General features: G+C 62.9%; 49 protein-coding genes (2 of these 49 only partly in view). 36 read left to right on the top strand and 13 right to left on the bottom strand.

Annotated elements, in window-relative coordinates; genetic code table 11:
* A protein-coding gene (gene uvrA / locus RRF64_RS18195; RefSeq protein WP_323847345.1) for an excinuclease ABC subunit UvrA crosses the window boundary here: on the bottom strand, window positions 1-1,802 show its 5' portion. The gene continues 1,033 nt to the left of window position 1, outside the view; the window shows 1,802 of its 2,835 coding nt (coding positions 1-1,802); its start codon is at window positions 1,800-1,802; the stop codon falls past the left edge of the window.
* Window positions 1,803-1,930: 128 nt separating this feature from the next.
* Between uvrA and RRF64_RS18200 the strand changes: the two genes are divergently transcribed.
* The 4 genes from RRF64_RS18200 (at window position 1,931) to RRF64_RS18215 (ending at window position 6,232) form a co-directional block, all read left to right on the top strand.
* Window positions 1,931-3,352 carry a mannose-1-phosphate guanylyltransferase/mannose-6-phosphate isomerase gene (locus RRF64_RS18200; RefSeq protein ID WP_323847346.1) on the top strand — a complete coding sequence of 474 codons (1,422 nt, stop codon included), beginning with the start codon at window positions 1,931-1,933 and terminating at the stop codon, window positions 3,350-3,352.
* A gap of 89 nt (window positions 3,353-3,441) precedes the next feature.
* Window positions 3,442-4,617, top strand: coding sequence for an MFS transporter (locus tag RRF64_RS18205; protein WP_323847347.1), 1,176 nt, complete (start codon window positions 3,442-3,444; stop codon window positions 4,615-4,617).
* Between the two features lie 149 nt (window positions 4,618-4,766).
* Window positions 4,767-5,360: a single-stranded DNA-binding protein gene (ssb, locus tag RRF64_RS18210; protein ID WP_323847348.1), complete on the top strand. Its 594-nt coding sequence runs from the start codon at window positions 4,767-4,769 to the stop codon at window positions 5,358-5,360.
* A gap of 20 nt (window positions 5,361-5,380) precedes the next feature.
* Window positions 5,381-6,232 (top strand): sugar nucleotide-binding protein, encoded by an 852-nt coding sequence (locus RRF64_RS18215; protein WP_323847349.1) that lies wholly within the window; start codon window positions 5,381-5,383, stop codon window positions 6,230-6,232.
* A 256-nt stretch (window positions 6,233-6,488) separates the two neighbouring features.
* Here RRF64_RS18215 and fabB read toward each other — a convergent pair whose 3' ends face one another.
* Together fabB and fabA are read right to left on the bottom strand one after the other, a co-directional pair.
* Complete coding sequence (gene fabB, locus RRF64_RS18220) at window positions 6,489-7,712, bottom strand: beta-ketoacyl-ACP synthase I (RefSeq protein ID WP_323847350.1); 1,224 nt, start codon at window positions 7,710-7,712, stop codon at window positions 6,489-6,491.
* 125 nt (window positions 7,713-7,837) lie between these two features.
* Window positions 7,838-8,362, bottom strand: coding sequence for a 3-hydroxyacyl-[acyl-carrier-protein] dehydratase FabA (gene fabA, locus RRF64_RS18225; protein ID WP_323847351.1), 525 nt, complete (start codon window positions 8,360-8,362; stop codon window positions 7,838-7,840).
* A 280-nt stretch (window positions 8,363-8,642) separates the two neighbouring features.
* On the opposite strand from fabA, the gene galU reads away from it, so the two are divergent.
* Entirely contained in the window at window positions 8,643-9,491 is an 849-nt protein-coding gene (gene galU, locus RRF64_RS18230) for a UTP--glucose-1-phosphate uridylyltransferase GalU (RefSeq protein ID WP_323847352.1), read from the top strand.
* On the top strand, window positions 9,492-10,856 hold the full coding sequence (locus RRF64_RS18235) for a phosphohexomutase domain-containing protein (RefSeq protein WP_323847353.1): 1,365 nt from the start codon (window positions 9,492-9,494) through the stop codon (window positions 10,854-10,856).
* A gap of 502 nt (window positions 10,857-11,358) precedes the next feature.
* Here RRF64_RS18235 and RRF64_RS18240 read toward each other — a convergent pair.
* Window positions 11,359-12,321, bottom strand: coding sequence for a polyprenyl synthetase family protein (locus RRF64_RS18240; RefSeq protein WP_323847354.1), 963 nt, complete (start codon window positions 12,319-12,321; stop codon window positions 11,359-11,361).
* A gap of 266 nt (window positions 12,322-12,587) precedes the next feature.
* Between RRF64_RS18240 and rplU the strand changes: the two genes are divergently transcribed.
* The 7 genes from rplU (at window position 12,588) to RRF64_RS18275 (ending at window position 18,001) form a co-directional block, all read left to right on the top strand.
* Window positions 12,588-12,899 carry a 50S ribosomal protein L21 gene (gene rplU / locus RRF64_RS18245; RefSeq protein ID WP_323847355.1) on the top strand — a complete coding sequence of 104 codons (312 nt, stop codon included), beginning with the start codon at window positions 12,588-12,590 and terminating at the stop codon, window positions 12,897-12,899.
* 18 nt (window positions 12,900-12,917) lie between these two features.
* Window positions 12,918-13,175: a 50S ribosomal protein L27 gene (gene rpmA, locus RRF64_RS18250; RefSeq protein WP_323847356.1), complete on the top strand. Its 258-nt coding sequence runs from the start codon at window positions 12,918-12,920 to the stop codon at window positions 13,173-13,175.
* 329 nt (window positions 13,176-13,504) lie between these two features.
* Window positions 13,505-14,704, top strand: coding sequence for an Obg family GTPase CgtA (gene cgtA, locus RRF64_RS18255; RefSeq protein WP_323847357.1), 1,200 nt, complete (start codon window positions 13,505-13,507; stop codon window positions 14,702-14,704).
* A 69-nt stretch (window positions 14,705-14,773) separates the two neighbouring features.
* The gene (gene proB, locus RRF64_RS18260) at window positions 14,774-15,916 is read left to right on the top strand and encodes a glutamate 5-kinase (protein ID WP_323847358.1); all 1,143 of its coding nucleotides are present in this window, start codon (window positions 14,774-14,776) and stop codon (window positions 15,914-15,916) included.
* Window positions 15,917-15,981: 65 nt separating this feature from the next.
* Complete coding sequence (locus tag RRF64_RS18265) at window positions 15,982-16,617, top strand: LysE family translocator (RefSeq protein ID WP_323847359.1); 636 nt, start codon at window positions 15,982-15,984, stop codon at window positions 16,615-16,617.
* 36 nt (window positions 16,618-16,653) lie between these two features.
* The gene (locus tag RRF64_RS18270) at window positions 16,654-17,280 is read left to right on the top strand and encodes a hypothetical protein (RefSeq protein WP_323847360.1); all 627 of its coding nucleotides are present in this window, start codon (window positions 16,654-16,656) and stop codon (window positions 17,278-17,280) included.
* A gap of 124 nt (window positions 17,281-17,404) precedes the next feature.
* Entirely contained in the window at window positions 17,405-18,001 is a 597-nt protein-coding gene (locus tag RRF64_RS18275) for a DUF899 family protein (RefSeq protein ID WP_323847361.1), read from the top strand.
* Window positions 18,002-18,100: 99 nt separating this feature from the next.
* Here RRF64_RS18275 and rpsT read toward each other — a convergent pair whose 3' ends face one another.
* The 5 genes from rpsT to RRF64_RS18300 all read right to left on the bottom strand — a co-directional run bounded on the left by rpsT (window position 18,101) and on the right by RRF64_RS18300 (window position 22,737).
* Entirely contained in the window at window positions 18,101-18,367 is a 267-nt protein-coding gene (gene rpsT / locus RRF64_RS18280) for a 30S ribosomal protein S20 (protein ID WP_323847362.1), read from the bottom strand.
* A 216-nt stretch (window positions 18,368-18,583) separates the two neighbouring features.
* A complete protein-coding gene (locus RRF64_RS18285) occupies window positions 18,584-20,677 on the bottom strand; it encodes an ATP-binding protein (RefSeq protein WP_323847363.1) in 2,094 nt (697 codons plus the stop codon).
* Between the two features lie 169 nt (window positions 20,678-20,846).
* Entirely contained in the window at window positions 20,847-21,536 is a 690-nt protein-coding gene (gene pdsR / locus RRF64_RS18290) for a proteobacterial dedicated sortase system response regulator (protein WP_323847364.1), read from the bottom strand.
* Between the two features lie 179 nt (window positions 21,537-21,715).
* Window positions 21,716-22,414 carry an OmpA family protein gene (locus RRF64_RS18295; RefSeq protein ID WP_323847365.1) on the bottom strand — a complete coding sequence of 233 codons (699 nt, stop codon included), beginning with the start codon at window positions 22,412-22,414 and terminating at the stop codon, window positions 21,716-21,718.
* A 182-nt stretch (window positions 22,415-22,596) separates the two neighbouring features.
* The gene (locus RRF64_RS18300) at window positions 22,597-22,737 is read right to left on the bottom strand and encodes a hypothetical protein (RefSeq protein WP_323847366.1); all 141 of its coding nucleotides are present in this window, start codon (window positions 22,735-22,737) and stop codon (window positions 22,597-22,599) included.
* Window positions 22,738-22,916: 179 nt separating this feature from the next.
* Between RRF64_RS18300 and murJ the strand changes: the two genes are divergently transcribed.
* The 11 genes from murJ (at window position 22,917) to RRF64_RS18355 (ending at window position 36,438) form a co-directional block, all read left to right on the top strand.
* Window positions 22,917-24,539, top strand: a complete 1,623-nt coding sequence (gene murJ, locus RRF64_RS18305) for a murein biosynthesis integral membrane protein MurJ (protein WP_422732646.1) — start codon at window positions 22,917-22,919, stop codon at window positions 24,537-24,539.
* Window positions 24,540-24,648: 109 nt separating this feature from the next.
* On the top strand, window positions 24,649-25,638 hold the full coding sequence (ribF, locus tag RRF64_RS18310) for a bifunctional riboflavin kinase/FAD synthetase (protein ID WP_323847367.1): 990 nt from the start codon (window positions 24,649-24,651) through the stop codon (window positions 25,636-25,638).
* A gap of 61 nt (window positions 25,639-25,699) precedes the next feature.
* Window positions 25,700-28,504, top strand: a complete 2,805-nt coding sequence (ileS, locus tag RRF64_RS18315) for an isoleucine--tRNA ligase (protein ID WP_323847368.1) — start codon at window positions 25,700-25,702, stop codon at window positions 28,502-28,504.
* Window positions 28,497-29,027 (top strand): signal peptidase II, encoded by a 531-nt coding sequence (lspA, locus tag RRF64_RS18320; RefSeq protein ID WP_323847369.1) that lies wholly within the window; start codon window positions 28,497-28,499, stop codon window positions 29,025-29,027. The genes ileS and lspA overlap by 8 nt, the downstream gene beginning before the upstream one ends.
* Complete coding sequence (gene fkpB, locus RRF64_RS18325; protein WP_323847370.1) at window positions 29,027-29,467, top strand: FKBP-type peptidyl-prolyl cis-trans isomerase; 441 nt, start codon at window positions 29,027-29,029, stop codon at window positions 29,465-29,467. Before lspA ends, fkpB begins: the two co-directional genes overlap by 1 nt.
* Before the next feature lie 169 nt (window positions 29,468-29,636).
* Window positions 29,637-30,569, top strand: coding sequence for a 4-hydroxy-3-methylbut-2-enyl diphosphate reductase (gene ispH / locus RRF64_RS18330; protein ID WP_323847371.1), 933 nt, complete (start codon window positions 29,637-29,639; stop codon window positions 30,567-30,569).
* Window positions 30,570-30,922: 353 nt separating this feature from the next.
* Entirely contained in the window at window positions 30,923-31,423 is a 501-nt protein-coding gene (locus tag RRF64_RS18335) for a GspH/FimT family pseudopilin (protein WP_323847372.1), read from the top strand.
* 15 nt (window positions 31,424-31,438) lie between these two features.
* Window positions 31,439-31,909: a type IV pilus modification protein PilV gene (pilV, locus tag RRF64_RS18340; protein ID WP_323847373.1), complete on the top strand. Its 471-nt coding sequence runs from the start codon at window positions 31,439-31,441 to the stop codon at window positions 31,907-31,909.
* A 3-nt stretch (window positions 31,910-31,912) separates the two neighbouring features.
* The gene (locus RRF64_RS18345; RefSeq protein ID WP_323847374.1) at window positions 31,913-32,881 is read left to right on the top strand and encodes a PilW family protein; all 969 of its coding nucleotides are present in this window, start codon (window positions 31,913-31,915) and stop codon (window positions 32,879-32,881) included.
* Window positions 32,881-33,420 carry a pilus assembly PilX family protein gene (locus RRF64_RS18350; RefSeq protein WP_323847375.1) on the top strand — a complete coding sequence of 180 codons (540 nt, stop codon included), beginning with the start codon at window positions 32,881-32,883 and terminating at the stop codon, window positions 33,418-33,420. The genes RRF64_RS18345 and RRF64_RS18350 overlap by 1 nt, the downstream gene beginning before the upstream one ends.
* A 9-nt stretch (window positions 33,421-33,429) precedes the next feature.
* A complete protein-coding gene (locus RRF64_RS18355) occupies window positions 33,430-36,438 on the top strand; it encodes a PilC/PilY family type IV pilus protein (RefSeq protein ID WP_323847376.1) in 3,009 nt (1,002 codons plus the stop codon).
* Between the two features lie 84 nt (window positions 36,439-36,522).
* Here the strand turns inward: RRF64_RS18355 and RRF64_RS18360 are convergent, their stop codons facing one another.
* On the bottom strand, window positions 36,523-37,077 hold the full coding sequence (locus RRF64_RS18360; RefSeq protein WP_323847401.1) for a GspH/FimT family pseudopilin: 555 nt from the start codon (window positions 37,075-37,077) through the stop codon (window positions 36,523-36,525).
* Window positions 37,078-37,464: 387 nt separating this feature from the next.
* Here RRF64_RS18360 and RRF64_RS18365 point away from each other — a divergent pair, with 387 nt between their 5' ends.
* The 6 genes from RRF64_RS18365 (at window position 37,465) to RRF64_RS18390 (ending at window position 44,075) form a co-directional block, all read left to right on the top strand.
* Window positions 37,465-37,989: a GspH/FimT family pseudopilin gene (locus tag RRF64_RS18365; protein WP_323847377.1), complete on the top strand. Its 525-nt coding sequence runs from the start codon at window positions 37,465-37,467 to the stop codon at window positions 37,987-37,989.
* 4 nt (window positions 37,990-37,993) lie between these two features.
* Window positions 37,994-38,575: a type IV pilus modification protein PilV gene (gene pilV / locus RRF64_RS18370; protein ID WP_323847378.1), complete on the top strand. Its 582-nt coding sequence runs from the start codon at window positions 37,994-37,996 to the stop codon at window positions 38,573-38,575.
* A 2-nt stretch (window positions 38,576-38,577) separates the two neighbouring features.
* Complete coding sequence (locus tag RRF64_RS18375; RefSeq protein ID WP_323847379.1) at window positions 38,578-39,603, top strand: PilW family protein; 1,026 nt, start codon at window positions 38,578-38,580, stop codon at window positions 39,601-39,603.
* On the top strand, window positions 39,603-40,136 hold the full coding sequence (locus RRF64_RS18380; protein WP_323847380.1) for a pilus assembly PilX family protein: 534 nt from the start codon (window positions 39,603-39,605) through the stop codon (window positions 40,134-40,136). The genes RRF64_RS18375 and RRF64_RS18380 overlap by 1 nt, the downstream gene beginning before the upstream one ends.
* Window positions 40,137-43,565: a PilC/PilY family type IV pilus protein gene (locus tag RRF64_RS18385; protein ID WP_323847381.1), complete on the top strand. Its 3,429-nt coding sequence runs from the start codon at window positions 40,137-40,139 to the stop codon at window positions 43,563-43,565. It abuts the gene before it with no gap.
* Between the two features lie 69 nt (window positions 43,566-43,634).
* Window positions 43,635-44,075: a type IV pilin protein gene (locus RRF64_RS18390; RefSeq protein WP_323847382.1), complete on the top strand. Its 441-nt coding sequence runs from the start codon at window positions 43,635-43,637 to the stop codon at window positions 44,073-44,075.
* A gap of 120 nt (window positions 44,076-44,195) precedes the next feature.
* Here RRF64_RS18390 and RRF64_RS18395 read toward each other — a convergent pair whose 3' ends face one another.
* Together RRF64_RS18395 and RRF64_RS18400 are read right to left on the bottom strand one after the other, a co-directional pair.
* Entirely contained in the window at window positions 44,196-45,602 is a 1,407-nt protein-coding gene (locus RRF64_RS18395; RefSeq protein WP_323847383.1) for a sigma-54-dependent transcriptional regulator, read from the bottom strand.
* Window positions 45,603-45,721: 119 nt separating this feature from the next.
* Window positions 45,722-47,317: a two-component system sensor histidine kinase NtrB gene (locus tag RRF64_RS18400; RefSeq protein ID WP_323847384.1), complete on the bottom strand. Its 1,596-nt coding sequence runs from the start codon at window positions 47,315-47,317 to the stop codon at window positions 45,722-45,724.
* A gap of 93 nt (window positions 47,318-47,410) precedes the next feature.
* Between RRF64_RS18400 and RRF64_RS18405 the strand changes: the two genes are divergently transcribed.
* Complete coding sequence (locus RRF64_RS18405; RefSeq protein ID WP_323847385.1) at window positions 47,411-49,039, top strand: NAD+ synthase; 1,629 nt, start codon at window positions 47,411-47,413, stop codon at window positions 49,037-49,039.
* A 68-nt stretch (window positions 49,040-49,107) separates the two neighbouring features.
* Here RRF64_RS18405 and RRF64_RS18410 read toward each other — a convergent pair whose 3' ends face one another.
* The gene (locus tag RRF64_RS18410) at window positions 49,108-50,052 is read right to left on the bottom strand and encodes an outer membrane protein assembly factor BamD (protein ID WP_323847386.1); all 945 of its coding nucleotides are present in this window, start codon (window positions 50,050-50,052) and stop codon (window positions 49,108-49,110) included.
* Window positions 50,053-50,187: 135 nt separating this feature from the next.
* Between RRF64_RS18410 and rluD the strand changes: the two genes are divergently transcribed.
* From rluD to RRF64_RS18435, 5 genes are all read left to right on the top strand, one after another.
* Window positions 50,188-51,138, top strand: coding sequence for a 23S rRNA pseudouridine(1911/1915/1917) synthase RluD (rluD, locus tag RRF64_RS18415; RefSeq protein WP_323847387.1), 951 nt, complete (start codon window positions 50,188-50,190; stop codon window positions 51,136-51,138).
* Between the two features lie 72 nt (window positions 51,139-51,210).
* Window positions 51,211-51,975: a peptidoglycan editing factor PgeF gene (gene pgeF / locus RRF64_RS18420; protein ID WP_323847388.1), complete on the top strand. Its 765-nt coding sequence runs from the start codon at window positions 51,211-51,213 to the stop codon at window positions 51,973-51,975.
* A gap of 170 nt (window positions 51,976-52,145) precedes the next feature.
* Window positions 52,146-54,752 (top strand): ATP-dependent chaperone ClpB, encoded by a 2,607-nt coding sequence (gene clpB / locus RRF64_RS18425; protein WP_323847389.1) that lies wholly within the window; start codon window positions 52,146-52,148, stop codon window positions 54,750-54,752.
* A gap of 252 nt (window positions 54,753-55,004) precedes the next feature.
* Window positions 55,005-56,144 (top strand): efflux RND transporter periplasmic adaptor subunit, encoded by a 1,140-nt coding sequence (locus tag RRF64_RS18430; RefSeq protein ID WP_323847390.1) that lies wholly within the window; start codon window positions 55,005-55,007, stop codon window positions 56,142-56,144.
* A 42-nt stretch (window positions 56,145-56,186) separates the two neighbouring features.
* On the top strand, window positions 56,187-57,671 hold the beginning of the coding sequence (locus tag RRF64_RS18435; protein WP_323847391.1) for an efflux RND transporter permease subunit. Its footprint extends 1,569 nt past the window's final position; only the first 1,485 of its 3,054 coding nucleotides appear in the window; the start codon lies at window positions 56,187-56,189; its stop codon lies off the right edge, out of view.

Below are 57,671 nucleotides of genomic sequence, written 5' to 3' on the forward strand. Positions count from 1 at the left end.
GGCACGGCGATCTGCTTCTTGCCCGACAGGTACTGGCCGGTGAGGGAGCGGTCGCAGGCCGCCACCTGGTCGCGGCTGCCGGCCACCACCACCTCGCCGCCGTGCACGCCGGCGCCCGGGCCTATGTCGACAATAAAGTCGGCGGTGCGGATCGCGTCCTCATCGTGCTCGACCACGATCACCGTGTTGCCGATATCGCGCAGGTGCGTGAGCGTGGCGAGCAGGCGCTCGTTGTCGCGCTGGTGCAGGCCGATGGAGGGTTCGTCGAGAATGTACATGACGCCGACCAGGCCGGCGCCGATCTGGCTGGCGAGGCGAATGCGCTGCGCCTCACCGCCGGACAGGGTTTCGGCGCTGCGGTTCAGGGTCAGATAATTCAGGCCGACGTCCACCAGGAAGCGGAAGCGGTCGCGCAGTTCCTTCAGGATCTTGTCGGCAATCTCTTTCTGCGCGCCCTGGAATTTCAGCTGGTGGGCGAAATAGTCGAAGGCGTCGCCCACCGGCAGCGCGGTGATCTGTGCCAGGGTGCGGTCGTCGACGAACACGTTGCGCGCCTCGCGGCGCAGGCGGGTGCCCTCGCAGTCGGGGCACTTCTGCGTACTCAGGTATTTGGCCAGTTCGTCGCGCACCGACTGCGATTCGGTGTCGCGGTAGCGGCGCTGGAAGTTGGGGATGATGCCCTCGAAGGTGTGGCGCCGGATGGTCACGTCGCCGCGGTCGTTGACGTAGCTGAAATCGATCGGCGTGTCGCCGCTGCCGTGCAGGATGGCTTCGCGATATTTCTTTGCGAGTTTGTTCCACGGCTTGTCCAGATCGAAGCCGTAGTGCTCGGCCAGTGAAGCGAGCATGTGGTAGTAGTAGATATTGCGCCTGTCCCAGCCGCGGATGGCACCCTCGGAAATACTGCTGTCCGGGTCGAGGATGACTTTATCTTCGTCGAAAAACTGCTTGACGCCGAGACCGTCGCAACTGGGGCAGGCGCCGGCCGGGTTGTTAAAGGAGAACAGGCGCGGCTCCAGTTCGTCCAGCGAGTAGTCACAGACAGGGCAGGCGTGGCGCGCAGAGAAAAGGCGGTCGTCCTCCTTGCCGTCCATAAAACTGATGGACGCTATGCCATCGGTCAGGCTCAGTGCCGTCTCGAAGGATTCCGCCAGGCGCAGCTGCAGATCGTCGCGCACTTTGAAACGATCCACCACCACCTCGACGGTGTGTTTCTTGCGCTTGTCCAGTTTGGGCGTGTCGTCGAGATCGCAGACCAGGCCGTCGATGCGCGCGCGCACGAAGCCGTCGCGGCGCAGCTGCTCGAACACGTGCAGGTGTTCGCCCTTGCGGTCGCGCACTATCGGCGCCAGCAGCATGATCCTGGTGCCCTCCGGCAGGGCCAGCACCTGGTCCACCATCTGGCTGACGGTCTGTGCCTGTAGCGGTTCCCGGTGGTCCGGGCAGCGCGGTTCGCCGACGCGGGCGAACAGCAGGCGCAGGTAATCGTAGATCTCGGTAATGGTGCCGACGGTGGAGCGGGGGTTGTGGGAAGTGGATTTCTGCTCGATGGAGATGGCCGGCGACAGGCCCTCCACGGTGTCCACGTCCGGCTTCTCCATCATCGACAGGAACTGGCGCGCGTAGGTGGACAGCGACTCCACATAGCGGCGCTGGCCCTCGGCGTAGAGGGTGTCGAAGGCGAGGGAGGACTTGCCGGAGCCGGACAGGCCGGTGATCACGATCAGCTTGTCGCGGGGAATATCCAGATCGATATTCTTCAGGTTGTGGGTGCGCGCACCCCTTACGAAAATCGTGTCCACGCTCTTGCTACCTTGGCCGGGAAAACAGGCAAGTATAATCCCGCGCTGTACTGTGCCAAAATTCTGCGGGCTAAAAATTTACCAACTAACCTTCGATCCATGATCCCCAGCAAAATAACCGGCAATTCATGATCCCAGTCATTCTCTGTGGTGGCACCGGCTCGCGCCTGTGGCCGCTGTCCCGTGAAGCCTATCCGAAACAGTTCCTGCCGCTGGCGGGCAGCGACACCATGTTGCAGGCTACCGCGTTGCGTCTGGACGGACTGCCGCAGCTGCAGGCGCCGATTCTCGTCTGCAACGAGGAGCACCGCTTCGCCGCCGCCGAGCAGCTGCAGGAAATCGGCCGCGCGGCGCAGTCGATACTGCTCGAACCCTGCGCTCGCAACACGGCGCCGGCCATAGCGCTGGCAGCCCTGGCGGCCCTGGAGAGCGGGGGAGGTGGGGGCGACGACGATCCGCTGCTGCTGGTGTTGCCGGCGGACCACGCGGTCGCGGATGTGGCCGCTTTCCAGGCGGCGGTGACGCAGGCCACCGAACTGGCGCAGCAGGGCCACCTGGTGACCTTTGGCATAGTGCCGACCCGCGCCGAAACCGGTTACGGTTATATCCGCCGCGGTGAGGGCGCGGGTGATGGCGTCTGGAAAGTGGCGGAATTCGTCGAGAAGCCGGATGCGACCACCGCGGAATCCTATCTGGCCAGCGGCGAATACTCCTGGAACAGCGGCATGTTCCTGTTCCGCGCCTCGCGCTATATCGAGGAGCTGGGCCAGCACCGCGCCGATATTCTCGAAGCCTGCCAGTCCGCTTTCGCCGGCGCCGCGCGGGACCTGGATTTCACCCGTGTCGATGCGGCCGCCTTCGCCGCCTGCGCCGAGGAGTCGGTGGACTACGCGGTGATGGAGAAGACGGAATCCGCGGCGGTGGTGCCGATGGCTGCCGGCTGGAGCGACGTGGGCTCCTGGTCCGCACTCTGGGAACTGGCGGACAAGGACACCAACGACAATCTGCTGCACGGCGATGTGCTGGTGGAGGACAGCGCGGGCTGTCTGGTGCGCGCCGACAACCGGCTGGTGGGCCTGCTCGGCGTGCGCGACCTGGTGGTGGTGGACACCGACGATGCGGTGCTGATCGCGGACAAGCAGCGGGTGCAGGAGGTCAAGAAACTGGTGCAGAGCCTGAAGCGCTCCGAGCGCAGTGAGGCCCAGCGCCACCGCAAGGTCTACCGCCCCTGGGGCTATTACGATTCCATCGATGCCGGGCCGCGCTTCCAGGTCAAGCGCATCGTGGTCAAGCCGGGCCGGCAGCTGTCCCTGCAGATGCACCACCATCGCGCCGAGCACTGGATAGTGGTGCGCGGCACGGCGAGAGTGACCCGCGGCGACGAGGAACTGCTGGTCACCGAAAACCAGTCCACCTATATCCCGCTGGGGGTGACCCACCGCCTGGAAAACCCGGGCACCATCCCGCTGGAGCTGATCGAGGTGCAGTCCGGCAGCTACCTGGGCGAGGACGATATAGTCCGCTTCGACGATGATTACGGGCGCCGCTGAGCCGCAGCGGACGTCCGAATCGCCCCTACAGTCTCACCACCCTCCGCTGTTACAATGCGCGCCCTGTTTGATGCTGTCCCGGGAATCGCATGAATTCCACAGAGCGCCGCGCCCTGACCGGCCTGGCTTCCCTATATGTCTTCCGCATGCTCGGCCTGTTTATGGTGTTGCCGGTCCTGTCGGTGTACGGCGCCGACTACCGCGGCAGCACCCCGGCGCTGCTGGGGCTGGCACTGGGCGCCTACGGGCTGAGCCAGGCGCTGCTGCAGATCCCGCTGGGCATGCTGTCGGACCGCTGGGGGCGCAAGCCGGTGATCTACATGGGGCTCGCGGTGTTCGCCTTCGGCAGCCTGGTGGCGGCGCAGACCGACTCGGTCTACGGGCTGATCGTCGGCCGCGTGCTGCAGGGCTGCGGCGCCATTGCCGCGGCCACCATGGCGCTGGTGGCGGACCTGACGCGCAGCGAGAAGCGCGGCATCGCCATGGCGATTATCGGCGGTGCCATCGGCGTGGCCTTTATGCTGGCGGTGATACTCGGGCCGGCCCTGGCCGGCATCGGCGGGCTGTCGGCCATTTTCTGGCTGACGATGGCGCTCGCCCTGCTGGGCATACTGCTGGTCTGGCGCCTGGTGCCGACACCGCCGGCGGCGCGCGGCCCGGCGGTGTATCGCGGCGGTTTCCGCAGCCTGCTGCGCAGCGGGGATACCTGGCAGCTGGTCAGCGGGGTCTTCTTTTCCCATCTGCTGCTGACCGCGCTGTTTGTCGCGCTGCCGCTGGTGGTGGTGGACAGGCTCGGCCTGCCCGCGGCCGAGCACTGGAAGCTGTACGGCCCGCTGATGCTGGGGGCCTTTGTGGTGATGCTGCCGCTGCTGCGGTTCGCCGAGCGCAGCGGACAGGTGCCGCTGGCGATGGGACTGGCGCTGCTCGGTCTCGCCGCCGGCAGTGCGGCCCTGCTGCCCGTCGGCGGCGGTGCGGCGCTGGTGGCGCTGCTGGCAGCTTTCTTTATCGCCTTCAATCTGCTGGAGGCACTGCTGCCGGCACAGCTGACCCGGGTGGCGCCGGCGGACGCCCGCGGCGCGGCGACCGGGCTCTACGCGACGCTGCAGTTCCTCGGCGCCTTCTTCGGTGGCAGCCTGGGCGGTTACCTGTTCGGCCTCGGTGGCACCGGGGCTGTGGCGGCACTGGGCTTCGCCGTACTGCTGCTGTGGGCGCTGATCTGGTGGCTGCTGCGGATGCGCGGCCTGGAGGCGGGTAGCGCTTACTAACCGGCGGCGTCTGTTGTATGCTGCTGGATAAAAATACACTGGTCGCCGCTAGTGGCGGCCGCGCAGAGACTGCGCAAGAGTGAACCCAGAAATTTAACATTTGAACGACTATTACTCCGGGCGCGGCCCGGGCGGAAGAGGAGAGGGCCATGGCCAGGGGTATCAACAAAGTTATTCTGATCGGCAACCTGGGGAACGACCCGGAAACCAAATATATGCCCAGCGGCGGCGCAGTCACCAATGTCAGCCTGGCCACCAGCGAGACCTGGAAGGACAAGCAGACCGGTCAGCAGCAGGAGCGCACCGAGTGGCACCGCGTAGTGTTTTTCAACCGCCTGGCGGAGATCGCCGGCGAGTACCTGCGCAAGGGCTCCAAAGTCTATATCGAGGGCTCGCTGCGCACCCGCAAGTGGCAGGACAAGACCAGTGGCCAGGACCGCTACACGACTGAGATCGTCGCCAGCGAAATGCAGATGCTCGACGGCCGTGGCGAGCAGGGTGGCTTTAATCAGGGCATGGGTGGCCAGGGCATGGGTGACCAGGGCGGTTACGAGCAGCAGGGTGGCGGCTTCCAGGGCGGTTATCAGCAGGGCGGCTACCAGCAGCAGGGCGGCGGTCAGGCGGGGTCCTACGGCCAGGGCCGCACCGCGCCTTCGCCGATGGCACCGTCCAATAAGCAGCCTTCGAGCCAGGGGCCTGCCGGCGGTTTCGACAACAGCTTCGACGACGACATTCCCTTCTGATCTGAGGCGCAGCACACCCCGTGGCAGAGTTGCATACCGGTTACAGGCCGGATTCGGTCGCGGTTATCGGCGCCGGCAATGAAATCGACGGCGCACTGCAGAAGCGCCTGCAGCGCGCCGGTTTCCGCGTGCAGCTGCTGGCGCCGGGCGAGCTGGCCAAGCTCCGCCCGCGCTCGATCGTGATCAATGCGTCGGCCTGCGCCGGGGCCCAGAACATGCCGGAGGCTCTGCGGGTGTGCGAAGCGCTGGCGCACAAGAACTGCAGCTATCTTCTCCATCTCTCTTCCTACCAGGTGTTTCCCGGCGGCACGCGCAAGCGCTATGACGAGGACGACACCCCGGCACCTGCGTCGGATGCCGGGCGCCAGTGGCTGGCCTGCGAACAGGCACTGGCCGGGCACCACAACCTGACCATTCTGCGCTTCGGCTGGATGATCGACCGCAATGACGACGCCCTGCTGGGGCGTATACTGCGCGGCCTGGTGGCGCGTCAGCCCATCGCGCTGGACGACGAGAGCCGCGGCAGCCCGGTCACGGTAATGGATATGGCCAGGGTTACGGTGGCCTTGGCCCAGCAACTGGCCAGCGGTGCGCCGTCATCCGGTATCTATCACTACGGTGCCGCCGACAGCTGTACTGCGATGGAGTTTGCGCGCGAAGTCGTGGAGCGGGCCCAGTCCTTCTACGATGAGGATTTTTCCCCGGAGCTGAATGCGCTGCCGGCGGGCGAGGGCCACAGTGTGGTGCTGGCCTGCGGCAAGCTGCGCGACGTGTTCGGCATCCAGCAGCGCAGCTGGCGCCAGGGGCTGACCCGGCAGGTGGAGCTGTGGCTGGAGCGGCTGGAGGCGGACAAGGGCGGCGATTCGGCCTAGCCGCCGGCCGTTTATTTGATTCCGTAGGGGCGGACCGCGTGTTCGCCCTTTTTCGTTGCGCAGGCTCTAGGCAGTTCGGTGGCGGCCCTGGCACCAGGGCCTTCGCATCGACACTCGCGCTATCGCGCGCTATGTGTAGGAGCGGCCCATGGCCGCGAGCGGTGCTTGGGCTGCCCCGGACGTCGACCGCAGCCAAACACCAATAAAAAGGGCGATCCGAGGATCGCCCTTTTTATTGGTGCTGTCTGTCGGTCGATCAGACCTTGTCGAAAATCAGGCAGGCGTTGGTGCCGCCGAAGCCGAAGCTGTTGGACATGGCGCGCCTGATTTCCTGCTCGCGCACCTTGGTCACCAGGTCCATGCCTTCCGCGGCGGGATCCCGGTTGTCCACATTGGCGGAGGCGGCGATAAAGTCGTTCTGCATCATCAGCAGGCAGTAGATCGCCTCCTGCACGCCGGCGGCGCCGAGGGAATGGCCGGTCAGGGATTTGGTGGAGGCGAAGGCCGGAACCTGGTCGCCAAACACGGTGCGCATGGCTTTCAGTTCCGCCACGTCGCCCACCGGGGTGGAGGTGCCGTGGGTGTTGATATAGTCCACCTTGCCCTCGAGACCCTTGCCGTCCATGCCGGCCAGCGCCTGCTGCATACAGCGCACCGCGCCCTCGCCGCTCGGGGCCACCATGTCGTAGCCATCGGAGGTGGCGCCGTAGCCGGTCAGCTCGGCGTAGATGGTGGCGCCGCGGGCCTTGGCGTGTTCCAGTTCCTCCAGCACCAGACAGCCGCCGCCGCCGGCAATGACGAAGCCGTCGCGGTCCGCGTCATAGGGGCGCGAGGCGCGGGTGGGCTCTTCGTTGTACTTGGTCGACAGGGCGCCCATGGCATCGAACAGGTGCGTCAGGCTCCAGGCCAGCTCCTCGCCGCCGCCGGCGAAGACGATATCCTGCTTGCCCATCTGGATCAGCTCGGCGCCGTGGCCGATACAGTGCGCGCTGGTGGCGCAGGCAGAGGAGATGCTGTAGTTCACGCCCTTGATCTTGAAGGGCGTGGCCAGACAGGCGGAGACGGTACTGCTCATGGTCTGCGGCACGCGGTAGGCACCGACGCGGCGTACCCCCTTCTCCTTCAGCACCTGCGCTGCCTCGATGACCTCGCGGGTGGAGGTGCCACCGGAGCCCATTACGAGGCCGGTGCGGTTATTGGAGATGTCGCTCTCCTCCAGGCCGGACTTGTTGATGGCTTCCTGCATGGCGATGTACGCATAGGCGGCGGAATCGCCCATAAAGCGCAGTACTTTGCGGTCGATATACTCTTTGAAATCGATGTCCACCGGGCAGGCAACCTGGCTGCGCAGGCCCAGCTCGCGGTACTCCTCCTGGTAGCGGATGCCGCTGCGGCCCGCCTTCAGGGAGGCTGTCACCTCCTCGGTGTTGGTGCCGATGCAGGATGTAATACCCATTCCGGTAATGGCAACCCGGCGCATAGTGATCTCCAATAAAGCTTTTCGACAGTGTACTTAGTTATTCTTGTCAGAGTTGGTTCGCAGCGGACCTGTCCGGGCGAAACCTGCCCGGCCGGGGCTGCCCGACCGGAGATACCCGACTGGACTTAAAAATTGTCGGTGCGGGTAAACAGGCCCACGCGCAGGTCTTTCGCGGTGTAGATCTCGCGGCCGTCCACGGAGACGGAGCCGTCGCCGATTCCCATCACCAACTTGCGCTCCACCAGGCGGCTCATCTGTATATGGTAGGTGACCTTCTTGGCGGTCGGCAGTATCTGGCCGGTGAACTTCACCTCGCCGCAACCCAGGGCGCGGCCGCGGCCGGGATTGCCCTTCCAGGCCAGGAAGTAACCCAGCAGCTGCCACATGGCGTCGAGACCCAGGCAGCCCGGCATCACGGGGTCGCCGGGAAAATGGCACTCGAAGAACCACAGGTCCGGGTGGATATCCAGTTCTGCAATCAACTCGCCCTTGCCGTAGACGCCGCCATCCTTGGAGACATGGGTGATGCGGTCGAGCATCAGCATATTGGGTGCGGGCAGCTGGGCATTGCCCGGGCCGAACATCTCACCGCGAGAACAGGCCAGGAGCTCTTCTTTGCTGTAGCTGCTTTTTTGAACGAAATTACTCATTGGGTCCCCGTTGTTGGGTGTTTGCGCAATAAAGAGTGGGCGCTTTTGCAAGAGCGGGCATTCTAAGGTCTGAGGATAGCTTGTCCAGTCGGTCATAGCCCTTTTTGTGACTGGTGCGCGGATTGCTGACACAGATTTGTAACAGTTTCTCGGGAGGCTGTGTCACTTGGCGACACCGGTCAGTGGCAGCACTCTACGAGTGAACGCTGTATGGGATTTGTGATAAGTTTCCCCGTCTAGCGCGGGGGAGCGCATTCGAAAAGAATTGTTGGGGTTAAGAATGCTTAAGAAATGTCTGTTTCCGGTGGCCGGCTACGGCACCCGGTTCCTGCCGGCCACCAAGGCCATGCCCAAGGAAATGCTGCCACTGGTGAACAAGCCGCTGGTGCAGTACGGCGTGGAGGAGGCCATCGAGGCCGGCCTGAACGAGATCGGCTTCGTGACCGGTCGCGGCAAACGCGCCATCGAGGACCATTTCGACACCAATTTCGAGCTGGAACACCAGATTTCGGGGACCGGCAAGGAAAAATATCTCGACAGTGTGCGCCGGGTGATCGACAGCGCCAGCTTCTCCTACACCCGCCAGGGGGAAATGCGCGGCCTCGGCGACGCCATACTGCAGGGCCAGCGCCTGGTGGGAGACGAGCCCTTCGCCGTGGTACTGGCGGACGACCTGTGCCTGAACGCGGACATCGGCGTGCTCGGGCAGATGGTGCAGCTGTACAAGCAGTTCCGCTGCAGCATTGTCGCGGTAGAGGAAGTGCCGAAGGAGCATATCCACAAGTTCGGCGTGATCGCCGGCAACGAGATCAAGCCGGGCCTCTACCAGGTCACCGATATGGTGGAGAAGCCGGCGGCGGAAGACGCGCCCAGCAATATGGCGATTATCGGTCGCTATATCCTCACGCCCGATATCTTCGACCTGATCCGCGAGACGCCGCCGGGCAAGAACGGCGAAGTGCAGATCACCGATGCGCTGCTGGCCCAGGCCCAGCGCGGCTGCGTGCTGGCCTATCGCTTCAAGGGGCGCCGCTTCGACTGCGGCTCCGTGGACGGCTTTATCGAGGCCACCAACTACGTTTACGAGAATGTTTACCTGCCGGAGCAGGCTGAGCTGGAGAAGAAGTAAATGACCGAGCTGACCTGTTTCAAGGCCTACGACCTGCGCGGTCGCGTGCCGGACGAGCTGAACACCGATATCGCCTACCGCGTGGGCCGCGCCTTCGCCCAGTTCCTGGGTGCGCGCCGGGTGGTCGCGGGGCACGATATCCGCCTGACCAGCGGCGAGCTGACCGACGCCCTGGCCAATGGCCTGCGCGACGCCGGTGCCGATGTATTCCATATCGGCGAGTGCGGTACCGAGGAGGTCTATTTCGCCACCTTCCACGGCCTGTTTGATGGGGAAAAAGCCGACGGCGGCATCTGCGTGACGGCCAGCCACAATCCGATGGACTACAACGGCATGAAATTCGTGCGCGCCGGCAGCCGCCCGATCAGTGGCGATACCGGCCTGCTGGATATCAAGCGCCTGGCGGAAGGAAACGATTTCGGCCCGGTGGACAAGCGCGGCGAGCTGAGCCGCTACGAGCACCGCGCCGACTTCGTGCAGCACCTGCTGGGGTACGTCGACACCGCCGCATTGAAACCCCTGAAGCTGGTGGTCAATGCCGGCAACGGCGGCGCCGGCACAGTTGTAGATGCATTGGCACCGCACCTGCCATTCGAGTTTGTGCGTGTGCATCACCAGCCGGACGGCAATTTCCCCAACGGTATCCCCAACCCGATCCTGCCGGAGAACCGCAGTGCCACTGCGGAAGCGGTGCGCGAAAGCGGTGCCGATTTCGGCATCGCCTGGGACGGCGACTTCGACCGCTGCTTCTTCTTCGACGAGAGCGGCGACTTTATCGAGGGCTACTATGTGGTCGGCCTGCTGGCGGAGGCCTTCCTCGTCAAACATCCGGGTGCGAAAGTGGTGCACGACCCCCGCCTGACCTGGAATACCGAGGACATAGTTCGCGCCGCCGGCGGCGAGCCGGTACAGAGCAAAACCGGCCACGCGTTCATCAAGGAGCGCATGCGCAAGGAAGACGCCATCTACGGCGGTGAGATGAGCGCGCACCACTACTTCCGCGATTTCGCCTATTGCGACAGCGGCATGATTCCGTGGCTGCTGGTCGCGGAGCTGGTCAGCCGCAGCGGCAAGTCGCTGTCACAGCTGGTGGGCGAGCGCATGGCCGCCTTCCCCTGTTCCGGTGAGATCAACTCCAAAGTCGAGGACCCGGCGGCGCTGCTCAAGGCGGCCGAAGCGCAGTACGGCCCGGGTGCAGAGAGCGTGGAGCATGTGGACGGTCTCAGCGTCGCCTTCGCCGACTGGCGCTTCAACCTGCGCATGTCCAACACCGAACCGGTGGTGCGACTGAATGTCGAGTCCCGCGGGGATGAGGCGCTGATGCGGAAGAAGACCGAAGAGCTGCTGAAGCTGATACGTGGCTGATTCCGGTTCCTGCCGGATGTAAGGGCGAACCTTGTGTTCGCCCTTTTTTGTATCTGGTTCCGTGGTGCTTTGTTCTCCTACGTGGCGGCAAAGCACTGGGTGCGCCATTTCAAAACCGCTGTGAATACATCCCTGTACGCTCCGTCGGCGACATCCCTGTCGCCGACGGTTTTGAAATGGCGCACCCAGCACTTTACCTTCTATTCAAACCACGTAGCGTTGTAAGCATGGTTCTGACAGGCGAGCTTTCCGGTCGGAATGATCGTAACGCGAAGGCCCTGCTGCCGGGGGCAACTTTGCGGGACTGTCGGCCGGAGGGGCCGAAGGGGCCGCGATGGAGCGGCCGGGTAGCCCGGCCGAAAAGCCTCCAGGGATGGATTCACGGCGTGTCTCGCAAAGTTGCCCCCGGTAGCCGGGCCGCCACCAAATTGTCTACGAAGCACTGAACGAAAAAGGGCGAACACAAGGTTCGCCCCTACGATCTTGGTCCCCCGGGTCGGTGCTAAACCGTCCGCTCCACCGCAAAACTCGCCAGTTGCTGCAATGCGGTCTTCTGCTCGCTGTCGCGCAGGAAGGCCAGCTGGTCCTTCGCCTCATCCACTGCCGCCCGCGCCCGCTCCATGGTGTAGTCGAGCGCGCCGCAGGCCTCGATAGCTGCCACTATCTCCACCAGATTCGCGGCACTGCGCTGCTCGATCGCCTCGCGCACCAGCGCCGCCTGCGCCTCGGTGCCGTTAGCCATGGTATAGATCAGTGGCAGGGTCGGCTTGCCCTCGGCCAGGTCGTCGCCGACGTTCTTGCCCAGTTCCTCCGGGTTGCCGCGGTAGTCCAGGGCATCGTCCACCAGCTGGAAAGCCAGGCCGAGGCTGCGGCCGTAGAGTTTCAGAGCCCGGCGCTCCTCGTTGGCGCAGCCCGCCATTACCGCCGCGGTCTCGCAGGCGGCCTCGAACAGGGCGCCGGTCTTCTTGTGGATCACGGTGAAGTAGTTGTCCTCGCTCACCGCCGGATCGCCGGCATTGACCAGCTGCTGCACCTCGCCCTCGGCGATGGTGTTGGTGGTGTCGGAGAGGATGGCCATGATGTCCATGTCCTGCAGGGCCACCATCATCTGGAAGGCGCGGGAGTAAAGGAAGTCGCCCACCAGTACCGCGGGGGCGTTACCCCACTTGGCGTTGGCGGTCAGGCGGCCGCGGCGCCTGTCCGAGGTGTCCACCACGTCGTCGTGCAGCAGCGTGGCGGTGTGGATGAACTCGATGATCGCCGCCAGATCGATATGATCGCGGCCTTTATAGTCACAGGCCCGCGCGCACAGCAGCACCAGCAGTGGCCGCAGGCGCTTGCCGCCGGCCTCGACCAGGTAGTGGCCGATATTTTCCACCAGGGGAACGTCCGAGTGCAGTTGGTCGAGAATGCGCTGGTTGACCGCGGCAAAATCGTCGGCGGCGACCCGGTGAAAAGGCAACATGCATGGATTCCTTATACTGCTTCTTAGGGCTATCCGGAGAGGGCCGGACGGCAGAGGGGCGCTATTGTATCAATCCGGCGAATTGATTAGAATCTGCGCCCCGCTCGAGCCGGTCCCCCCAAGTCCAGTTGGCAAGTTGGGCTGGGCCCGCCCGGCGGCTGATTTTAAACAACACGGCGCAAGCTCCCAAAACGCGGAGCAGTGACTCAACGGTTTTGATGGGTCTCTCCCGCTGCTTCGTGTCGTCCATTTTGGAGCATAGAAATATGTACGCTGTAATTGAAAGCGGTGGCAAGCAGCACCGCGTAGAAGAGGGCGAAGTACTTCGCCTGGAGAAACTGGAAGTAGCCACCGGCGAAACCATCGATTTCGACAAGGTGCTGATGGTTGTCGATGGCGACAAGATCAACATCGGTGCTCCCGTCGTAGGCGGCGCTAAGGTAACTGCTGAAGTGGTCAGCCACGGCCGCGGCGAGAAGGTGAGAATCATCAAGTTCCGCCGCCGCAAGCACTCCCTGAAGCGCCAGGGCCACCGTCAGTGGTACACCGAAGTTAAAATCACTGGCATCAAGGCATAAGCAGAGGAGTAACGACTCATGGCACACAAGAAAGCTGGCGGTAGTACGCGCAACGGTCGCGATTCCGAAAGTAAACGCCTGGGCGTGAAGCGCTTTGGCGGCCAGTCTGTATCCGCAGGCAGCATCATCGTGCGTCAGCGCGGCACCAAGTTCCACGCCGGCGTCAACGTAGGTATGGGCAAGGACCACACCCTGTTCGCCACCGCGGACGGCATGGTGAAGTTCGAAGTGAAAGGCCCCAACAACCGCAAGTTCGTTTCCATCGAAACAGCCTAAGCGGTTCCAGGCCTAAGCTTCAAAAAAGCCCCGCCCTTTGCGGGGCTTTTTGCATTCGGGCCATGCGTGGCCCTCATCGGTGGGCAGCCTTCGGCTGTGCAAAACGGCGTACCCGGCCGCTCCGGGCATTCGCGGCGCCTTCGGCCCTGCCGTTTTGTCATTCGGGCCATCCATGGCCCTCACCGGTGGGCAGCCTTTGGCTGTGCAAAACGGCGTCCCCGGCCGCTCCAGGCATTCGCGGCGCCTTCGGCCCTGCCGGTTTGTGTAGGAAAATCGTTGCAGATTACACTGCAAATTAGGAATACGACCGCGCAAGCGGTGGAGATAGCATGAAATTTGTCGATGAGGCGCCCATTCACGTGCAGGCCGGCAAGGGCGGCAACGGCTGCCTGAGTTTTCGCCGGGAAAAGTTCGTCGAGAAGGGCGGCCCCGATGGCGGCGACGGTGGTGACGGCGGTTCCGTCTACCTGGAAGCCGACGACGCCCTGAACACCCTGGTGGATTTCCGCTTCCAGACCCGCTATGCCGCCCAGAGCGGCGAGCCGGGTCGCGGGCGCAACTGCACCGGCGCCAAGGGTGACGACCTGGTCCTGAAGGTGCCGGTAGGCACCACCGTGATAGACGTGGATACCGGCGAGACCCTCGGCGATATGACCGCGGCCGGCGAGCGCCTGCTGGTGGCCCAGGGCGGCTGGCACGGCCTCGGCAACACCCGCTTCAAGTCCAGTACCAACCGCGCGCCGCGCCAGACCACCAACGGCTCCCTGGGTGAGGAGCGCAACCTCAAGCTCGAGCTGAAGGTGCTGGCGGACGTGGGCATGCTCGGCCTGCCCAATGCCGGCAAGTCCACCTTTATCCGCGCGGTGTCCGCGGCCAAGCCCAAGGTGGCCAACTACCCCTTTACCACCCTGGTGCCGAATCTGGGTGTGGTGAAGGTTCAGGCGCACCGCAGCTTCGTGATCGCCGATATTCCCGGCCTGATCGAGGGCGCGGCCGAGGGCGCCGGCCTGGGTATCCGCTTCCTCAAGCACCTCACCCGCTGCCGCGTGCTGCTGCATCTGGTGGATCTGGCGCCCTTCGATGGCTCCGATGCGGTGGAAAATGCCCGCGCCATCGAGCGCGAGCTGGCCAGTTTCAGTCCGACTCTGGCAGGGCGCGAGCGCTGGCTGGTGCTGAACAAGACCGACCTGGTACCGGCGGCGGAGCTGGAAGAGCGCTGCAAGGCGATCGTCGAGGCGCTGGACTGGCAGGGCCCGGTGTTCCGCGTGGCTGCGATCCGCGGCGAGGGCACCGACGTGCTTTCCGGTCGCCTGATGGACTACCTGGAGCAGCGCAAGGCCGAGGAGGAGGCCGATCCGGAGCTGGCCGAGGCGGAGCTGGAATCCCAGCGGCAGATGCAGCGCGAGGCGCGGGAGCGTATCGACGAACTGCGCGAGATCCAGCGCACCAAGCGCCGCGCGGCCAAGGGGCAGGATGACGACGATTGGGACGACGATGATCACGATGTCGAGATAGAATACCGGCATTAACAGTCCGGCCGGACAGAGGTGTTGCCCGGCCTTTTGCCCCGCGTGGGGTATTCTCGGGGAGGGAATTCCGTGCAAGCTCGGCAACATCTCGCCGCCAGTCGGCGCTGGGTCATCAAGATCGGTAGCGCCCTGCTGACTGGCAGTCTTGAGCGAAATGAATGGGGCCGCGGCGTAAACCGCGCGGCGATTTTCAACTGGGTGGAACAGATAGCCGCGCTGCGCAAGCGCGGCGTCGAGGTGATCCTGGTCTCCTCCGGCGCCGTGGCCGCGGGCATGGATCGGCTCGGCTGGCGCCGCCGGCCGGAATCCATCCACCAGCTGCAGGCCGCCGCGGCCATCGGCCAGAGCCACCTGGTGCAGGTCTACGAGCACGCCTTCGGCCAGTTCGACAGCCGCACCGCGCAAATTCTGCTGGACCACGACGACCTCTCCAACCGCACCCGCTACCTCAACGCCCGCAGCACCCTACGCACCCTGTTGTCCCTCGGCGCCGTGCCCATCGTCAACGAGAATGACACAGTGGTCACCGATGAGATCCGCTTCGGCGACAACGACACCCTGGCGGCACTGGTGGCCAACCTGGTGGAGGCGGACGCGCTGCTGATACTGACCGATGCCGACGGCCTGTTCACCGAGGACCCCCGCGACAATCCCGCCGCCGAACTGATCGGCCAGGGCTCGGCGGCGGACCCGCAGCTGATGGCCATGGCCGGCGGTTCCCGCAGCGGTCTCGGCCGCGGCGGCATGACCACCAAGGTGCGCGCCGCGCAGCTGGCCGCCCGCTCGGGCGCCAGCACGGTGATTGTCGGCGGGGCTACCGAAAACGTCATCGAGCGGGTGTGCGCCGGCGAGCCGCTGGGCACCCTGCTGTTGCCGGAGGCGGACCCGCTGACCGCCCGCAAGCGCTGGCTGGCCGGGCAGCTGCAGGTCCGCGGCGCGGTAATCCTGGATGCCGGTGCCGAGGCGGCGCTGCGCACCGGTGGCAGGAGCCTGCTCGCAGTGGGGGTCACCGCGGTCGAGGGGCGCTTTCACCGCGGCGACCTGATTTCCTGCCGCAACAGTGCCGGCGCGGAGATTGCCCGCGGTCTGGTCAACTACGACAGCGGCGAAACCGCAAAAATAGTCGGGCAGCCGTCGGAGCGGTTTGCCGAGCTGCTCGGCTACCGCGACGACGACGAGCTGATCCACCGCGACAACCTGATTCTGCTCTAGCGCGAATCCGCAGCGGCCCCTTTGTCTGCTGTGTGCGGCGGGGCCGCAGTAACCATGGAGGGGTGATGATATCGCTGACCGAATGGCTGGTGTTTGCCGGCGCGGCCCTGCTGGTGGTGCTCACGCCGGGGCCGAATATGATCTATCTCGTCTCGCGCTCTGTCTGTCAGGGGCGCAGGGACGGGTTCATTTCCCTGCTGGGGGTGATCGCCGGCTTCCTGGTACATATCCTCGCCGCCGCCGCGGGCCTGACCGCGCTGCTGCTCGCGGTGCCGCTCGCCTATGAGCTGCTGAAATGGGCCGGGGCCGCCTATCTGCTGTGGCTGGCGTGGCAGGCGCTGCGCCCCGGTGCCAGTTCCCCGTTCGATCCCGTGCCGCTGCCGCCGGACACGCCGTTGCGGCTGTTCGCCATGGGCTTTCTGACCAATCTGTTGAATCCGAAGGCCGCGCTCTTCTACCTGTCCATCTTTCCGCAGTTTATCGAGCCCGCGCGGGGCGCGGTGTTTTTCCAGGGGCTGCTGCTCGGCCTGACGCAGATGTCGGTCAGCTTTACCGTGAACCTGCTGATCGTGCTGTCCGCCGCAGGCGTTTCGCGCTGGTTCGGCCGCAGGCCGCTGTGGCTGGCGGTACAGCGTTATGTCATGGGCCTTGTGCTCGCCGGCCTGGCGCTGCGCCTGGCGGCTGAGCAGCGCCGGGCCTGATTGGGAACGGGCCTGATTGGGAATAAGGGAGGATCCATGAAAATCAATCTGTTTCGCCAGGGGGATTGGCGCCGGCTGCTGGTGGATATCCTGGTCGTGCTGATCGGCGTGCTGGCGGCGCTGGTGCTGAACAATGTCCGCGAGGATGCGGTGGCGGATCGAGCCGCGCGGGTGGCCAAGGCGCGGCTGATGCAGGAGGTGGAGCAGAACGCCGAGGAATTGCGCGATGCCCGCGAGGTCGTCGAGCGGCGCCTGTCCCTGCTGGGTGAGCTGCGCGGGCAGTTGCCGGCCGGCAAGAGCATGAAAGACCTGGTGGAGCAGTTCCGCGGCTTCTGGGTGGTCGAGCTGAATGCGTCGTCGTGGGAGTACCTGTCACGCAGCGCCCTGGCGGATTCGGTCGACCCGGACCTGCTGCAGGAGACCTTTGCGCTGTACAAGTTCAACAGGCAATTCGATCAGCTGAACGGCCAGATTGCGGATTTCGTTTACTCGGAAACCTTCGTCTTGCCGGATAGGGCTGCGACTGCACTGGATATATCCGAAGCGATTATGTGGCAGCAGTTGCGCTGGCTGGACTTGCTGCTGCCGCAATACCAGCAGTTTCTGTCCCGCTACGCGGAAGGGGGGCGCGAGGGCGACCGGAGGGTTGCCCTGAGTCAGTAGCGGGCGCCGGCGGGAGAGTTGGCACCGAAAAATTGGCACTGAAAGCCTCTCTCCGCCGGGGCGCGCCGCGCGACCCGGGTTAGTCTGGAGCATCGACAATTAACATTGAGCGAGGGGGTGTGCGATGGATGAAATCCGGCAGACGGAGCAGCAGATCTTCGAGTTGATGCAGAAGCTCAACGAGTTGCGCAAACAGCACCGCGGCGATGCGGTGCCCAACTACACATTTTCCACCCTCGACGGCGACGTCTCCCTGCTGGACCTGTTTGCCGGCCGGGAGCGGCTGTTGCTGATTCACAACATGGGGCAGGGGTGCCGCTACTGCACCCTGTGGGCGGACGGCTTCAACGGCTTTGTGCCGCACCTGGAATCGGCCATGTCGGTCGTGCTCGTTTCCAGGGACGCACCGGAGGTGCAGCGCCAGTTCGCCAACAGCCGCGGCTGGCGCTTCCGCCTGGCATCCCACGGCGGCGGCGACTATATCCGCGAGCAGTCGGTGCTGCCGGGCGAGGCCAATATGCCCGGCGCGGTGGTCTATGAGCGGGACGGCGACACCATCTACCGCAAGAACAGCTCCGTATTCGGCCCGGGTGATATCTACTGTGCCATGTGGAGCCTGCTCGGGCTCGCCGGGCTGGGCGAGGCGGACTGGACGCCGCAGTTCAATTACTGGCAGCGCCCGCAACAGCTCGATGACGGCGGGGCCAATCTGCTCGAGTAAATTAGCCGCTGTCCCGTCCACAAACGAAAAAGCCCCGCAATTGCGGGGCTTTTTATGGATCGCCTATCGGTCGCGATCGGGAGTCGCGCTGAGCCGGGATCAGGCGGCCAGATCTTTGATCTGCGCGTTCAGGCGGCTCTTGTGACGGGCGGCTTTATTCTTGTGAATAATGCCCTTGTCCGCCATGCGGTCGATAACCGGTACCGCTTCCGCGTAGGCTGTCTTGGCTTTTTCCGCATCACCTGCATTGATGGCCGCAACTACCTTCTTGATGTAGGTGCGCACCATGGAGCGCAGGCTGGCGTTGTGATTGCGGCGCTTGTCGTTCTGGCGCGCGCGCTTCTTCGCTTGAGGTGAGTTGGCCACCGGTTGCTCCTGTCTGGAATCTCAATAAATCTGTAACTAACAGGCCCTGGGGCCCGATTGGGACGCGACATTATCCCCACGGTTGGTTGTTTGTCAACCATGATCGGGGCCCGGGACTCGGAATGTGGGAGCCTGCCCTGCAGGCGATTGGCCGGCAGGCCCGTTTCGCCAGCAGGGCTGGCTCCCACAGGGAGGCTCCGCCGGGCTCGGTGCCTTTCAGCGCGGCAACTCCAGGGTAAAAACCACGCCGCCATCGTCTTCCCGGTTGGCCGCGCTCAGGCTGCCGCCATGAAAGTCGGCGATCAACCTGGCGATATGCAGCCCGAGGCCCAGATGGCCGGCCCGGCCGCCGTCGTCGCGCACCGAGACCAGCGAGTCGAACAGCTTGTTGGCGTATCCCTGTGGCAGCAGCGGGCCGTCATTGTCCACCGCCAGCCGGTAGCCGCCCTTTTCCCGGCTCGCCGACAGGCGAATCGCGCTTCCCTGCGGCGCGAAGCTGCAGGCGTTGTCCACCAGCTTGTCGAGCAACTGCGCCAGCAGCTCCGGCGCGCCGCGGCACGGCAGGGTGCCGTCCGGCTTTTCCAGTATGAAGCGGTGTTGCGGCTGGGCGTCGCCATAGCTCTGCACCAGCACTGCGAGCAGATCCGCCAGGTCGAAGGCTTCGGTCTCGGCCTGGCGGATGCTCGCCTCCAGATTGCTGGCGGCGGACAGGCTGTTCAGGATGCCGGACAGGCGCGCGCTGCCGTCCATCGCCCGCTCGGCGTAGCGGCGACTGTCGCCGTCGAGCTCGCCGGCGGACAGGTTGTCGAGGGATGAGCGCACCACCGCCAGCGGCGTGCGCAGCTCGTGGGACAGCTTGCTCGCCAGCGTGCGCAGGTACTGATGGTACTGGTCCAGCTCGGCCAGCAGGCTGGCGAAGGCGCCATTCAGCGCGCCCAGTTCGTCGCCCATGCGCGAGCGCGGGAAGTCGCCGCGCAGTTTGCCGCTGGCGTCCACGGCATTGCGCGCGGCCCGGTGCAGGCGGCGGATGCGCCACGACAGCCAGCTGGCGTAGCCGAGCAGCAGCAACAGCGCGGTGCCGGCGGCGGCGCAGCTGATCAGCCACAGCCGGTGCGCGGCGGATTCGGTCAGCGACTGCAGCGCCTCGCCGGACTGCAGCGCCACCACGCGGCCCAGCAGCGGGCGCTCGACGATGTCGTCGGCGCGGGTGATGACCGGCACGCTGACGGCGCCGATACGCCGCTCCAGCGGGCCGCGAAACCACTGCTGTAATTCGGCGCGGTGCATTGAGACAGCCGCAGGCGCTGAACCGGCCGCAGGCGCTGAGTCGGCCGTGGGCGCTGTCATGGACTCCGGCAGGGCCGCGCTCGAGATATTGTCCGGCAGGGGCGGCAGCGTCTCGCGCGCCAGCAGGCGGCGGTAAATCCAGCTGCGCAGCCAGGACTGCGCTTGATCGTCCGCATGATTCCGCTGGACCTGCCCGCTGCTGGCGAGCAGGAAGCCCTCGCTGTCGACCACTGCCAGGCGCAGCTGCGGCCGCGCGAAGTGGTCCAGTTCCGCCTGCAATTGCGCCAGTGGCTGTACCAGTTTGCCCGGCAGGCCGTCCGCGGGCAGGCTGCTGGCGCTGCGCCGCGGCGGACCGCCGTCGCTCTGCGCGCGGTCGGCGATCGCAATCGCCAGTTCGCCGCCGGTCAGCCCGTAGGGCAGGGCCAATTCCAGCTGGTAGCCGCGCGCGGACGAGGTCCAGCGGCCGCGCATGCGCAGTTCCCGCTCGTCGGTGCCGCGGCGCAGGTCGCGCCACATGGCCTGCACCGGCCCCTGACTGGCGACCGGCAGTGTGTAGTGGCGGTCCGCGGTATACAGTTCTACGGCATCGCCGCTGGCGAGCAGACCGGTGCGCGGATCCTGGTAGGTCGGGGTGTCGTCGGCGACGGTGAGCAGCAGATAGACCTGGCTGTCGCGGCGGCCCAGTGTCACCTGCGCCAGGGCCTCGCCGCGCCCGTCGGGCAGCGCCCGCGCCGGTAGCTCCAGCTGGCGCCAGTCATCGCCGTATCCGTCCAGTATTGGCGCCTGGGGCAGGGGGTTGAGATAGAGCTGGGCGCCGGGCGGGCGCGCGTGGCGCTCCGGGTCCGGCGCGATCAGGTGCGGCGCGCTGGCCAGGCGGGCCGCCACCGCGCTGGCGGTGGCCTCGAGGGCCTGCATCTGCCCCTGGGCGAGGGCTTCGTCCACCTGGCGCAGGTACTGGCAGCCGGCCCAGGGCAGGGCCAGGGCGACCAGACTGACGAGCAGGAGTTGGCGGCGCAGTTTCATGCCGGGAGCGCCGAGCCCCGGCTCGGCATTGCCGCGCCGCGGAGAATCGCCTGCAGGGCAGGCTCCCACAAAAGGCCAATTACAGCCCCGGATCTGTGGGAGCCAGCCCTGCTGGCGATTTGGGGCCGTCCATGATCGCCTGCGAAGCAGGCCCCTGCAGAATGGTCAATCACACCTGCCACCGGTAACCCATACCGTAGGCGGTGCCGATCGCGTCGAAATTGCCGTCCAGCGCCTGGAACTTGCGCCGGATGCGCTTCACGTGGGAGGTGATGGTGTTGTCGTCCAGCACCACGCGCGCCGCCTCCATCAGCTGGCTGCGGGACTTCACGTGGCCCGGCCGTTTCGCCAGGGCGTGCACTATCCAGAATTCGGTCACGGTCAGGTCAACCCGCTCGCCGCCCCAGTGGCAGTGCAGGCGCGAAATGTCCAGCTCCAGCTTGCCCTGGGTCAGCATTTCCGCGGCGTCGCTCTGGTCGCGCAGCACGCTGACGCGGCGCAGCAGCGCGTTGATGCGCGCCTGCATATGGGGCAGGGAGATGTCCTTGGTCAGGTAGTCGTCGGCGCCGAGGCGCAGTCCGGAAATGATGTCCAGTTCCGAGTCGCGGGCGGTCAGGAACAGGATGGGCAGGCTCGGTGCCATGGCGCGCAGCTCCCGGCACAGCTCGAAACCGCCCTCGACTTCCGGGCCCAGGCCCACATCGATCACGGCCAGGTCCGGCAGCCGCTGGCGAAAGGCGCCCAGGGCCTCCGGGCGCGAACTGTACAGGTCGACCCTGTAGCCGCTGCGGCGCAGGGCATCGCGGTAGTTTTCGGCGATGGCGCGCTCGTCTTCGACAATAGCGATGGTGGCACTCATGGCTGCTTCCGGGTGTTTTTTATACTGGCGGGGAATCATGCCTGAAGTTGTGCAGTAATGGAAAAAAGCGGGCGCGGGGCGCCCGCAAGTACAACAGGGTTACTTACTGGGAGGGTTTGGGGAGCGCATGCCTGGCTCCCGGGGCGGATTTTCTGCCCGCCTGCGGAGCCAGCTTGGATTCAGAAACGGCCGGCCGTGGACTCCGGCAGGTTGAAGTGGATGTCTACCCGGCGCTCCAGTGCGTAAGCATCCGCGTCGCCGCGCGGGGCCTTGGAGTAGGTGGAACCCAGCGCGCGGCGGCTGATGCGGGCGGCGTCGACGCCGTGGGCTTCCAGGGCGCGCTGCACGCTCAGGGCGCGCTGGTCGGACAGCACATTGTTGTAACCGTCGCTGCCGCGCGGGTCGGCGCGGCCTTCCAGGTGTACCTGCAGGTGTTGGTGGCGATTGAGAAAATCCGCCATTTCGCTCAGCTGGTGCAGCTGGCCCTCCTGCAGCTGATCGTCGCCGGTGGTGAACAGCAACTGGAACTGCAGGGTATCCACGGCCAGTTGGTTGGCGTCATTGGCCGACGTTCGCGCCGCATCCAGTTGTTGTGCCAGGTTGCTGAGTTCTGTGCGGCTCTCTGTCAGTTGTGTCGCCAGCATATCTGCCTCTTCTGCTTGTTTGATCTGCTCACCCAGCCATGCTCCACCGAGGGCGCCGGCGATAAATCCGACCGGGCCGCCAACGGCTGCGCCGGCAATAGCTGCGCCGGTAAATACGGTGGCCTGCTTGGCCGGAGTGAGTTTAGATCCCTTTAACTCTTGTTGTTGTTCTACTGCCTGAGCGCCGGTGGTGATGAGGGAGCCCAGAGTCACAGCCATCAGTACTTTTTTCATTGTTCCTTCTCCTTGCGGTTTTCAGTCTGTCGCTTGGGCCAACTTCTGTATCCGGCCCGGTCGAGACTTATTTAAAAACCGCAAGGAGGCACTGGCATGGCGCCAGTGTGGCGAACTCGAGCGCAATTGTGGCGAATTATGGCTGCCTCGCCGCGCTTGCCGCTCTCAGTTCACCCTTGGCATCAGCAGTGGTAGCGGCGATAGCGCCGGTCGCGGGGCGCGTCTATCCGCACGCGCACGCGCTGGGGACGGGGTCCGCGCACTACTGCGACATACAGCACAATTGCCAGTGCCAGAGCAATAATCAATGCGTTGATGGTCATCCGTCATCTCCTTACGCCACCAATCCTTCGAGGCGCGCGACTAGCTCACCCTGAGTATAGGCTCGCGCGCCAGCCACCGCAGTGCCTATTTGGCATTTCGGCGCTTCCGTGTGGCCGGGTGAATTGAGGTAGACTTGCCGGCCATCACGCCACCCAAATCAGTGCCAGGAGTCGCCGTTTTGTCCCAGCCCCCCGCCAATAAGGACAAGCCCCAGAGCAGCCCGAGCGATAAAGCCGGTGTCGCAAGGCTGCTGCGCGGCAGTACGATCGTCGGCGGCGCGACCATGCTGTCCCGGGTCGCGGGGCTGGCACGGGACATGGTTTTAGCCCGGTTTGCCGGTGCCGGTGATGCCGCAGACGCCTTTTTTGTGGCGTTCAAGATTCCGAACTTCTTCCGCCGCCTGTTCGCCGAGGGCGCCTTCTCCCAGGCTTTCGTGCCGGTGCTGGCGGAATACCGGCAGAAGGGCAGCCTGGCCGCGGCGCGGGAGCTGAACGACCGGGTCGCCGGTGCCCTGGGCGGAACCCTGCTGCTGGTGACGCTGTTCGGGGTACTGTGTGCGCCGCTGGTGGCGGGAGTTTTCGCGTTCGGCTGGTGGTGGGACGGCAGCGAACGCGAGAAGTTCGACCTGGCGGCGGACATGCTGCGCATCACCTTCCCCTATCTGATGCTGATCTCCCTGACCGGATTCGCCGGTGCGGTCCTGAACAGTTTTGACCGCTTCGCTGTACCGGCGCTGACGCCGGTGCTGCTGAACCTGATGCTGATCGCCGCGGCCTTGCTGGCGACCGACTGGTTCGAGCCGCAGATCATGGCCCTGGCCTGGGGGGTGCTGGCGGCGGGGGTGGTGCAGCTGCTGTTCCAGCTGCCGTTTCTGTTGCGCCTGGGCCTGTTGCCGCGGCCGCGCTGGGACTGGCACTACCCGGGGGTGCGCAAGATCCTGCGGCTGATGGCGCCGGCGATTTTCGGGGTATCGGTCACCCAGATCAGCCTGGTGCTGGACACAGTGCTGGCGTCCTTCCTGCCCACCGGCAGCGTGTCCTGGCTGTACTTCTCCGACCGGCTGACCGAATTACCGCTGGGGGTCTTCGGCGTCGCAGTGGCGACAGTGATACTGCCGAACCTGTCGCGCCAGCACGCCGGCGGCGACCCGCGGCGCTTCCGCCACACCCTGGACTGGGCACTGCGCAGCGTCACACTGATTTCGCTGCCGGCGGCGGTGGCGCTGATCGTGCTGGCGGAGCCGCTGTTGACCACCCTGTTCCTGTACGGCGAGATGCAGCTGCGGGATATGGAAATGGCTGCCTGGTCGCTGCGCGCCTATGCCCTGGGGCTGCTGTCCTTCATGCTGATCAAGGTGCTGGCGCCCGGCTATTTCGCCCGCCAGGACACCTATACCCCGGTGCGATTCGGCCTGATCGCGATCGCGGCCAAGATGGTGCTGAGCCTGGCCTTCGTGATCCCCCTGCACCACTATTTCCGCCTCGGCCATATGGGGCTGGCGCTGGCCACCGCCTGCCAGGCGGCGATCAATGCCTGGCTGCTGTACCAGGGGCTGCGTCGCGACGATATCTACCGCCCGGAAGCGGGCTGGCGCGCCTACTTGCTGCGGCTGCTGGCGGCGAATCTGGCGATGGTGGGGGTGCTGCTGGTGGCGCTGCATTACTGGCCGGAATGGGGTGACTGGCGCTGGTGGGACAGGGCCTGGCGCATGGGGGTGATGGTGGCCGCCGGCGGCGGCATCTTCGTGTTGGTGCTGCTCGCCTCCGGCCTGCGGCCGCGGCACTTCCGCGCCACCTCGTAGGGTGCGCCGTGCGCACCGGTAGAAATGGTGTTGCGCACGGCGCACCCTACGCCACCAACCACTTATCCGCTATACTGCGCGGCTCGATTTTGTGAGGATGGGAAGCGCATTGGCCCAAGAACGGGAACAGGGGCGGGAGCTGATTCGCGGGTTGCACAACCTGCGCCCCCGCCACATTGGCTGTGTGGCCACGATCGGCTCGTTTGACGGCGTGCACCGCGGCCACCAGGCCATCATCGCGCAGCTGAACCAGCGCGCCCGCGAGCAGGGCGTGCCTTCGGTGGCGATCATCTTCGAGCCGCAACCCCACGAGTTCTTCTCCGGCGAGAAGGCGCCGGCGCGCCTGATGCGCTTCAAGGAAAAGGTGCTGGCGCTGTTCGAGGCCGGTGTCGACCGGGTGCTGTGTCTGCAGTTCAACGAAAAGCTGCGCGGCCTCAGTGCCGAGGCGTTTATCCGGCAGATACTGGTGGACGGCCTGGGCATCCGCCACCTGGTGGTCGGGGACGATTTTCGCTTCGGCTGCGATCGCAGCGGCGATTACCGCCTGCTGCAGCAAACCGGCGCCGGGGCGGGATTCACCGTCGAGGACACGGCGACGGTGGAGATCCGCGGCGCGCGGGTCAGCAGCACGCGCATCCGCGAGGCGCTGCAGGACGGCGACTTCGAGCTGGCCGAGGCCCTGCTGGGCAAGCCCTACCGCATCACCGGGCGCGTGGCGCCCGGCCGGTCGCTGGGGCGCCAGTTGGGTGCGCCGACGGCCAATGTGCGCCTGCACCGCTACCGCTCGCCATTGGTCGGTGTGTACACCGTGCGCACCACGGCCACCAACGGTACAGAGCTGGCAGCCGGGCGCCGGGAGATTGACGGCGTCGCCAACGTCGGCTTCCGCCCCACCGTGGAAGGCGAGGGCGCGCAGCCGCTGCTGGAAGTGAACCTGTTCGATTTCAGCGGCGATCTCTACGGCCGCGAACTGGCGGTGGAGTTCTGCCACAAACTGCGCGACGAGGAGAAGTTCGCGTCCCTGGACATCCTCAAGGAGTGGATCGCCCGGGACATTCGCAACGCCAAGGAATGGTTTGCGCAACATCCGCGACGGTGACCATGGCGGTCGCCTGCACAGACAAAGTTTATTTTTCTACTAGAGCTGAAGTAGACATCCGATGACCGATTACAAAGCGACTCTGAACCTGCCCGAAACCGACTTCCCGATGCGCGGCAACCTGCCGCAGCGGGAGCCGGCGATTCTGCAACAGTGGCAGGAGAGCAAGCTCTACGAAAAAATCCGCGCGGCGCGCGCCGGTCGCGAGCAGTTTATCCTGCACGACGGCCCGCCCTATGCCAACGGCGATATCCATATCGGTCACTCGGTCAACAAGATCCTCAAGGACATCATCGTCAAATCGAAGACCCTGAGCGGCTTCGACGCCCCCTATGTGCCCGGCTGGGACTGCCACGGTCTGCCCATCGAGCACAAAGTGGAGCAGAAGGTCGGCAAGGCCGGCGCCAAGGTGGACCACAAAACCTTCCGCCAGAAGTGCCGCGAATACGCCGCCAAGCAGGTAGAGGGGCAGAAGAAGGACTTTATCCGCCTCGGCGTATTCGGCGAGTGGGACAACCCCTACCGCACCATGGACTTCCAGTTCGAGGGCGACATCATCCGCGCCCTCGGCCGCGTGGTGAAAAACGGTCACCTGGCGCGGGGCTTCAAGCCGGTCTACTGGAGCGTGGTCGGCGGCTCTGCACTGGCGGAAGCGGAAGTGGAGTACCAGGACAAGACCTCCTTCTCCATCGATGTCTGCTACCCGGTCACCGAAGAGACCGCGCTGGCCATCGCCGATGCCGCCGGCGGCCACGCCGGTGACGGCCAGCTGTCCGTCGTGATCTGGACCACCACGCCCTGGACCCTGCCGTCCAGCCAGGCGGTGTCCGTCAATGCCGAACTGGAATACGTGGTGGTGCAGACCGGCGACCGGCGTATTCTGGTGGCCGAGGAGCTGAAAGACGCGGTATTGGAGCGGGCGGGGCTCCAGGGCCCGGTGGTCGGCCGTATCCGCGGCGCCGCGCTGGAGCACCTGAAAATCCGGCACCCCTTCTACGACAAGGAACTGCCCATCGTCCTCGGCGACCACGTCACCACCGACGCCGGTACCGGCTGTGTGCACACGGCACCGGACCACGGCCCGGACGATTTCAATGTGGGCAAGCGCTACGGCATCGACACCCTCAATTACGTCGATGACAACGGCGTCTACCGCGACAACGTGCCGCTGTTTGCCGGCGAGCATGTCTACAAGGTGGACGGTGCGATCGTCGAGCTGCTGAAAGAAAAAGACGTACTGCTGCACCAGGACAAACTGGTGCACAGCTACCCGCACTGCTGGCGCACCAAGACGCCGCTGATCTACCGCGCGACGCCGCAGTGGTTTGTCAGCATGCAGCAGAACGACCTGCTGGATCACGCGCAGAAGGCCGCGGACCAGGTGCAGTGGATCCCCGGCTGGGGCAAGGCCCGTATCGATGCGATGCTGGATGCCAGCCCGGACTGGTGTATCTCGCGCCAGCGCACCTGGGGTGTGCCCATCGCGCTGTTCGTGCACAAGGAGACCCACGAGATCCACCCCGACACCCCGGCCCTGATGAACAAGGTGGCCGAGAAAGTCGATGCCGCGGGCATGGATGTCTGGTTCGACCTGGATCCGCGCGAGTTGCTCGGCGACGAGGCGGAGCAGTATCAGAAAGTGACCGACACCCTGGATGTCTGGTTCGACTCCGGCGTGACCCACTACGCGGTGCTGGAGCGCCGCGATGGCCTGCGCTTCCCGGCCGACCTCTACCTGGAGGGCTCCGACCAGCACCGCGGCTGGTTCCAGTCCTCCCTGAAGACCTCGATCGCGATCAACGACTGCGCCCCCTACAGGCAGGTGCTGACCCACGGCTTCACCGTGGACGCCCAGGGCCGCAAGATGTCCAAGTCGATCGGCAACACCGTCGCGCCGCAGGACGTGATCAACAAGCTGGGCGCGGACGTGCTGCGCCTGTGGGTGGCGGCGACCGATTTCAGCGGCGAGATGGCGGTCTCCGACGAGATCCTCAAGCGCACCGCGGACTCCTACCGCCGCCTGCGCAATACCGCGCGGTTCTTCCTGTCCAACCTGGCCGGTTTCGATCCGGCGAAAGATCTGTTGCCGGAAGAGGAGCTGCTGGCGCTGGACCGCTGGGCGCTGGACGTTGCCGCGCGCCTGCAGGACGAAATCGTCGCCGCCTACGACAACTACCAGTTCCACCAGATCTACCAGAAGCTGCACAACTTCTGCGTGGTGGAGATGGGCGGTTTCTACCTGGATATCATCAAGGACCGCCAGTACACGACGCAGAAGGACAGTGTCGCGCGCCGCTCCGCGCAGACGGCGCTCTACCACATCGTGCAGGCCTTCACGCGCTGGATTGCGCCGATCCTCAGCTTTACCGCCGAAGAGCTGTGGCAGTTTATTCCGGGTGAGCGCGGTGACAGCGTGTTTGTCGAGGAGTGGTACCCGCTGCCGAAACTGCCGCAGGACATGCGCAAGGGCGCGGATTACTGGGAAACCATTGCCGAAGTGAAAACCGCGGTCAACAAGGTGCTCGAAGAGCAGCGCGCTGCCGGCAATATCGGCGGCTCCCTGCAGGCTGCCGTCACCCTGTACGCGGACGACGATCTGCGCGAGAAACTGGCCGAGCTGGAAGACGAGCTGCGCTTCGTGCTCATCTGCTCCTCCACCTCGGTGCAGCGCCTCAGCGACGCCGCCGGCGCCCACGCCACCGAGCTGGCCGGGCTGAAGGTGGACGTGCGCAAGGTGGACCACCCGAAATGCGCGCGCTGCTGGCACTATCGAGCCGACGTCGGCGCCAATGAACAGTACCCGGAAATCTGCTCCCGCTGTGTGGATAACGTGGCCGGTGTGGGCGAGGAACGGCACTATGCCTAAGGATGGTTTACAGGTATTCGGCCACCCATGGCGCTGGTACTGGCTGGCGCTGGCGGTAATAGGCCTGGATATCGCCACCAAGGTGTGGGCGGTGGAGGCGTTTATGCACGGCCCCGCCATGCAGATCATTCCCGGCCTGCTGCGGTTTACCTACGCGGAGAACTACGGCGCCGCGTTCAGCTTCCTCGCCGATGCCGGCGGCTGGCAGCGCTGGTTTTTCGGCGCCATAGCGCTGGGCTTCAGTGCCATGGTTACGGTCTGGCTGCGGCGCCTGCCCGCGGCGAAACGCTGGGAGCCCTTTGCGCTGGCGCTGATTCTCGGCGGTGCCATCGGCAACCTCTGGGACCGCATGCTGCTCGGCTATGTGCGGGATTTTATTTCCGTCTACTACGGCAGCTGGAGCTTCCCCGTGTTCAATGTGGCGGATATGGCAATCAGCATCGGCGCCGCCATGCTGGTGATCGAGTTGCTGTTCTTTGCCGATAAAGACAACGGCAATGCAAAGAAGGGTGCAGAAGTTTAATGGCAAATACCGTAATCGGCGAACACAGCCGGGTGACCCTGCATTTCAGCCTGAAACTGGACGACGGCACCGAGGTGGATTCCACCTTCGAGGGCGACCCGGCCACCTTCAGTGTCGGCGACGGCAGCCTGCTGCCGGGTTTTGAGAAAGCCCTGTTCGGCCTCAAGGCGGGCGACGAGGCGGAAATAGAGATGCCGCCGGAACTGGGTTTCGGCCAGCGCAACCCGTCCAATGTCCAGAAGGTGCGCCGCGACAGTTTCTCCCCGGATATCGAGCTGGAAGAGGGTCTGGTAGTCTCCTTCGACAACGGCAGCGGCGAGCTGCCCGGTGTCATCCGCGAGATCGGTGAAGACGAGGTCACCGTCGACTTCAATCACCCGCTGGCGGGGCAGACGCTGAATTTTCACGTGAAGATTATCGCCGTGGATTCGATCCAGTAAGGACGCCGGGAAACATACCTGTGGGAGCCTGCCCAGCAGGCGATTATCGGGAGCGATTCGCCTGGTAGATTTTTGCTCCCGCAAAATCTACATTTCCGCTGGGCGGCACTCCGCCATCCATGGCGGTCACAAGCAGGCTCCCACAAGCAAGATGAGTTTTGAACCAAATATGCAAATCCGACTGGCAAACCCCCGCGGCTTCTGCGCCGGCGTAGACCGCGCCATCGACATCGTCAATCGCGCATTGGATGTCTTCGGCGCGCCCATCTATGTGCGCCACGAAGTGGTGCACAACAAGTTCGTGGTGGACTCACTGCGCGAGCGCGGCGCCGTGTTCGTGGACGAGCTGACGGAAGTGCCGGACGACGTGATCGTGATTTTCAGCGCGCACGGCGTCTCCAAGGCGGTGCAGCAGGAGGCCACCGAGCGCGGCCTGAGGGTGTTCGATGCCACCTGTCCGCTGGTCACCAAGGTGCATATGGAAGTGAGCAAGTTCAGCACCGATGGCTCCGAGTGCATCCTGATCGGCCACCAGGGCCACCCGGAAGTGGAGGGCACCATGGGCCAGTATGACGCCAGCAATGGCGGCGCCATCTATTTGGTGGAAGACGAGGCGGATGTGGCCAGTCTCCAGGTGAAGGATGAAAACAACCTCACCTATGTGACCCAGACCACCCTGTCCATGGACGACACCGCGAGGGTTATCGACGCCCTGCGCGCGCGCTTCCCGAATATCCGCGGTCCGCGCAAGGACGATATCTGCTACGCGACCCAGAACCGCCAGGATGCGGTCAAGCAACTGGCGCTGGAGAGCGATCTGGTGCTGGTGGTGGGCAGCCCCAACAGCTCCAACTCCAACCGCCTGCGCGAACTCGCCGAGCGCTGCGGCGCCGCCGCCAAGCTGATCGACGGCGCCGCCGATATAGACCCTGCCTGGCTCGCGGGCAAAAAGGCCATCGGTATCACCGCCGGCGCCTCCGCACCCGAAGTGCTGGTGCAGGGTGTGATAGAGCGTCTGCAGCAGCTGGGTGCCGAACTGCCGCAGGAGATGGCCGGGCGCGAGGAGAATATTCGCTTCTCCCTGCCCAAAGAGCTCCGCTAGCACTGCCCGCTAATCGGGCATTTCACGGGGTCTTGTCGTTATCGGTATGGGATGACGACTGGCTTTGTCCCTCTGCCTGCGATAAGTGGATAATGGACCAACGCCTCCTCATTGCGGCAGTTGGCATTTAGTCTGCAAATTCCGTCACATATCTTGTGGCGAGCCCGTCTACATATTCTGCGGTTATATTTTTACTTTTCGCGACTCGAAGACCGTTTATCGGTCGCGAATTACCTTTTGTCGCCAGTTGCAGAATTGCACGCCAGATAGCGTTATCACAGTTCGCTGTTTAGTTAACAATGCGTGCATTCAAGGAATGAATGCTCAATTGACTGCACGGACGGCGACAATCAATGAAGAAGGAAAACTTCCGGAAAGAGAGCGGATTTACTCTCGTGGAGCTGATGATCGCAATTGCAATCCTGGCGATTGTGACTGCATTGGCCGCCCCCTCCTTCACAAGTTCCATTAAGCGCAATCAGCGCACCTCCTGTACCAATCAATTGGTCGGCACCTTGCAACTGGCGCGCAGCGAAGCCGTGCGCCTTTCCCGCGCCATCACGGTCACCGCGCCTACGGGTATCGAAAACGGCATCACTGTCTATCGGGACGTCGATGGTGATGGCGTTGCGAGTGCCGACGAAACGATACAAGTCACTCGGCGCTGCAACGGCACCGCCGTTTCTGTGAGCCAGGGCAATATCGAATACACCTATACACCAGCGGGTTGGACAAGTCCGGCGGACGAACTCGTTATTCAGGTTTGCGATGCCGATGAAACCGGCGAGAGCGGCCGCAATATCCGGGTGCTGGTCAGCGGTGTAGTGCGCACTGGAGCAATCACCTGTAGCTAAGGAGAGCTAACAACAATGAAAAATCAGCGAGGGGCAACCCTGATTGAAATACTGGTTACCGTACTGGTGCTGGCCGTGGGACTGCTCGGCCTCGGGGCGACACAGATGGTCAGCCTGAAAAACGGTAACAATGCCAACGTCACTTACTTCGCAACGCTGGCGGCTTACGACATTGCCGAACGTATGCGTATCAATCCGCTGGGCGTCGAAAACGGTGCATATGACGCTACTGATGTCGATGGAAACCAAACGCCCAAGAGCTGCGTCTCCGGGATCTGCAGCACTCTGGAACTCGCCGCCATGGATCTGTACGAGTGGGGGCAGACGCTGTCAGCAAACCTGCCCGAAGGCAAGGGCACCATAGCGATCGACGATGGCGAGGCGACCATCACCGTGAACTGGACCGAGCAACACACCGGCGAGAACTACGGCAAGTCTACCGGCGGCGCCGAAGAAAAATCCTTCGAAATGGTGGCGGAGCTCTGAACGATGAAAATCCTAAAAAAGCAGAGCGGCCTCTCACTGATCGAGCTGATGATCGGCATCTTGCTCGCCTCTTTGTTACTGCTTGGCGTCCTGCAGATATTCGATGCCAACCGCCGTACCAATGACCTGCAGGAATCCCTGTCGCGCATTCAGGAAAGCGGCCGCATGGCCACCGATTTGCTCAACAAGGAACTACGTGGCGCGGCCTTTGATGGCTGTGTGGTTGATCTCTCATTGCTGGTGAACAACGCAGGCACCATGTTTGATGGCAATGCGATCGATGGCGATGACAATATCAGCAGTGCAACGGAGATCGGGAGCAAGACTGTAGAGCCGGGAACCGATGTACTGCGGGTTCGCGGCGCAGTGGACGCCTGTGGAGGCACTGCAAAAATAGCCAGCACTGCTAACATCGGGGACACCGAAATAGAGTTGGCGGGCAGCTGCGGTAGTCTGGAAGACGGGGATTACGTGATGATCGCCAACTGTCGCGCGGGTGATATCAGCACTGTCGCCGGCCTTTCGGGGACGCCGCCAGTATTGACGCTAGCCAATAACTTTTCCTCCAATTACGGCCCTGAGTCCAGGGTCTACCGCCCCTATGTGCGCGAATTCTTTGTCAGTCGCGATACCACCACCAATCTTCCCGGGCTATTCATGAGTGAGGACGGCAACAATGCACAGGAACTGATACCCGGCATCGAAGACCTGCAAGTTCTGTATGGGCGGGACTCCGGCGGCGGCGATGACACCGTCGATATCTGGGGAGCCCCTCCGTCGAACGCCGTCGAAAGCGAGCAGGTGGCTGCCATCCGGATTCAATTGCTTGTGGCAGCAGGGTCGGCAAGCGGTGCCGAGCAGTTTAAGTATACGCGCCTCGGCACCGCCGCCGAGGTTTCTGCGGCAGATGACGGCAGACTGCGCAAGACCTATAGCGCCTTGACCAAGCTGAGAAACCGGGGGAGTCGTTGATGAAAAACTCTTTAATCATCAACCAGCGAGGCGCAGTGCTGGTGGTTTGTATGGTGGTACTGCTGATGCTGACGCTTATTGGTGTGTCCGGTGCGCGCAGTGTGATCCTGCAGGAGAAAATGACCTTTGCGTCCAAGGACGCCCAGCTGGCTCTGCAGGTGGCCGAATCTGCCGTGCGTGCGGCCGAGGCGGATATTGACGCGCTGGACGATATCGATGATTTCGTCGCGGCAGGTACCGATGGGCTGTATAGCGAGGGCGAAGCGCCGGAAGATTTCTTCGCGGCGGCAACCTGGGCGGATACTGTCAGTCGAGAAGTGACGGTCACCATGGGGGGCAAGAATTTCTCCGGGCTGTACTTTATCGAATTGGCGGGTGAAATAGATCCGGAAGCGGTAGCAGGTAGCGCCGAAATATACGGCGAAAGCAATGTCGTTGCGTCCAGCGGTAACATCAAGGTATTTCGTATCGTGGCTCGTGGAGTTGGATTGGCTGGCACGGAGCGGATACTGGTGACTCACCACGGAAAACTATTATAAGGACCCGTAATGAAAAATTTTCACAGATTTCCATTGCAAAAGGCGGCTGTGGTAATGGTTTCCTGCGGCCTGGGTGTTGCCACGCTGGCGAGTGCGGAAACAGCGCCGGGTCCAATTTCCAGTGTGCCGCTGGCAACCCAGGGCGGAGCCAAGCCGAACCTGATGATTATGTTGGACTCGTCGGGATCCATGAGCACTGAATTGCCCAATAGCGACGACGAGCGTACCGATGTGGTCAAACGCGCGGCCAAGAGTCTGATCGACAGCCTTGATGACGAGAGCATGCGCGTTGGCCTTGCCCGATTCAATGGTAATGACGGTGCCCGGATTCTCTACAATCTGACGTTGCTGACCGCGGCGGAAAAAGAAAATATCAAAGACGATATTGACGACATCCCGGCCAGCGGCAATACGCCGCTGTCGGAGGCCACGTCCGATATTGGGCGCTATTTCACTTATGGTTATCCGGCCAGCAGTAACCTCACCTTACATCCGGACGGTTCCTTTGATCAGGCCTCCTCGCAAGCAAGTGTCGAGAGTATCTTTAATGACAATCCGGATTTTGAAGATGACCTGGATGAGTCGCCGGAAGTGGTGCAGTACTACTGCCAGAAGAATTTCTTTATGCTGTTGACCGATGGCCTGCCAACGCAGGACAGGGATGTCAGTACCCATTTACAGGATTACGACGGCGATGGCAGGGACAACGATTGCACCGATACCGACAATGACGGAAACGCTTGTCCATCATATGGAAGCGACGGCTCTGACTATCTGGACGACGTTACTCAGGCGATGTTCGATATGGATTTGCGTCCTGACCTGACAGGACCAGATCTCAGTAACCCGGTAAAAAACAATGTCTCTTCATATATGGTTGGCTTTGCCGAAGGATCGCTGGCGAATAATCCGCTGCTGAAGAGCGCAGCCGAGCCGGCGGGAGGAAAGTACCTTTATGCGTCTGACAGTGACGCTCTGCAGAATGCCTTTCGCTCAATTCTGACCGATATTTTTTCCAAGGTAGGCGCCTCCGCAGCCGCCTCATTTAATGCCACGTCTCTGAGTGAGGGCGCGGTAGTCTATCTGGCCAGCTACAACAGCGAAAAGTGGTCCGGTAGACTGGTGGCTCGGGAGTTCAATGCGGACGGCTCACTTAGCGCGACCGATAAATGGCGCGCCGATGAGCTGTTGGACGCGAGATCTTCGGATTCGCGGCTTATCCTCACTTCGGAAGGTGGTATTGGCAAAGTTTTCGGCAGCAATCTTATCAATGTCGATCCGGATTCCCAGACTCCGCATCAGCAAGATCTCGGTATCGATACGGTTACCGCGACCAGTGATGGCAAAGAGGTTGAGCGGTTGGAATATATTCGCGGTGGCAACGCACTGGAGGGCGACGACAGCGATGATTTCCGGGATCGCGCCACGGATCTGGGCGATATCGTGAATTCGACACCCGTTTATGTGGGAAAACCAAATTTCAATTATCCCGACCGGGATCCCTTCGGTGCCGCCAACGACCGTTACTCTGATTTTATCGAGGCAAAGAAAGACCGTGATGCACTCGTCTATGTCGGGGCAAACGATGGCATGTTGCACGGCTTCGATGCCGAGAGCGGCCAGGAGCGTATCGCCTATATTCCGGAGTTGTTGCTGAGCGATGATACGACTGACGGCCTCCACTACCTGGCAAGCCAGAGTTACGGCCACAAGTTTTATGTCAATCTGACTCCGACGGTCGCCGATGCCTATTTCAATAATGACTGGCACACTGTGCTGGTAGGGGGACTCGGAGCCGGCGGCAAAGGATATTTTGTGCTGGATATCACCGATCCGGATCTTTTTTCTGCTGACAACGCCGGTATGTTCGTTCTCGATGAGATAGGCAATGGCGATGCAGACATGGGGCTGTCGTTCAGCAAGCCCAAGGTCGCGCTGCTGAACAATGACCGCTGGGCCGCAATTTTCGGCAACGGCTACAACAGCGATAGCGGCAAGGCGATCCTGTATATCTATTATTTCGATGACGGCACCATCAAGAAGATCGATACCGGCTGGACCGATGCCAGTGATAGTGGACATAAAAATGGTCTCTCCACACCCTCGCTGGCCGATGCCAATGGGGACGGTATTGTCGATCGCGTTTACGCCGGTGATGTGCAGGGCAATATGTGGGCTTTCGATCTCTGCAACCTCGAAAACGGCAGTTGCGCAGATGACGATACCGGCTGGCAGCTGGCGTACAAGCTTTTCACGACCGGCAGTGCGGACAATCCCGAGCCGATCACCACAGCCCCGCGGATCGCGCGGAACACCCAGGTGCCGAACGGTAGCTATCCCAATCTGATGGTGCTGTTCGGATCCGGCCAGTATCTGAATTCGTCTGACTTGCAGGACACCGATGCTACCGCCTACTACGGTGTCTGGGACAATGGCACCGCCGATCTCGACTCCGGCGACTTGGTGGTTCGTAACTTTACCGAGTCCGGTGGATTGCGCAGGCTTACCGGCACAGTGGTCGATTGGCACGACGGCAGCGAAGGTGACTATGGCTGGACATTGCCCCTCGCGTCCGGCAGTAATAACGGCGATGTGGTGATTGGCGGTGAAAGGGTGGTGACAGAATCCCTGCTGTTGGGCAACGTGGTGTTCTTCAATACTGCTATTCCCAGCACCGCCGTATGTTCATCCGGGGGCACCGGCTATTTGATGAATGTGGACTTCCTCTCCGGGCTTGCGCCTGCCAACGCCGTTTTCGATGGCAACGGCGATGGCGTCACCGACGATGGGGATCAAGGCTATGTTGGAGAGGTCGCCTCCAGGCTCGGTGGAGGTGGCGGTGGTGGTGAGGGCGGCGGTGACGGCGGTATTCCGACGCCCCCGGCGATTGTTCCGGGTGAAGATGGTAAGGGGCAGCTCTGCATTAATGTCAATGGCAGTGCCAGATGCGGGCCGCGCGAATGGTATGTGGGCAAACGGGAGGGCCGTTTGTCCTGGATGGAAATCAGTCCCTATTAGCCAGGTTTAGAGACTCCCTTCCGATTATTCAGTCCTTTTCACGGGGCAGGCCGCGCGCGGGCCTGCCCGTATGACGCAGCATCTTCAGGTACAGGACAGATTCTCTCCGGAACCGTTTTCAGGAACTCCATCTCCGTCCCCATCGCGACCGAAGTAGGGGCGCCCAGTGGGGTTAAGCACGATGACCCAGCCCGATGCAGGCTCGCCAGCGGGTGGGCAGTATTCAAAATTGGCCCCGGTGTTGAGGCGGCCATCGGGCCGGTAACGCAATGTTTTCCAGATTCCGCCGTTAAACGTCAGAGTGCTTTCCGCAGGCGGTGGCAGAATACGCTGCAACAGCGTTTCGCCCGGGTCGAGCTCCCCGTCCCTGTCGGTATCCGCAAATATCAGTCCGCCCCCCGTCCATTGGTCCGAAACACTACAGCTGGTGCCGTCGCTGGTGCCGCAGACAATGACAATCTGCTGGCGCGACACTGCCATGCTGCGGGCGTAATTGAGGCTGCCGAGCAGTTGTCGCGCAGCCGCCTTATCGCGATGCCGGGCGACGAAATCGTTCAGAGCCGGTATGGCGATGCTGGCGATGACGCCGAGTATGGCGATGGTGAACATCAATTCGACCAGGGTAAATCCACGCTGCATTTTCACGCTGTAAGTCCCTTTACCGTGTGATTTGCTGCAGCATATCGATCTGACACCAAAAGCCAATCACACGGCATTACACATAGGACCTGTGTGGCCTCGTCAATTGAACCCTGTTCCTGCCGGCCTCCTCTCCTACCACACAGCCAAGCGGCGACAGAGATCTATTCCCACAGCCACCCGTCAGATCTTAGATGGGTGCTAATAGGTGATGTAAGTCACAAAAATGGCGGATAAACCCACAAAAAGCCACTCGTCGTCGCATCGGCGCCGCTCGTCAGGAACAGTTCGCCGCCATTATCCGATTTCCTTTAAAAAGGGCGCTAATGGCAGTCGGGTACCAACTGCTGCCTGAAATAAGTACAGAAAATGTCCTTGGGCTGAAAAATGAACAGTGTCCGCAGTGCGGCCGGATTTACGCTGATCGAGTTGATGTTTGCCATCACGATTCTCGGCATCGTGATGGCGGTCGGTGTCCCCTCCTTTACCACCATGATTCAGAACAACCGCATGGTGACGACCACCAATGACCTCAACGGCACCTTGCAGTATGCCCGCGCAGAGGCGGTCCGCCGCGGTGGCAATGTCAGGGTCAGCGCCATTGGCGGTGATGTGTCCAATGGCCTGCGGGCCTGGGTCGACGGCAACAATGACGGTGACTTCGATGCTGGCGAGGAATTGCGGGTGCTGCGTATCGATTTTGGCGACCTCGCGCTCGGCGCGGACGTGGGCGGTACCGATACCGCGAACCTCGACTTTACCTTTAACGCCCGCGGCGCGAGCAGCCTGGGCAATACCCTGGTCCTCGGCCTGTGTGACGACCGCGATGGAGATTACGGCCGGCGGCTCGAGTTGCTGGTCTCCGGCGCCGTACGCCTGACCCGCAATACCGCCTGTACCAGTGAGGAATAAAGCCATGCGAAACCAACGCGGAGCCACCCTGATAGAAGTGCTGATCGCGGTCCTGGTGCTGGCGGTGGGCCTGTTGGGGCTCGCGGCCACCCAGCTGATGAGCATGAAGAACGGCAACGGCGCCCACCAGCGCTATATGGCCGCGCTGGCGGCCCACGACATCATCGAGCGCATGCGCGCCAATCCCGGCGGCTTCGAGCAGGGCAGTTACGACGGCGAGGTCGGCGAAGGCGCTGCCGAAGAGACCGGCGGCAATGACGGGCCCGTAGAGATAGAGGAAACCGTCGTCGACGGCGAAGTCGTAGAAACCGAAGTTCCAGAAACTGGCGGCGAAGAGACCGGCGGCGAAGAGGGTACGCCGGACTGCAGCAGCAGCTGTTCGGTCACCGAACTCGCCGCTCTCGACCTGTATGAATGGGAGCAGCTGCTCAGCAGCAATCTGCCTTCTGCCATCGGCGCTATCAGCCGCAACGGCGACCAGGTGACTGTCACCATCACCTGGCAGGAACAGCACACCGGAGAAAACTACGGCACTTCCAGTGGCGGCTTGGACGATGCCTCCTTTGAAATGATCGTGGAGCTTTGAACATGCAATTATTCGCCCGGCAGCGCGGCCTGTCTCTGATCGAATTGATGATCGGCATACTGCTGAGTTCCCTGCTGCTGCTGGGAGTGCTGCAGATCTTTCAAAGCAACAGTCAGGCAATGCGCAGCCAGACAGCATTCTCCCGAGTGCAGGAGAGCGGCCGCTTCGCCATCGATCTGCTGAGCAAGGAGATCCGCGCAGCGGACTACTGGGGCTGTGCACCGGATCAGGACAGCATCGTAAATCACCTGAGTGCAACCAGCGGTTTCCTGGCATCCATCGGCGCCGACGGTGTACAGGGGGTCAATAATGCGAACGCCAGTGCAAGCGTCGACAGCACTGACGTGGTCGACGGTACGGATATTCTGACTCTGGGTGGCGCCATGGATGCATGCGGCGGTGCAGGTCGCATGGAAGATCCGGCGGATACGGACTTTCCGGAAGTCAGTGCGAGCTGTCCGATCGCGACGGGCCAGGTGGTGCTGATTTCCAACTGCCAGGCCGGAGATGTAAAGGTGATCACCGGTGTAACCGGTGATCTCGACGGCGCAGCCAACAGAGTCATCGCCCACGCCACCGGAGTTGCAAATGCAGACGGTGTGCAGAATACCGGGGCAACCCTGGAGCAGGGCTACGGCGCCGACGCCAAAATTCTGCTGCCCTACCAGCGCACCTTTTTTATCGCCGAGAGCAGCGGCGCCAACTCGCTGTTTATGAGCGAGGTCGTCGGCTCCGCCCGGACCACTCAGGAGCTGGTGCCCGGCATCGAGGATATGCAGGTGTCGTACGGCCGCGATACCACCGGCAACGGTGTGGTGGATACCTGGCAGACGGCGAGCGCGGACCTGGATGAGATGGCCGGTGTCACGGCGATCAAGGTGCAGCTGCTGGTGGCCAGCGATGACAATGTCGGCGTCGACAGCCAGACAATCACCAGGCTGGACGGTACCCAAACCACCTACAGCGACGGCCGCCTGAGGAAACTCTTTATGATCACGGCCAAAGTGCGCAATCGCGGGAGTATGTAATGACAACGATTAACCGGCAGAAAGGCGCGGTGCTGATCGTCAGCCTGATAATTCTTCTGTTGCTGACATTGATCGGCGTTTCCGGTGCGCGCGGTGTCCTGATGAGCGAACGGATGACCTTCGCCTCCCGCGACGCCAGGGTAGCGCTGGAGGTGGCCGAGTCCATGGCGCGCCTGGGCGAGGCCCATATCGACAGCCTGACCGATACCACTTCCTTCACTGACAGCGGCTGGCTGCGCACCGCCGGCAATGGCCCGGATGATCTGTTGGCCGAGGGCACCTGGACGGACGCCAACTCCACCTCCAGGTCCGTAGGCATGAAAGGCCCGGATGGAACCGCATTGACGGGCCGTATGTATATCGAAATGTCGGGCCTCGCCTCCGATGACTCCAATGCGGCAGACGTGGACCTGAGTGCGGGCACCACAGGTCTCGCTTTCGACGATATTCAGGTTTTCAAAATCGTAACCCACGGCGTCGGCATTGGCGGCACCGAGCGCGTGGTGGTTACCCTTTACGGCAAGGCATTTTAAGTGAGCGAAAAAATGGAACTGAACAACAAAATAAGAATGCACTTTTCGCTGCAGCCGTTCAGTGCGGCCTTTCTGCTGACGCTGGCCACCAGTGCCTCGGCGGCCCCCGGCACCTTGTCCGACGTGCCGCTCTATACCCGCGGTTCGGCGGAGCCGAATATCATGTTTGTGCTGGACTCGTCCGGCTCCATGAACGAGATGGTGTGGCCGCCGGAGGGCTATGACTCAGCTGTGCAGATTCCGTGTGCCAATGGCATAACAGATGGTTCCAGCGAAAATTACCGGGTCGAATTCCGAGTTAAGCGTGCGGATGGCAGCGTCGAGTTCAGGGTAATAGACACTTATGATGATGACGAAGTAATCAAGGATTGGAGCACATGGGACACGGACGGAGAATGTTTCGCCGACGATGACCATTTCGGCGGCTGGTTTTATGCCGATGACGAGGATTCCACTTATTACGAGACGGGATCCGGTAGCAGTTATTTCCTGAGGCGCGGCGACGACGATGACGAGAGAGTCAGCGGACGCCTGCTGAACTGGTATTTTTCCGAGCAGAACGGTTTTGGCAACTATGTCGCCGCAAAATTTGTCGATGACGAAGGCGATGCAAAGCGTTCCAAGGTAGATATCCGCCGCACCGATGTTATGAAAACGGCAGCCGCCGAGCTGGTGTCGGATCTGGAGGATGTGCGCGTCGGCCTGATGCAGTTTAACGGCAGCAGCGGTGCCAAAATGCTGGCCGGCCTGACAAGCGTAAACAGGGAGAGTTCGGAAGACCCGGATCCCAAGGCTGACTTGTTGGATATCATTGCCAGCATCAGTGCCGACGGCAATACGCCGCTGGGGGAAAGTTACGAGGATGTCGGGCGCTATTTTATCACCGGTTACGAAAACCAAAATCTGACTTTCAAGCAAGAAAGCAGAGGCAGCGTCAGAACGGTAAGCAAGGATGGGGACGACGTGTTCGAAAGTGAGCCCGAGTGGAACAGCGTTACCAAACCGGATAACACCGTGGCCGGCGGGGCCATCCAGTACTATTGCCAGAAGAGTTTTATGGTGGCGCTGACCGACGGCGACCCGACCAGTGACTCTGGTGTCACCAACGACCTGGACGATTACGACTACGACTGTGAAGGTCCTGCCGGCTGCACGGGCGACGGGGACGATAATTACTCCATGGATGACGTGGTCAAGGCGCTCTACGATATTGACTTGCGCCCGGATCTTACCGAACCGGACGGCACCCCGGTCAAACACAACATCGCCAGCTATATGATCGGCTTTGCCAACGACACGGTGTCGAACAGTGCGGTAATGCGCAATGCCGCCTATTTGGGCAGTGGTGGCCATGTAGACTCCGAGAAAGCTATTGGTGTCTACTCGGCGAACAACTCCTCACAGCTGAAAGTCACTTTCAACCAGATCGTCAACAAGGTGCACGAAATCGTCGGCAGCTCCAGCTCGGTCGCCTTCAACTCGACATCTCTGGAGGCCGACTCTGCGCTCTATGCGGCCAAGTTCAACAGCGGCGACTGGAGCGGTGAACTGTCGGCTCTGACCATCGATGGCGACGGCAACATCGCCTCCACCGCCTCCTGGGAGGCCAGCAAAAAACTGGCGACCGATACCCCGGCGGGCAGGGTGATGCTGACCTCGAAGGGCGGCACCGGTGTGGCATTCACCGGTGCCGGGCTGAATCTCGACACAGAGGACAGCGCCAACGAACAGGACCTGAATATCAACACTTCCACCGGCGAAGTTGTTACCGACAACCGCGCAGCGGACCGCATCGATTATCTGCGCGGCGACCGCACCGAGGAAGGTACGGCCAGCGATAAGTTCCGCCAGCGCGGCAGCCGCCTCGGCGATATCGTCAACTCCACGCCTGTGTATGTGGGGGCACCCAAGGCCAACTGGCCGAGCACCGCGCCTTATCCCACCGGAGCGGACAGCTATGCCACGTTCAAATCCACCTATGCTTCCCGCACGCCGGTGGTCTACGTGGGTGCCAACGACGGTTTTATGCACGGCTTTAACGCCACCACCACCGATACCGATATGGGCAGGGAACTGATCGCCTACTCGCCCTCGGTGCTGGTGAGCAGTCAGGAGGAGTACGGCCTGCACGCCCTCACGTCGCAGAATTACAACCACAAGTACTATGTGGATGGAACTCCCACCGTTGGGGATGCGGTGTTGAACGGCAAATGGAGAACCGTGCTGGTGGGCGGTCTCGGCGGCGGCGGCAAGGGTTTCTTTGCGCTGGACATCACCAATCCCGCGAATTTTACCGAGGCAAACGCTGCCTCTCTGGTGCTGTGGGAGTTTACCAGTGCCGACAACAGCAACCTCGGCTACAGCTTCGCCCGTCCGCAGATAGGCCGCATGGCCAACGGCGAATGGGCGGCGATTTTCGGCAACGGCTACAACAGCAGCACCGGGGACGCCGGCCTGTTTATCCGCTACCTGGATGGCGACGACGGTGCGGGCAACAGCTATAAGTGGATATCCACCGGCACTGCGGATGCGACCGAAAAGAACGGTCTGTCTACGCCGGCGGTGGTCGATACCAATCTGGACGGCACCATCGATCGTATCTATGCGGGGGATCTCAAGGGCAATATGTGGGCTTTTGATGTTTCCTCTGCAACATCGTCGAATTGGGATGTCGCGTACAGCGATATCACTGCACCGCAGCCATTGTTCACGGTCACCGGTGAACCCATTACCGGCGCGCCGCTGGTCGCCAGAAACACTTCGAACACCGGCGGAGCCTCGCCCAATCTGCTGGTTACCTTCGGCAGCGGCCAGTACCTGACGGCGGCGGACACGGCGAACGATGCCGCGGGCGGTTTCTACACGGTGTCGGATAACGGCAGCTACGGACTGGATAAAGGCGATCTGGTAGCGCGGGCCATCGGCACCACCAGTGTGGCGCAACCGGACGGCTCTACCAGGCTGCGCCGCACCCTGAGCGGCGCTGAACTCGACTGGAGCAGCAAGTCAGGCTGGTATATTCCGCTGGTCACCGGCGGCTCTGCCAGTAACCCCAATGACGCCGGCGAGCGGGTCATCAATCGTCCGGACCTGCTGCGAAATGTGCTCTTTTTCAATACCCTGATCCCCACCGGCGAAGTCTGTTCCGCCGGCGGCTACGGTTGGCTGATGTCGGTGGATGTGCGCACCGGCTTGGCGCCGGTCAAGTTCGCGGTGTTCGATGGCACCGGTGATGGCGAGATCAACAGCGCCGATCAGGGCCTGGTGGGGCAGTTGGTGGATGAGGGTATACCGAACAAACCGGGCTTCCTCAACGGCGATAAACAGTATACTCCCACCAGCGCCGGCACCATCCTGAAACGCGATGTCAACGTGGGTGGCGGAGAGCGGGAAGGGCGTCTGTCCTGGGAAGAGATAACGCCTGACTGAGCAGGTGAGCGATAATCAGTGGTCCGGCACTGGCGCCGGGCCAATAATGAAAACCGGTTGAGTAAAACGATGAACAAACAGCGCGGATTTACTTTGATTGAGCTGATGATCGTGGTGGCGATTGTGGCCATACTGGCGGGCATCGCCTGGCCGTCCTATCAGGAACATGTGCGCAGCGCCAAGCGCGCCGATGCGCAGGGCGCGCTGATGGGGTTGGCTCAGGCGATGGAGCGGCACTTTACCCAGAATGGCACCTACATAGGTGCTGACGATGGCAGCGGTGTACCCACAATCTTCGCTTCCGAGGCGCCGTTGGATGGCAGTAATAAAGTTTATAACTTAGTGATTAATCCTACGGCGACCTCTTACACGCTGACGGCGGTCGCAAAAAACGGGCAGGTTGGAGATGGGAATCTTCAATTGAGTTCGAGCGGGGAGCGTGCCTGGGACCGCGACAACAGTGGCACTTTTGATGCCGGAGAGATGTGCTGGAGCAAAAGTTGCAGCTGATGGCTCACTTCAGCTCTGCTCAATTTGTTTCTACGGCAAGCGGTTTTCCACTGAATTGCTAGCGCCGGTGAGAACCGGCGCAGTCTCCCATGGCGCCACGCCATGTTCCCGCCGGGCTAGTCAGTCCTCCAGTCCGAGCTTCTTCAGCCGATAGCGCAGCGAGCGGAAGCTGATGCCCAGCCTCTGCGCCGCTGCCGTCCTGTTCCAGCGCGTCTCGGTCAGCGCACTCTCAATCGCTTCTTTTTCGATGGTTTGCAGAAAGTCATCCAGGGAGCCGTACTGGCTCGGATCAAACTGCCCCGGGTAGCCCTGCGCAAGCGGCGGTTCGGCGGCCTGGGGCGTCGGCTGCGGTTCCGCGGCTTTCGCCATCTGCGCCGCTTCCCGGTCGAGCAGCAGGTCCTCGGCGCGGATCAGCCGCTGGTCGCACAGGGTAAAAGCGCGCTCCAGGGTGTTTTCCAGCTGGCGCACATTGCCGGGGAAGGGGTAACTCTTCAGCGCTCCCAGTGCTTCCCCGGACAGCTGGGGTGGGGCCACTCCGGCATTGGCGGCAATACGCCGCATGATCACATCGGCCAGCAGCGGGATATCCTCGGCGCGCTCCCGCAGCGGCGGGACGGCGATCTCGATCACGTTGATGCGGTAGTAGAGGTCGCTGCGGAAGCGCCCCTCGGCCACCTCTGTGGCCAGGTCCTTGTGGGTCGCGCTCAGGATGCGCACGTCGATGGCTTCTTCTTGGCTGGAGCCGATCGGGCGCACGCATTTTTCCTGTATCGCGCGCAGCAGTTTTACCTGCATGTCCAGTGGCAGATCCGCCACCTCGTCCAGAAACAGGGTGCCGCCGCCGGCACTCTGCAGCAGGCCGGGCTTGTCCTTGTGGGCGCCGGTAAAGCTGCCTTTCTTGTGGCCGAAGAACTCACTCTCCATCAATTCCGCCGGGATGGCACCGCAGTTGATCGGCACGAAGGGCCGGTCGGCGCGGGCACCCTGGGCGTGGATGGCGCGGGCCGCCAGTTCCTTGCCGGAGCCGGATTCGCCGCTGATATACACCGGTGCATCGCTGCGCGCGACCTTGGCAATCTGCCGACGCAGGTCGCGCATATTTTCGGCCTCTCCGAGCAACAGCTGGTCGGCGCCATGAGCCTGTGTGTCGTTGCGTTTCTCGCGCAGACGCAGCGCCAGTTGCACCAGGCTGCGCAGGCGCTCGAGGTCGACGGGCTTGCTGACAAAGTCGAAGGCACCCATTTTCAGTGCGCTGATCGCGGTGTCCATATTGCCGTGGGCGGTGATGACCGCCACCGGCAGCTCGCCGCCCTTCTGCCCTTGGATGTGTTGCAGCAACTGCAGACCGTCGCCGTCCGGCAGGCGCATATCGGTGAGGCAGAAATCGTAGCGGTTATCGCGCAGTAGGTTTTGCGCCTCGCTCAGGCTGGCAGCGATGTGGCAGGCAACGTCCATGCGCCGCAGTGTCAGGGTCAGCAGTTCGCAGATATCCGGTTCGTCGTCGACGACCAGGGCCAGTGGTTGCATCTATTCTTGGTCTTTTATTGTTGTTGCTAATTTATCGATAGCGGGTTTCGGACCCGATTATGCCAGATCTTCGTTGCAGATTTTTGCCAGATGTCTTGGAAAAAAATTCCCCTGACGAATTAAAAAACCCGGTTTGAGTGGGCGAATTCTACCCTGAAGCAACTTTTGTTGTCTTCGCTGCGGCAGTAGTAGAGGCTGGCCTGGTTTGCTTCGCAGAGTTCGCGGGCGATATAGAGCCCGAGGCCGCTGCCGCTTTTGCCGGTGGTGAAGAACGGCTCGAAAATCTTGTCCCTGTGCTCTGGCAGTACACCTCGGCCGCTGTCGCTCACGTCCAGTACGGGGCAGTCGCGCTCGCCGTGGCGGTAGACCGCGATCTCGGCTTCGCGCCGGCCGGTGGCAACCTGCGAGTGGTGCAGGGCGTTGTTGCACAGGTTGGTCAGCACCTGGGCCAGCTGCTCCGGGTCGAAGCGGGCCGTGACCGCCTGCGCGGGCAGCCGCAGGCGGATCTGTGCATCCGCGGGCGCGCCGGCGCGAAAATCCGGCAGGAACTGCTCCACCCAGCGGCCGAGATCGCGCAGCTGCGGTGCGGCGGCGCGGCGCCGCGACAGCTGCATCACGTTCTCCACTATCTGGTTTACCCGCTGGCTGTGGCGACAGATGATGTCGGTCAGGTGGCGGTCCTCGTCGCTGAGGTTCGCCGATTCCGACAGCAACTGCGCCGCGTGGCTGATAGCGCCGAGCGGGTTGCGCACCTCGTGGGCAATGGAGGCGGTCAGGTGGCCGAGGGAGGCGAGTTTCAGTTTTTGCGCGGCCTGAATCAGCTTGCGGTTGTCCTCGACGAATACCAGGGTGCTGTCGCCGTTGTCGCGTCGCAGGTTGGCGAAGCTGAGCCGCAGTTCGCCGCCGTTGTCCGCCTGCAGCAGGGCGTTTCCGCGGGAGTCGTCGCGGCGCCATTCGCGCACTATGTGGCGCAGCTCCGCCTGGCGCTCGCCCTCGGGCTGCAGCTGATCGGCGAGCAGCTGGCGCGCGGCGCGGTTGACCAGCTCGGGCTTGTTGGCGGCATCCATCACCAGCACCCCGGTGCGCATCCGCTCGATGATCTGCTGTGCCAGTCGCTGCAGGTGCGCCGCCTGGCGGCTCTGCTGGTCGGCGCGCAGGTTCGCGCTGCGTATCCGTGCGGACAGGTACTGGAGCGCGCTCACGGTGGCGAACAGCAGTATGCCCAGGCCGCCGGCGGAGACTATGTCCTGGGTTTCCGCGCGACCGGCGACCAGGTTGTACAGCTGCAGGCCGATCACGCCGATACTGGCCACTGCGGCGAAGAAGGCGCCCATGCGCCGGTCCAGCAGCATCGAACCCACCGAGCAGTTGATCAGCAACAGGTAGCCGAGGCCGGAGTTGAGGCCGCCGCTGGCCTGGATCAGTAACAGGAAGGCGAGGATGTCGCAGCCGAGAATCGTGCCGATCTGGCCCGGGTTGGCGTGGTAGGCACCGTGCCGCAGGTGCAGTAGCCAGCCGAAGTTGAGCGCGGCGTAGGCGATGGCGGTGTTCAGGTAAAGCGCGGGGGCGCTGTTGCCCACCGCGCCCCTGCCGACATCCGAGGCGAAGATCCCCAGCAGCACCAGGGCAATGGCCACGCGATAGATGGCGTAGACCCGCAGCAGTTCGTGGTGCTGCAGGGCGGGTACACTGGCGACGGATGCTGTACTACTCAAGGCGGTCTGCTCGGTGTTGTTGTTCTTGTGTGGCCGCTGCCGTTGCCCCCGGGTCGCTGTACAATAGCGGCCTGTCTGGTCCGAGGTCGAAAGATGTCTACTTTGCAGCTAGTGCTGGCACAAATCAATTCTCTGGTGGGGGATATTCCCGGCAATACCGCCCAGGTCATCGATGTGACCCGCAAGGCGCACCGCGAGCTGGGCGCAGAGCTGGTGCTGTTTCCCGAATTGACCCTGTGCGGCTATCCGCCCGAGGACCTGCTGCTGCGGCCCAGTATGCGGCGGCGCGTCGATGCGGCGCTGGCGCAACTGATGGCGGCGGAACTGCCCTGCGCGATCCTGATCGGCTACCCGCGGGTGGTGGCCGGCAAGGTGTTCAATATGGCCGGCCTGATCGTCGACGGCGAGCTGGTGGCGGAGTACGCCAAGCAGAAGCTGCCCAACTATCAGGTCTTCGACGAGATGCGCTACTTCGTGCCGGGCGACCAGCCCTGCGTGGTGGACATCAAGGGCATAGCTACCGCCATTACCATCTGCGAGGACATCTGGCATCCGGAGCCGGTGGCGCAGGCGGCGGCCGCGGGCGCCAAACTGATGCTGAACATCAACGCCTCGCCGTTCCACCGCGGCAAGGCCCAGGAGCGCCTCGAGCTGCTCGGCAACCAGGCGCGCGCCGGGCATATGCCGATCCTGTATGTGAACTGGTTCGGCGGTCAGGATGAACTGGTGTTCGACGGCGGTTCCTTCGCCGTGGACGCCAAGGGCAAGCTCTGCGCCCGCGCGCCGGAGTATGTCGAACACCTGCTGCCGGTCACGGTGATCGAGAAACACGGCAAGGTGACGCTGGAGCCCGGCGAGATTACGCCGGCACTGGAGGATCTCGCCTCTGTCTATCAGGCGCTGGTGCTGGGGGTCCGCGACTATGTCAACAAGAACGGCTTCAACGGTGTGGTGCTCGGGCTTTCCGGCGGTATCGATTCGGCCCTGACCCTGGCCATCGCAGTGGACGCGCTGGGTGCGGAGCGGGTGGAGGCTGTGATGATGCCGTTCCGTTACACGTCTGACCTGAGCAAGAACGACGCCGCGGATCAGGCGCAGCGCCTGGGTATTCACTACCGGGTAATCAGCATAGAGCCGATGTTCGACGCCTTTATGGGCGCCCTGGCGGACGAATTTGCCGGCACCGAGCGGGATACCACCGAGGAGAACCTGCAGGCCCGCTCCCGCGGTGTGGTGCTGATGGCCATCTCCAACAAGAAGGGCGCCATGGTGCTGACCACCGGCAACAAGAGCGAACTGGCGGTGGGCTATGCCACCCTTTACGGGGATATGGTCGGCGGCTACAACGCGCTCAAGGATGTGCCCAAGGTTCTGGTGTTCGAGCTGGCCCGCTACCGCAACACCCTGTCGCCAGTGATCCCGGAAACGGTGATTACGCGGCCGCCGAGCGCCGAACTGGCGCCGGACCAGGTGGACTCCGACAGCTTGCCACCCTATGAGATCCTCGATCAGATCCTGAACCTGTACATCGAAAAGGACAGCAGTGCCGAAGATATCATCGGCCGCGGTTTCGAGCGGGAGACGGTGGAGCGGGTGGTGCGCCTGGTGGACCGCAACGAGTACAAGCGCCGCCAGGCCGCGGTGGGAGTGCGCATCTCCAAGCGCGGCTTTGGCCGCGATCGGCGCTACCCGATTACCAACGGTTGGAAAGCGGGGGAATAAAAGCGCATTGACATCTGAACAAAAAAACGGCGCCCGAGGGCGCCGTTTCTGATCGGGGCGTCTGCCGGTTACATCAATTCCGGCGGCAGGGGCGCTTCCTCGGTACGGTACTCGCGATTGTACAGCTCGCGGCTGTCGAAGCCGCGCGGGTCAGACTTCTCGAACAGCCCGAGGGTAACCCGGTGGATAAAGCTGCGACCGCTGGCGCCCTTGTAGAAGTTGTAGTTGAAGGTGCCGTCGCTGCGGAACGCCGGGTGGTTCGGGTAGTTGGTGCGCAGGACAGTCAGCGCGTTGGTCTCCAGTTCCGGCATCTCCAGCAGGTGGTAGCCCTGCACCATCGCCGCCAGCGCGTCGGGTACCGCCGGGGTCTGCTGGAAGTTTTCCACTACATAGCGACCGCGATTGGCGGCGGCCAGGTAGGCGCCGCGCTTGAAGTAGTAGTTGGCGACGTGAATCTCGTAGCGCGCCAGCAGGTTGCGCAGATGGATCATGCGCTTCTGCGCGTCGGGCGCGTAGCGGCTCTCCGGGTAGCGAGCCATCAGCTGGGAGAAATGGGCAAAGGATTCGCGTGCGGAGCCCGGGTCACGGCTGGTCAGATCCGTGGGCAGGAAGCGCTCGAACAGGCCTGTACCCTCGGTGAAGGAGGCCAGGCCCTTCATATAGTAGGCATAGTCGACATTGCGATGCTGGGGGTGCAGGCGGATAAAACGGTCCGCCGAGGCGATGGCCGCATCGTTTTCATAGTTGCGGTAATAGGCGTAGATCAGCTCCAGCTGGGCCTGCTCGGCATAGGTGCCGAACGGGAAGTTGTCCTCCAGCGCGCGCAGATTCTTGATCGCGAGGTCCCACTGACTGGACTTCAGCTGACGCTGCGCGGCCTCATAGAAGGCCTGCTCGGTGCGGTTGCCGGTAGGGAGGCCCTCTTCGGACTCGTCGGTGCTGGCGCAGGAGACCAGTAATGCGGACATCATCACCGAAACAACGGTCAACCACAGTGTTTTCCAGGCCTGCATAGCCCCTCGCTCTATCATTATTACGCTCTACCTTATTGCTCTCTGCCTGATTAAACTGGCCGCCATTACAGGTAACGGGCGGGCCGGACATTTAACCACAGTCGCGGGGTTGCCCAAAGTGTTTGAAATTGATTAATGAATGACCATCTAGAACTCGATATTCAAGTTCCGGCCCATCTGGCCGGTCACAGGTTGGACCAGGCCGCAGCGGAATTAATTCCCGACTACTCCCGGGCGCGACTGCAGTCATGGATAAAAGGCGGCCAATTGACCGTCAACGGCGCCGCGGCCAGGCCGAAAGACAAGCTTTTTGGCGGCGAACAGCTGCGACTGCGCGCCGAGCTGGAGCCCCAGGGGGAGTGGCTGGCGCAGGCGCTGGATCTGGAGATCGTCTACGAGGATGAGAGTCTGCTGGTGATCAACAAGCCGGCGGGCCTGGTCGTGCACCCGGCGGCGGGCAATCCCGACAACACCCTGTTGAACGGCCTGCTGCATCACTGCCCGGATCTGGCGAAGATACCGCGCGCCGGCATAGTGCACCGGCTGGACAAGGATACCAGCGGCCTGATGGTAGTGGCCAAGACGCTGCCGGCCCAGGCCGACCTGGTGGACCAGCTGAAGGAGCGCAGTGTCAGCCGCGAATATGACGCCCTGGTGCAGGGCAGGATCACCGCCGGCGGTACCGTAGATGCCCCCATGGGTCGCCACCGCCAGAATCGCCTGAAGATGGCGGTGCTGGACTTCGGAGGTAAGGAGGCGATAACTCACTACCGGGTGCAGGAGCGCTTTCGCGCCCATACCCTGCTGCGCTGCAAGCTGGAAACCGGCCGCACCCACCAGATCCGCGTGCATATGGCCCATATCCACCACCCGCTGCTGGGCGATCCCCTGTACGGCGGCCGCCCTAAATTGCCGCCGGAAGCTGCGCCCGAACTGGTGGCAGCGCTGCAGCAGTTCCCGCGCCAGGCGCTGCACGCGGCGGAACTGGCGCTGCTGCATCCGGTCACGGGTGAGGAAATGCACTGGTGCGCCCCTATGCCGGCGGATATGCTGCAACTGCTCGACCTGCTGCGCGCAGACCGCTAGTGGCTCCCATTTACTGGCCAATGTTTTGGGCGAACACGAACTGCGCCCTTACCCAACCATTCAGGACGTAGCATGGCAAAGGACCACTATCTATTCCCCACCTGGCCCGCCCCCGCCAATGTGCGCGCGGCCACCAGTCTGCGCGTGGGCGGTCACAGCAGCGGCGCCTACGAGTCATTCAATCTCGGCGCCCATGTGGGGGACGAGGAACAGGCGGTGGCGGCCAATCGCAGCCAGCTGTTGCAGGAACTGCAACTTCCGGCCAAGCCCCAATGGCTGGAACAGATTCACAGCGACAGGATCATCGAAGCGCAGGCCGACGGCCTGGTGCGCACGGCCGATGCCAGTTTTGCCCGGGCCCCGGGCGCCGTGTGTGCAGTACTGACCGCCGATTGCCTGCCGGTATTATTCTGTGACAGGGCCGGCACCCGCGTGGCGGCAGCTCACGCCGGCTGGCGCGGCCTCGCCGGTGGCATCCTGCGCAGCAGCGTGGAAGCGCTCGATTGCGACCCGGCGGAATTGCTGGTGTGGCTGGGCCCGGCCATAGGGCCGCGGGCGTTTGAGACGGGCGTCGATGTGCTGGAAGTCTTTTTTGAGCATGCGCTGAACGCCGGGCACACCGAGGCAATCGCCCAGTGTTTCCGCCCGCATACCGAAAAGCCCCTGCATTTCCTCGCCGATATCTACGCGCTGGCGCGCGCCGAGCTGCGCGAGCTTGGTGTCAGTGCAATCCACGGCGGCGACCGCTGCACCGTTTCCGAACCGGAAAGTTTTTTCTCCTACCGCCGCGACAGGACTACCGGTCGTATGGCCTCCCTGATCTGGCTGGAAGAATAAATCGCGGCGCAAAAAACACGCCGGTTGATCTGAATCATTGAAAATTCTCCTCCCGCCCCTACTTTATTTCCCACCACTACATTTCCCACCACTACACTGAATGGGTGGCGCCGGAATGGCGCCAATGTTTTGTCGCTTCACCAGTCTTCTGAGGAGGAGAGGTTTCGTCCATGCGAATCGATCGAATGACAAACCCGCTGCAGGCCGCGATTGCCGACGCGCAGTCCCTGGCCGTTGGGCGCGACCATAACCAGATTTATCCCGAACACCTGCTGCTCGCGCTGCTCAACCAGGACAACGGCAGCGTGCCGGCCTTTCTCTCCCAGGCGGGTTTCAATCTCAACGGTCTGCGCAACGACCTGGCCAAAAGGCTCGACAGCCTGCCTACGATCAGTTCGCCCACCGGCGACGTCGGCATGTCGCAGGAGCTGGTGCGGCTGTTCAATCTCGCCGACAAGAAAGCGCAGCAGAACGGCGACACCTTTATTTCCAGTGAGACGGTGTTACTGGCCGCATTCGACTCCGCCGCCGGCGAGATTGCCAAGATCCTGAACGCCAACGGCGATCTCAAGCATTTGCAGGATGCGATAAAGAAAGTGCGGGGTGACGAGAAAGTCGACGACCCCAACGCGGAGGAAGCGCGCCAGGCACTGGATAAATACACCCTCGACCTGACGGAGCGTGCGGTGTCGGGCAAGCTGGATCCTGTGATCGGCCGCGACGACGAAATCCGCCGCACCATTCAGGTGCTGCAGCGGCGCACCAAGAACAATCCGGTGCTGATCGGCGAACCCGGTGTGGGCAAGACCGCCATCGTCGAGGGGCTGGCGCAGCGCATCGTCAACGGCGAAGTGCCGGAGGGGCTGAAAGACAAGCGACTGCTGTCGCTCGACCTGGGCGCGCTGCTGGCTGGCGCCAAATTCCGCGGCGAGTTCGAGGAGCGGCTGAAGGCGGTGCTCAACGAGCTGTCCAAACAGGAGGGCCGCATCATTCTGTTTATCGACGAGCTGCACACCATGGTCGGCGCCGGCAAGGCCGAGGGCGCGATGGATGCCGGCAATATGCTCAAGCCGGCGCTGGCGCGCGGCGAGCTGCACTGCGTCGGCGCGACCACCCTCGATGAATACCGCAAGTACATCGAAAAGGACGCCGCACTGGAGCGCCGCTTCCAGAAGGTATTGGTGGACGAGCCCACCGAAGAGGACACCATCGCGATACTGCGCGGCCTCAAGGAGCGCTACGAAGTGCACCACGGGGTCGATATCACCGACTCGGCGATCATCGCCGCGGTCAAACTGTCGCAGCGCTATATCACCGACCGCCAGCTGCCGGACAAGGCGATCGACCTGATCGACGAGGCCGCGAGCCGCATCCGCATGGAAATCGACTCCAAGCCGGAGGCGATGGACAAGCTCGAGCGCCGTCTGATCCAGCTGAAGATAGAGCGGGAGGCGGTAAAGAAAGACAAGGACGACGAGGCAACGAAAAAACGCCTGGCCAAGCTCGAGGAGGAGATTCACCAGCTTGAGAAGGAGTACGCGGATCTCGAGGAAGTCTGGAAAGCTGAGAAGGCCCAGCTCGCCGGCAGTCACGACATCAAGGAAAAGCTGGAGCAGGCCAAGCAGGATATGGAGGCCGCGCGTCGCGCCGGAGACCTGACGCGCATGTCGGAGCTGCAGTACGGCGTGATTCCGCAACTGGAGCAACAGCTGAAATCCGCCGCCAGCACCGAGGCCAGCGAGGAGCCGCGCCTGCTGCGCAACCGCGTGACCGACGAGGAGGTGGCGGAAGTTGTATCGCGCTGGACCGGCATCCCGGTTTCCAAGATGCTCGAGGGCGAACGGGAAAAACTGTTGCGCATGGAAGACGAGTTGCACAAGCGCGTGATCGGCCAGGGCGAGGCGGTCGACGCGGTTGCCAACGCGGTGCGCCGCTCGCGCGCCGGCCTGTCCGACCCGAACCGGCCCAACGGCTCCTTCCTGTTCCTCGGCCCGACCGGTGTCGGCAAGACCGAACTGTGCAAGGCGCTGGCGCAGTTCCTGTTCGATACCGAGGATGCGATGGTGCGGATCGATATGTCGGAGTTCATGGAGAAGCATTCGGTCGCGCGTCTTATAGGCGCGCCGCCGGGCTACGTCGGCTACGAGGAGGGCGGCTACCTGACCGAGGCGGTGCGGCGCAAACCCTATTCGGTGGTGCTGCTCGACGAGGTGGAGAAGGCGCACCCGGATGTGTTCAATATCCTGCTGCAGGTACTGGACGACGGCCGCCTGACCGACGGCCAGGGTCGCACGGTGGATTTCCGCAATACGGTGGTGGTGATGACCTCCAACCTGGGTTCCGACCTGATCCAGAAATACGCCAGTGCCCGCGACGCCGACGAAACGGACAGGGAAATCCATTACCGGCAGATGAAAAATGCGGTGATGGAAGTGGTCGGCGAACATTTCCGCCCGGAATTCATCAACCGCATCGACGAGGTGGTCGTCTTCCACCCGCTAAACAAGGCCGAAGTGCGCTCCATCGCGGAGATCCAGCTGGAGCAGCTGCGCAAGCGCCTGGCCGAGCGCGACCTGAAGCTGGAAGTCGCGGAGCCCCTGCTGGACAAGCTCGCGGACGTCGGCTTCGATCCGGTCTACGGCGCCCGCCCGCTGAAGCGCGCAATCCAGATGTGGCTGGAGAATCCGCTGTCGCAGGATATTCTGGCGGGCAAATTCGCACCCGGCGATACGATTCACGCCGAACTGGAAGGGGACAGGGCCGTATTCCGCAAATAGATGACGTCTCTACCTTCATTCTGTAGGAGCGGCGGCGCGGCCATGGGCCGCTCCTACAGAATCCCTCCTTTAATCCACCCTCACAGAAATGCTGCGCCTGGCCGAGTGCAATGCCGCGGCAGGGCGCAGGCGCAGATAGCCATTTGTTCATAAACTGAATTTTGTCGCTCGGCGAAAGCGTCCGATCGCTTTCGCATTCACGGCGTGAGCGGGCGGAAGTAAGCCGAAGTCGCAATTCAATGGATTGGCTCTGTGTCTCACTCGGGCGGAATACTGACCAAACGCATGCTGCTGATGCTGCTCGGCTGCCTGCTGCTGTTCGGCGGCATTTTCGCCTTCAAGATGTTCGGCCAGTACATGATGAACAGGGCGTTCGACACCATGCCGCTGCCGGCGGCGACGGTCACGTCCGCCACGGCCGAGATGCAGACCTGGCGCGAGAAGCTGTCCGCGGTGGGCACGCTGCGCGCGGTCAACGGCGTCGAGGTCACCACCGAGGCGCAGGGTGTTGTCAGCGCGATTCATTTCCAGTCCGGCCAGACGGTGCGCAAGGGCGAGCTGCTGGTGGAAATAGCCGCGGAACCGGAAAAGGCCGAGTTGCAGGTGCTGAAAGCGGAACTGCGGCTGGCGCGGCGCAACCACGAGCGTGTGAAGGCACTGCACGCCCGGGGGGTGACCACCGAGGCGGATCTGGACAATACGCGCAGCGCACTGGATCAGGTGCTGGCGAATCTGGAGGTGCAACGCGCCGAGGTGAACAAGCGCCGCATCACCGCGCCCTTCAGCGGCGCTCTGGGTATCCGCCGCATCGATCTGGGGCAGAACGTAAACCCCGGCGAGGCTGTGGTGTCCCTGCAGCAGCTGGACCCCATCTATGTGGATTTCTCCCTGCCCGAGCGCCACTTCGCCAGCGTCGCGCGCGAACTGCCGGTAACCCTGACGACCGATGCCTTTCCCGGGAAGACCTATTCCGGGCAGATTACCGCGATCGATCCGCGTATCGACAGCGCCAGCCGCAACTTCCTGGTGCAGGCGACGCTGGCAAATCCGGAAAAACACCTGCGCCCGGGCATGTATGCGGATGTCGCGGTGCAGATCGATGCGCACCGGCGCGTGCTGGTCATCCCCCGCACCGCGCTGATCTTCGCCCCCTACGGCAATGCCGTATTCGTGCTGCAGCAGGGTGCGCAGGGCGACGGCACTATCGCCAGCAAGCGCTTCGTCAAAACCGGTGAAGAGCGCGGCGACCTGGTGGAAATCCTGCAGGGGCTGCGCGCGGGGGAGGTGGTGGCCAGCAGCGGCCTGCTCAAATTGCGCAACGAGGGTGCGGTGATTATCAACAACGACAATCCGCCGCCGGCGAAAATCGACCCGAAACCGGAGAACAGCTGAATCTATCGGTGCCCACGCGCACCGGGGACATGGAGTGCCCGATTGAACTTCACCGAGATCTTTATCCGCAAGCCGGTGCTGGCGACGGTGGTCAGCCTGTTCATTTTCCTGCTCGGTCTGCGCGCGGCGACCGAGTTGAACGTGCGCCAGTATCCGGAGCTGGAAAACGCGGTCATCACCGTCACCACCGTGTACGTCGGCGCGGAATCGGACCTGATCCAGGGATTTATCACCACGCCGCTGGAGCAGGAGATTTCCAGCGCCGACGGCATCGATTACCTGGTCTCCACCAGCGTGCAGGGGGTGTCCACGATACAGGCCTATGTGCGCCTGGATTACGATCCCAACGAGGTTCTAACCCAGATAGTCGCCAAGGTGAACCGCATGCGCAGCGAGCTGCCGCTGGAGGCCGAGGACTCCACGGTGGACCTGGCGGTGGGGCAGACGATCGCGGCCATGTATCTGTCCTTTTCCTCGGATATTCTCGATAACAACCAGATCACCGATTACCTGACGCGCGTGGTGCAGCCGAAGCTGTCGACCATCGCCGGCGTGCAGCGCGCGCGCCTGCTCGGCAACCGCACCTTTGCCATGCGCGTGTGGCTGAAACCGGCGCCGATGGCGGCGCTCGAAGTGACGCCCGGCGACGTGGTGTCGGCGCTGCGCCAGAACAATGTGCTGGCCGCAGTGGGCGGCACCAAGGGCACCATGGTGGCGGTGGATGTGTCCGCGTCGACCGATATCGCCATGCCCGACGAGTTTCGCCGGCTGGTGGTGCGCGCCGACGGCGACCGCATCGTGCGCCTGGGCGACGTGGCGGAAGTGGAGCTGGGTTCCGAATCCTACGCCACCTCGGTGACCTTCAACGGCCGCTCGGCGACCTTTATCGCCGTGGAGGCGGCGCCGGATGCGAACGCGCTGGAGGTGATTCGCGAGGTGCGGCGTGTGCTCGAGCGCGAGATATTCCCGCAGCTGCCCCAGGGCATGCTCGGCGAGATTCCCTACGACAGCACCGAATATATCCAGGACTCGATCGACGAGGTGGTGAAGACCATCGTTGAGGCGGTGCTGATCGTGATCCTGGTGATCTACCTGTTTCTCGGCTCGCTGCGCAGCGTGATCATTCCCGCGGTCGCCGTACCCCTGTCGCTGGTCGGCGCGCTGTTCCTGATGCTGCTGATGGGCTTCACTATCAATCTGCTCACGCTGCTGGCGATGGTACTGGCCATCGGCATAGTGGTGGACGACGCGATCATCGTGCTGGAAAACGTGCACCGGCATATCGAGGAGGGATTGTCGCCGATGGACGCGGCCATCGTCGGTGCGCGCGAGCTCGCCTGGCCGGTGGTGGCGATGACCACCACCCTGATCGCCGTGTACCTGCCGATCGGATTTCTCGGCGGACTGACCGGCACCCTGTTCGTGGAATTTGCCTTCTCGCTGGCCGGCGCGGTGCTGCTGTCGGGGGTGGTGGCGCTGACCCTGTCGCCGATGATGGCATCGCGGGTACTGCGCCCGCACGACGGC

Origin of the sequence: Microbulbifer magnicolonia (genome assembly GCF_035117725.1) — a bacterium.
Lineage (GTDB): Bacteria > Pseudomonadota > Gammaproteobacteria > Pseudomonadales > Cellvibrionaceae > Microbulbifer > Microbulbifer magnicolonia.

Excerpts from the sequence above, each read along its gene's own strand:
- RRF64_RS18275 (WP_323847361.1), top strand. The coding sequence starts at position 17,405 with ATGGATGAAATCCGGCAGACGGAGCAGCAGATCTTCGAGTTGATGCAG.
- RRF64_RS18395 (WP_323847383.1), bottom strand. The coding sequence starts at position 45,602 with ATGCAACCACTGGCCCTGGTCGTCGACGACGAACCGGATATCTGCGAA.
- pgeF (WP_323847388.1), top strand. The coding sequence starts at position 51,211 with ATGGCAAAGGACCACTATCTATTCCCCACCTGGCCCGCCCCCGCCAAT.
- pilV (WP_323847378.1), top strand. The coding sequence starts at position 37,994 with ATGCGAAACCAACGCGGAGCCACCCTGATAGAAGTGCTGATCGCGGTC.
- RRF64_RS18405 (WP_323847385.1), top strand. The coding sequence starts at position 47,411 with ATGTCTACTTTGCAGCTAGTGCTGGCACAAATCAATTCTCTGGTGGGG.
- fabA (WP_323847351.1), bottom strand. The coding sequence starts at position 8,362 with ATGAGTAATTTCGTTCAAAAAAGCAGCTACAGCAAAGAAGAGCTCCTG.
- rplU (WP_323847355.1), top strand. The coding sequence starts at position 12,588 with ATGTACGCTGTAATTGAAAGCGGTGGCAAGCAGCACCGCGTAGAAGAG.
- ispH (WP_323847371.1), top strand. The coding sequence starts at position 29,637 with ATGCAAATCCGACTGGCAAACCCCCGCGGCTTCTGCGCCGGCGTAGAC.
- RRF64_RS18295 (WP_323847365.1), bottom strand. The coding sequence starts at position 22,414 with ATGAAAAAAGTACTGATGGCTGTGACTCTGGGCTCCCTCATCACCACC.
- RRF64_RS18355 (WP_323847376.1), top strand. The coding sequence starts at position 33,430 with ATGAAAAATTTTCACAGATTTCCATTGCAAAAGGCGGCTGTGGTAATG.
- RRF64_RS18410 (WP_323847386.1), bottom strand. The coding sequence starts at position 50,052 with ATGCAGGCCTGGAAAACACTGTGGTTGACCGTTGTTTCGGTGATGATG.
- RRF64_RS18235 (WP_323847353.1), top strand. The coding sequence starts at position 9,492 with ATGACCGAGCTGACCTGTTTCAAGGCCTACGACCTGCGCGGTCGCGTG.
- rpmA (WP_323847356.1), top strand. The coding sequence starts at position 12,918 with ATGGCACACAAGAAAGCTGGCGGTAGTACGCGCAACGGTCGCGATTCC.
- RRF64_RS18360 (WP_323847401.1), bottom strand. The coding sequence starts at position 37,077 with ATGCAGCGTGGATTTACCCTGGTCGAATTGATGTTCACCATCGCCATA.
- RRF64_RS18335 (WP_323847372.1), top strand. The coding sequence starts at position 30,923 with ATGAAGAAGGAAAACTTCCGGAAAGAGAGCGGATTTACTCTCGTGGAG.
- RRF64_RS18285 (WP_323847363.1), bottom strand. The coding sequence starts at position 20,677 with ATGAAACTGCGCCGCCAACTCCTGCTCGTCAGTCTGGTCGCCCTGGCC.
- fabB (WP_323847350.1), bottom strand. The coding sequence starts at position 7,712 with ATGCGCCGGGTTGCCATTACCGGAATGGGTATTACATCCTGCATCGGC.
- RRF64_RS18345 (WP_323847374.1), top strand. The coding sequence starts at position 31,913 with ATGAAAATCCTAAAAAAGCAGAGCGGCCTCTCACTGATCGAGCTGATG.
- RRF64_RS18240 (WP_323847354.1), bottom strand. The coding sequence starts at position 12,321 with ATGTTGCCTTTTCACCGGGTCGCCGCCGACGATTTTGCCGCGGTCAAC.
- ssb (WP_323847348.1), top strand. The coding sequence starts at position 4,767 with ATGGCCAGGGGTATCAACAAAGTTATTCTGATCGGCAACCTGGGGAAC.
- RRF64_RS18300 (WP_323847366.1), bottom strand. The coding sequence starts at position 22,737 with ATGACCATCAACGCATTGATTATTGCTCTGGCACTGGCAATTGTGCTG.
- pdsR (WP_323847364.1), bottom strand. The coding sequence starts at position 21,536 with ATGAGTGCCACCATCGCTATTGTCGAAGACGAGCGCGCCATCGCCGAA.
- RRF64_RS18365 (WP_323847377.1), top strand. The coding sequence starts at position 37,465 with ATGAACAGTGTCCGCAGTGCGGCCGGATTTACGCTGATCGAGTTGATG.
- rluD (WP_323847387.1), top strand. The coding sequence starts at position 50,188 with ATGAATGACCATCTAGAACTCGATATTCAAGTTCCGGCCCATCTGGCC.
- RRF64_RS18390 (WP_323847382.1), top strand. The coding sequence starts at position 43,635 with ATGAACAAACAGCGCGGATTTACTTTGATTGAGCTGATGATCGTGGTG.
- lspA (WP_323847369.1), top strand. The coding sequence starts at position 28,497 with ATGCCTAAGGATGGTTTACAGGTATTCGGCCACCCATGGCGCTGGTAC.
- RRF64_RS18375 (WP_323847379.1), top strand. The coding sequence starts at position 38,578 with ATGCAATTATTCGCCCGGCAGCGCGGCCTGTCTCTGATCGAATTGATG.
- RRF64_RS18350 (WP_323847375.1), top strand. The coding sequence starts at position 32,881 with ATGAAAAACTCTTTAATCATCAACCAGCGAGGCGCAGTGCTGGTGGTT.
- cgtA (WP_323847357.1), top strand. The coding sequence starts at position 13,505 with ATGAAATTTGTCGATGAGGCGCCCATTCACGTGCAGGCCGGCAAGGGC.
- galU (WP_323847352.1), top strand. The coding sequence starts at position 8,643 with ATGCTTAAGAAATGTCTGTTTCCGGTGGCCGGCTACGGCACCCGGTTC.
- fkpB (WP_323847370.1), top strand. The coding sequence starts at position 29,027 with ATGGCAAATACCGTAATCGGCGAACACAGCCGGGTGACCCTGCATTTC.
- RRF64_RS18270 (WP_323847360.1), top strand. The coding sequence starts at position 16,654 with ATGAAAATCAATCTGTTTCGCCAGGGGGATTGGCGCCGGCTGCTGGTG.
- RRF64_RS18380 (WP_323847380.1), top strand. The coding sequence starts at position 39,603 with ATGACAACGATTAACCGGCAGAAAGGCGCGGTGCTGATCGTCAGCCTG.
- ileS (WP_323847368.1), top strand. The coding sequence starts at position 25,700 with ATGACCGATTACAAAGCGACTCTGAACCTGCCCGAAACCGACTTCCCG.
- RRF64_RS18205 (WP_323847347.1), top strand. The coding sequence starts at position 3,442 with ATGAATTCCACAGAGCGCCGCGCCCTGACCGGCCTGGCTTCCCTATAT.
- clpB (WP_323847389.1), top strand. The coding sequence starts at position 52,146 with ATGCGAATCGATCGAATGACAAACCCGCTGCAGGCCGCGATTGCCGAC.
- RRF64_RS18200 (WP_323847346.1), top strand. The coding sequence starts at position 1,931 with ATGATCCCAGTCATTCTCTGTGGTGGCACCGGCTCGCGCCTGTGGCCG.
- pilV (WP_323847373.1), top strand. The coding sequence starts at position 31,439 with ATGAAAAATCAGCGAGGGGCAACCCTGATTGAAATACTGGTTACCGTA.
- RRF64_RS18265 (WP_323847359.1), top strand. The coding sequence starts at position 15,982 with ATGATATCGCTGACCGAATGGCTGGTGTTTGCCGGCGCGGCCCTGCTG.